The sequence below is a fragment of the uncultured Marivita sp. genome, from assembly GCF_947488135.1.
Lineage (GTDB): Bacteria > Pseudomonadota > Alphaproteobacteria > Rhodobacterales > Rhodobacteraceae > Marivita.
The window spans coordinates 564,098-617,266 of record NZ_CANKYW010000001.1; the positions used below are offsets into that span (position 1 = coordinate 564,098).

The 53,169-nt window shown below is 62.0% G+C and carries 64 protein-coding genes (1 of these 64 running past the window's edge); 23 read left to right on the forward strand and 41 right to left on the reverse strand.

All coding sequences use genetic code 11. The features are described 5' to 3' along the window. The 3 genes in view from Q1B16_RS02755 to Q1B16_RS02765 are tightly spaced (at most 57 nt apart) and all read left to right on the forward strand, a layout consistent with a single transcriptional unit that may run on beyond the window. Positions 1-209 carry the 3' end of a cation diffusion facilitator family transporter gene (locus Q1B16_RS02755; RefSeq protein WP_299784682.1) on the forward strand. It extends 439 nt beyond the left edge of the window, so the window shows 209 of its 648 coding nt (coding positions 440-648); the start codon falls outside the window, past its left edge; its stop codon occupies positions 207-209. Between the two features lie 28 nt (positions 210-237). Then, positions 238-903 carry an SOS response-associated peptidase gene (locus Q1B16_RS02760; RefSeq protein ID WP_299784683.1) on the forward strand — a complete coding sequence of 222 codons (666 nt, stop codon included), beginning with the start codon at positions 238-240 and terminating at the stop codon, positions 901-903. Between the two features lie 57 nt (positions 904-960). Continuing rightward, the gene (locus Q1B16_RS02765; RefSeq protein WP_299784684.1) at positions 961-2,346 is read left to right on the forward strand and encodes an FAD-linked oxidase C-terminal domain-containing protein; all 1,386 of its coding nucleotides are present in this window, start codon (positions 961-963) and stop codon (positions 2,344-2,346) included. 69 nt (positions 2,347-2,415) lie between these two features. On the opposite strand, the gene Q1B16_RS02770 is transcribed toward Q1B16_RS02765, so the two are convergent. From Q1B16_RS02770 to ugpC, 4 genes are all read right to left on the reverse strand, one after another. Further along, complete coding sequence (locus Q1B16_RS02770) at positions 2,416-3,297, reverse strand: carbohydrate ABC transporter permease (RefSeq protein WP_299784685.1); 882 nt, start codon at positions 3,295-3,297, stop codon at positions 2,416-2,418. A 12-nt stretch (positions 3,298-3,309) separates the two neighbouring features. Further along, positions 3,310-4,335 carry a sugar ABC transporter permease gene (locus Q1B16_RS02775; protein ID WP_299784686.1) on the reverse strand — a complete coding sequence of 342 codons (1,026 nt, stop codon included), beginning with the start codon at positions 4,333-4,335 and terminating at the stop codon, positions 3,310-3,312. A gap of 78 nt (positions 4,336-4,413) precedes the next feature. Next, entirely contained in the window at positions 4,414-5,655 is a 1,242-nt protein-coding gene (locus tag Q1B16_RS02780) for an extracellular solute-binding protein (RefSeq protein WP_299784687.1), read from the reverse strand. 80 nt (positions 5,656-5,735) lie between these two features. Then, complete coding sequence (ugpC, locus tag Q1B16_RS02785) at positions 5,736-6,788, reverse strand: sn-glycerol-3-phosphate ABC transporter ATP-binding protein UgpC (RefSeq protein ID WP_299784688.1); 1,053 nt, start codon at positions 6,786-6,788, stop codon at positions 5,736-5,738. Between the two features lie 297 nt (positions 6,789-7,085). Here ugpC and Q1B16_RS02790 point away from each other — a divergent pair, with 297 nt between their 5' ends. Continuing rightward, the gene (locus Q1B16_RS02790; protein WP_299784689.1) at positions 7,086-8,966 is read left to right on the forward strand and encodes an acyl-CoA synthetase; all 1,881 of its coding nucleotides are present in this window, start codon (positions 7,086-7,088) and stop codon (positions 8,964-8,966) included. A gap of 188 nt (positions 8,967-9,154) precedes the next feature. After that, positions 9,155-9,475, forward strand: coding sequence for a DUF1801 domain-containing protein (locus Q1B16_RS02795; RefSeq protein ID WP_299784690.1), 321 nt, complete (start codon positions 9,155-9,157; stop codon positions 9,473-9,475). Here the strand turns inward: Q1B16_RS02795 and Q1B16_RS02800 are convergent. From Q1B16_RS02800 to Q1B16_RS02845, 10 genes are all read right to left on the reverse strand, one after another. Continuing rightward, a complete protein-coding gene (locus Q1B16_RS02800; RefSeq protein WP_299784691.1) occupies positions 9,472-10,890 on the reverse strand; it encodes an amidase family protein in 1,419 nt (472 codons plus the stop codon). The two genes, Q1B16_RS02795 and Q1B16_RS02800, sit on opposite strands and share 4 nt — an antisense overlap. Continuing rightward, complete coding sequence (locus Q1B16_RS02805) at positions 10,887-11,207, reverse strand: metalloregulator ArsR/SmtB family transcription factor (RefSeq protein WP_299784692.1); 321 nt, start codon at positions 11,205-11,207, stop codon at positions 10,887-10,889. The genes Q1B16_RS02800 and Q1B16_RS02805 overlap by 4 nt, the downstream gene beginning before the upstream one ends. A gap of 70 nt (positions 11,208-11,277) precedes the next feature. Continuing rightward, positions 11,278-12,513: a mandelate racemase/muconate lactonizing enzyme family protein gene (locus Q1B16_RS02810; protein WP_299784693.1), complete on the reverse strand. Its 1,236-nt coding sequence runs from the start codon at positions 12,511-12,513 to the stop codon at positions 11,278-11,280. An 89-nt stretch (positions 12,514-12,602) separates the two neighbouring features. Continuing rightward, positions 12,603-13,682 (reverse strand): Zn-dependent alcohol dehydrogenase, encoded by a 1,080-nt coding sequence (locus tag Q1B16_RS02815; protein WP_299784694.1) that lies wholly within the window; start codon positions 13,680-13,682, stop codon positions 12,603-12,605. A 75-nt stretch (positions 13,683-13,757) separates the two neighbouring features. After that, complete coding sequence (locus Q1B16_RS02820) at positions 13,758-14,963, reverse strand: TCR/Tet family MFS transporter (RefSeq protein ID WP_299784695.1); 1,206 nt, start codon at positions 14,961-14,963, stop codon at positions 13,758-13,760. Positions 14,964-15,029: 66 nt separating this feature from the next. Beyond that, the gene (gene pcaD / locus Q1B16_RS02825) at positions 15,030-15,818 is read right to left on the reverse strand and encodes a 3-oxoadipate enol-lactonase (RefSeq protein WP_299784696.1); all 789 of its coding nucleotides are present in this window, start codon (positions 15,816-15,818) and stop codon (positions 15,030-15,032) included. 10 nt (positions 15,819-15,828) lie between these two features. Continuing rightward, positions 15,829-16,806: a threonine/serine dehydratase gene (locus Q1B16_RS02830; RefSeq protein ID WP_299784697.1), complete on the reverse strand. Its 978-nt coding sequence runs from the start codon at positions 16,804-16,806 to the stop codon at positions 15,829-15,831. Between the two features lie 3 nt (positions 16,807-16,809). Continuing rightward, positions 16,810-17,631 carry an alpha/beta hydrolase gene (locus Q1B16_RS02835; protein WP_299784698.1) on the reverse strand — a complete coding sequence of 274 codons (822 nt, stop codon included), beginning with the start codon at positions 17,629-17,631 and terminating at the stop codon, positions 16,810-16,812. Continuing rightward, the gene (locus Q1B16_RS02840) at positions 17,631-18,308 is read right to left on the reverse strand and encodes a haloacid dehalogenase type II (RefSeq protein WP_299784699.1); all 678 of its coding nucleotides are present in this window, start codon (positions 18,306-18,308) and stop codon (positions 17,631-17,633) included. The genes Q1B16_RS02835 and Q1B16_RS02840 overlap by 1 nt, the downstream gene beginning before the upstream one ends. Positions 18,309-18,375: 67 nt before the next feature. After that, positions 18,376-19,197, reverse strand: coding sequence for a LysR family transcriptional regulator (locus Q1B16_RS02845; protein WP_299784700.1), 822 nt, complete (start codon positions 19,195-19,197; stop codon positions 18,376-18,378). A 79-nt stretch (positions 19,198-19,276) separates the two neighbouring features. On the opposite strand from Q1B16_RS02845, the gene Q1B16_RS02850 reads away from it, so the two are divergent. Next, a complete protein-coding gene (locus Q1B16_RS02850) occupies positions 19,277-20,263 on the forward strand; it encodes an aldo/keto reductase (protein WP_299784701.1) in 987 nt (328 codons plus the stop codon). Positions 20,264-20,341: 78 nt separating this feature from the next. Here Q1B16_RS02850 and rpsU read toward each other — a convergent pair whose 3' ends face one another. After that, the gene (gene rpsU, locus Q1B16_RS02855) at positions 20,342-20,548 is read right to left on the reverse strand and encodes a 30S ribosomal protein S21 (protein ID WP_007118112.1); all 207 of its coding nucleotides are present in this window, start codon (positions 20,546-20,548) and stop codon (positions 20,342-20,344) included. Positions 20,549-20,634: 86 nt separating this feature from the next. Next, a complete protein-coding gene (locus tag Q1B16_RS02860) occupies positions 20,635-21,327 on the reverse strand; it encodes a hypothetical protein (RefSeq protein WP_299784702.1) in 693 nt (230 codons plus the stop codon). 226 nt (positions 21,328-21,553) lie between these two features. On the opposite strand from Q1B16_RS02860, the gene Q1B16_RS02865 reads away from it, so the two are divergent. Then, positions 21,554-22,246: a COQ9 family protein gene (locus Q1B16_RS02865; protein WP_299784703.1), complete on the forward strand. Its 693-nt coding sequence runs from the start codon at positions 21,554-21,556 to the stop codon at positions 22,244-22,246. Between the two features lie 2 nt (positions 22,247-22,248). Here the strand turns inward: Q1B16_RS02865 and Q1B16_RS02870 are convergent, their stop codons facing one another. Next, positions 22,249-22,887, reverse strand: coding sequence for a ribonuclease T2 (locus tag Q1B16_RS02870; RefSeq protein WP_299784704.1), 639 nt, complete (start codon positions 22,885-22,887; stop codon positions 22,249-22,251). Positions 22,888-23,022: 135 nt separating this feature from the next. On the opposite strand from Q1B16_RS02870, the gene Q1B16_RS02875 reads away from it, so the two are divergent. Beyond that, the gene (locus tag Q1B16_RS02875) at positions 23,023-23,784 is read left to right on the forward strand and encodes a cell cycle transcriptional regulator TrcR (RefSeq protein ID WP_299784705.1); all 762 of its coding nucleotides are present in this window, start codon (positions 23,023-23,025) and stop codon (positions 23,782-23,784) included. Between the two features lie 78 nt (positions 23,785-23,862). Here Q1B16_RS02875 and Q1B16_RS02880 read toward each other — a convergent pair whose 3' ends face one another. The 11 genes from Q1B16_RS02880 to Q1B16_RS02930 all read right to left on the reverse strand — a co-directional run bounded on the left by Q1B16_RS02880 (position 23,863) and on the right by Q1B16_RS02930 (position 32,232). Next, positions 23,863-24,189 carry a hypothetical protein gene (locus Q1B16_RS02880; RefSeq protein WP_299784706.1) on the reverse strand — a complete coding sequence of 109 codons (327 nt, stop codon included), beginning with the start codon at positions 24,187-24,189 and terminating at the stop codon, positions 23,863-23,865. 97 nt (positions 24,190-24,286) lie between these two features. Further along, positions 24,287-24,670 (reverse strand): rhodanese-like domain-containing protein, encoded by a 384-nt coding sequence (locus Q1B16_RS02885; RefSeq protein WP_299784707.1) that lies wholly within the window; start codon positions 24,668-24,670, stop codon positions 24,287-24,289. Between the two features lie 10 nt (positions 24,671-24,680). After that, on the reverse strand, positions 24,681-25,580 hold the full coding sequence (locus tag Q1B16_RS02890) for an MBL fold metallo-hydrolase (RefSeq protein ID WP_299784708.1): 900 nt from the start codon (positions 25,578-25,580) through the stop codon (positions 24,681-24,683). A 65-nt stretch (positions 25,581-25,645) separates the two neighbouring features. Beyond that, entirely contained in the window at positions 25,646-26,260 is a 615-nt protein-coding gene (locus Q1B16_RS02895; protein ID WP_299784709.1) for an MliC family protein, read from the reverse strand. A gap of 128 nt (positions 26,261-26,388) precedes the next feature. Next, the gene (locus tag Q1B16_RS02900) at positions 26,389-27,549 is read right to left on the reverse strand and encodes a Hint domain-containing protein (protein ID WP_299784710.1); all 1,161 of its coding nucleotides are present in this window, start codon (positions 27,547-27,549) and stop codon (positions 26,389-26,391) included. A 103-nt stretch (positions 27,550-27,652) separates the two neighbouring features. Further along, a complete protein-coding gene (gene recR / locus Q1B16_RS02905) occupies positions 27,653-28,246 on the reverse strand; it encodes a recombination mediator RecR (protein ID WP_299784711.1) in 594 nt (197 codons plus the stop codon). A 141-nt stretch (positions 28,247-28,387) separates the two neighbouring features. Continuing rightward, positions 28,388-28,732, reverse strand: a complete 345-nt coding sequence (locus tag Q1B16_RS02910) for a YbaB/EbfC family nucleoid-associated protein (protein WP_299784712.1) — start codon at positions 28,730-28,732, stop codon at positions 28,388-28,390. Between the two features lie 15 nt (positions 28,733-28,747). Beyond that, positions 28,748-29,131 carry a hypothetical protein gene (locus Q1B16_RS02915; protein WP_299784713.1) on the reverse strand — a complete coding sequence of 128 codons (384 nt, stop codon included), beginning with the start codon at positions 29,129-29,131 and terminating at the stop codon, positions 28,748-28,750. Then, positions 29,107-30,855, reverse strand: coding sequence for a DNA polymerase III subunit gamma/tau (locus Q1B16_RS02920; protein WP_299784714.1), 1,749 nt, complete (start codon positions 30,853-30,855; stop codon positions 29,107-29,109). The genes Q1B16_RS02915 and Q1B16_RS02920 overlap by 25 nt, the downstream gene beginning before the upstream one ends. 83 nt (positions 30,856-30,938) lie before the next feature. Beyond that, positions 30,939-31,301 (reverse strand): DUF202 domain-containing protein, encoded by a 363-nt coding sequence (locus Q1B16_RS02925; protein ID WP_299784715.1) that lies wholly within the window; start codon positions 31,299-31,301, stop codon positions 30,939-30,941. Between the two features lie 40 nt (positions 31,302-31,341). After that, a complete protein-coding gene (locus Q1B16_RS02930; protein WP_299784716.1) occupies positions 31,342-32,232 on the reverse strand; it encodes a helix-turn-helix transcriptional regulator in 891 nt (296 codons plus the stop codon). Positions 32,233-32,435: 203 nt separating this feature from the next. Here Q1B16_RS02930 and tsaA point away from each other — a divergent pair, with 203 nt between their 5' ends. After that, positions 32,436-32,927 carry a tRNA (N6-threonylcarbamoyladenosine(37)-N6)-methyltransferase TrmO gene (tsaA, locus tag Q1B16_RS02935; RefSeq protein ID WP_299784717.1) on the forward strand — a complete coding sequence of 164 codons (492 nt, stop codon included), beginning with the start codon at positions 32,436-32,438 and terminating at the stop codon, positions 32,925-32,927. A 102-nt stretch (positions 32,928-33,029) separates the two neighbouring features. After that, positions 33,030-34,058 carry a fatty acid desaturase gene (locus Q1B16_RS02940; protein ID WP_299784718.1) on the forward strand — a complete coding sequence of 343 codons (1,029 nt, stop codon included), beginning with the start codon at positions 33,030-33,032 and terminating at the stop codon, positions 34,056-34,058. 32 nt (positions 34,059-34,090) lie between these two features. Here the strand turns inward: Q1B16_RS02940 and Q1B16_RS02945 are convergent, their stop codons facing one another. From Q1B16_RS02945 to Q1B16_RS02965, 5 genes are all read right to left on the reverse strand, one after another. Next, positions 34,091-35,563: a pyridoxal-dependent decarboxylase gene (locus Q1B16_RS02945; protein ID WP_299784719.1), complete on the reverse strand. Its 1,473-nt coding sequence runs from the start codon at positions 35,561-35,563 to the stop codon at positions 34,091-34,093. A gap of 140 nt (positions 35,564-35,703) precedes the next feature. Beyond that, positions 35,704-36,204 (reverse strand): 30S ribosomal protein S9, encoded by a 501-nt coding sequence (gene rpsI, locus Q1B16_RS02950; protein ID WP_299784720.1) that lies wholly within the window; start codon positions 36,202-36,204, stop codon positions 35,704-35,706. Further along, positions 36,204-36,668, reverse strand: coding sequence for a 50S ribosomal protein L13 (gene rplM, locus Q1B16_RS02955; protein ID WP_299784721.1), 465 nt, complete (start codon positions 36,666-36,668; stop codon positions 36,204-36,206). Before rplM ends, rpsI begins: the two co-directional genes overlap by 1 nt. A 175-nt stretch (positions 36,669-36,843) precedes the next feature. Continuing rightward, a complete protein-coding gene (locus Q1B16_RS02960) occupies positions 36,844-37,368 on the reverse strand; it encodes a GNAT family N-acetyltransferase (RefSeq protein WP_299784722.1) in 525 nt (174 codons plus the stop codon). A gap of 88 nt (positions 37,369-37,456) precedes the next feature. Further along, a complete protein-coding gene (locus Q1B16_RS02965) occupies positions 37,457-38,866 on the reverse strand; it encodes a PLP-dependent aminotransferase family protein (RefSeq protein ID WP_299784723.1) in 1,410 nt (469 codons plus the stop codon). Between the two features lie 112 nt (positions 38,867-38,978). Here Q1B16_RS02965 and Q1B16_RS02970 point away from each other — a divergent pair, with 112 nt between their 5' ends. Then, a complete protein-coding gene (locus tag Q1B16_RS02970; RefSeq protein WP_299784724.1) occupies positions 38,979-39,206 on the forward strand; it encodes a DUF1127 domain-containing protein in 228 nt (75 codons plus the stop codon). 71 nt (positions 39,207-39,277) lie between these two features. Here Q1B16_RS02970 and dacB read toward each other — a convergent pair whose 3' ends face one another. From dacB to Q1B16_RS02985, 3 genes are all read right to left on the reverse strand, one after another. Beyond that, positions 39,278-40,786: a D-alanyl-D-alanine carboxypeptidase/D-alanyl-D-alanine-endopeptidase gene (gene dacB / locus Q1B16_RS02975; RefSeq protein WP_299784725.1), complete on the reverse strand. Its 1,509-nt coding sequence runs from the start codon at positions 40,784-40,786 to the stop codon at positions 39,278-39,280. Between the two features lie 86 nt (positions 40,787-40,872). Next, the gene (locus tag Q1B16_RS02980; protein ID WP_299784726.1) at positions 40,873-41,481 is read right to left on the reverse strand and encodes a nicotinate-nucleotide adenylyltransferase; all 609 of its coding nucleotides are present in this window, start codon (positions 41,479-41,481) and stop codon (positions 40,873-40,875) included. A gap of 2 nt (positions 41,482-41,483) precedes the next feature. Continuing rightward, the gene (locus Q1B16_RS02985) at positions 41,484-42,269 is read right to left on the reverse strand and encodes an enoyl-CoA hydratase (RefSeq protein ID WP_299784727.1); all 786 of its coding nucleotides are present in this window, start codon (positions 42,267-42,269) and stop codon (positions 41,484-41,486) included. 56 nt (positions 42,270-42,325) lie between these two features. On the opposite strand from Q1B16_RS02985, the gene Q1B16_RS02990 reads away from it, so the two are divergent. Then, positions 42,326-42,754, forward strand: coding sequence for a PaaI family thioesterase (locus Q1B16_RS02990; protein ID WP_299784728.1), 429 nt, complete (start codon positions 42,326-42,328; stop codon positions 42,752-42,754). On the opposite strand, the gene Q1B16_RS02995 is transcribed toward Q1B16_RS02990, so the two are convergent. Then, positions 42,755-43,180 (reverse strand): tellurite resistance TerB family protein, encoded by a 426-nt coding sequence (locus tag Q1B16_RS02995; protein ID WP_299784729.1) that lies wholly within the window; start codon positions 43,178-43,180, stop codon positions 42,755-42,757. A gap of 128 nt (positions 43,181-43,308) precedes the next feature. Between Q1B16_RS02995 and Q1B16_RS03000 the strand changes: the two genes are divergently transcribed. Then, positions 43,309-44,886 (forward strand): lysine--tRNA ligase, encoded by a 1,578-nt coding sequence (locus Q1B16_RS03000; protein WP_299784730.1) that lies wholly within the window; start codon positions 43,309-43,311, stop codon positions 44,884-44,886. Positions 44,887-44,949: 63 nt separating this feature from the next. After that, positions 44,950-45,366, forward strand: a complete 417-nt coding sequence (locus Q1B16_RS03005; RefSeq protein ID WP_299784731.1) for a DUF4864 domain-containing protein — start codon at positions 44,950-44,952, stop codon at positions 45,364-45,366. Here the strand turns inward: Q1B16_RS03005 and Q1B16_RS03010 are convergent. Further along, positions 45,356-45,850: a pyridoxamine 5-phosphate oxidase gene (locus Q1B16_RS03010; protein ID WP_299784733.1), complete on the reverse strand. Its 495-nt coding sequence runs from the start codon at positions 45,848-45,850 to the stop codon at positions 45,356-45,358. The two genes, Q1B16_RS03005 and Q1B16_RS03010, sit on opposite strands and share 11 nt — an antisense overlap. Before the next feature lie 96 nt (positions 45,851-45,946). On the opposite strand from Q1B16_RS03010, the gene parA reads away from it, so the two are divergent. From parA to Q1B16_RS03050, 8 genes are all read left to right on the forward strand, one after another. After that, positions 45,947-46,588, forward strand: a complete 642-nt coding sequence (gene parA, locus Q1B16_RS03015; RefSeq protein ID WP_299784734.1) for a ParA family partition ATPase — start codon at positions 45,947-45,949, stop codon at positions 46,586-46,588. 31 nt (positions 46,589-46,619) lie between these two features. Continuing rightward, positions 46,620-47,465, forward strand: coding sequence for a DUF6206 family protein (locus Q1B16_RS03020; protein WP_299784735.1), 846 nt, complete (start codon positions 46,620-46,622; stop codon positions 47,463-47,465). 89 nt (positions 47,466-47,554) lie between these two features. Then, positions 47,555-47,962: a universal stress protein gene (locus Q1B16_RS03025; RefSeq protein ID WP_299784736.1), complete on the forward strand. Its 408-nt coding sequence runs from the start codon at positions 47,555-47,557 to the stop codon at positions 47,960-47,962. Between the two features lie 48 nt (positions 47,963-48,010). Then, the gene (locus tag Q1B16_RS03030) at positions 48,011-48,562 is read left to right on the forward strand and encodes a hemerythrin domain-containing protein (RefSeq protein WP_299784737.1); all 552 of its coding nucleotides are present in this window, start codon (positions 48,011-48,013) and stop codon (positions 48,560-48,562) included. A 63-nt stretch (positions 48,563-48,625) separates the two neighbouring features. Beyond that, positions 48,626-49,618 (forward strand): methylmalonyl Co-A mutase-associated GTPase MeaB, encoded by a 993-nt coding sequence (gene meaB, locus Q1B16_RS03035; RefSeq protein WP_299784738.1) that lies wholly within the window; start codon positions 48,626-48,628, stop codon positions 49,616-49,618. Positions 49,619-50,126: 508 nt separating this feature from the next. After that, on the forward strand, positions 50,127-50,417 hold the full coding sequence (gene rpmB, locus Q1B16_RS03040) for a 50S ribosomal protein L28 (protein ID WP_299784739.1): 291 nt from the start codon (positions 50,127-50,129) through the stop codon (positions 50,415-50,417). A gap of 139 nt (positions 50,418-50,556) precedes the next feature. Then, positions 50,557-50,871 carry a hypothetical protein gene (locus tag Q1B16_RS03045; protein ID WP_299784740.1) on the forward strand — a complete coding sequence of 105 codons (315 nt, stop codon included), beginning with the start codon at positions 50,557-50,559 and terminating at the stop codon, positions 50,869-50,871. A 41-nt stretch (positions 50,872-50,912) separates the two neighbouring features. Next, complete coding sequence (locus tag Q1B16_RS03050; protein WP_299784741.1) at positions 50,913-51,395, forward strand: copper chaperone PCu(A)C; 483 nt, start codon at positions 50,913-50,915, stop codon at positions 51,393-51,395. 30 nt (positions 51,396-51,425) lie between these two features. Here the strand turns inward: Q1B16_RS03050 and Q1B16_RS03055 are convergent, their stop codons facing one another. Continuing rightward, complete coding sequence (locus Q1B16_RS03055; protein ID WP_299784742.1) at positions 51,426-52,127, reverse strand: NAD-dependent deacylase; 702 nt, start codon at positions 52,125-52,127, stop codon at positions 51,426-51,428. Positions 52,128-52,170: 43 nt separating this feature from the next. Between Q1B16_RS03055 and Q1B16_RS03060 the strand changes: the two genes are divergently transcribed. Beyond that, complete coding sequence (locus Q1B16_RS03060; protein ID WP_299784743.1) at positions 52,171-52,623, forward strand: low molecular weight protein-tyrosine-phosphatase; 453 nt, start codon at positions 52,171-52,173, stop codon at positions 52,621-52,623. On the opposite strand, the gene Q1B16_RS03065 is transcribed toward Q1B16_RS03060, so the two are convergent. Together Q1B16_RS03065 and Q1B16_RS03070 are read right to left on the reverse strand one after the other, a co-directional pair. Beyond that, positions 52,614-52,796, reverse strand: coding sequence for a CTP synthetase (locus tag Q1B16_RS03065; RefSeq protein ID WP_299784744.1), 183 nt, complete (start codon positions 52,794-52,796; stop codon positions 52,614-52,616). The genes Q1B16_RS03060 and Q1B16_RS03065 overlap by 10 nt on opposite strands. Positions 52,797-52,863: 67 nt before the next feature. Beyond that, positions 52,864-53,103: a hypothetical protein gene (locus Q1B16_RS03070; RefSeq protein WP_299784745.1), complete on the reverse strand. Its 240-nt coding sequence runs from the start codon at positions 53,101-53,103 to the stop codon at positions 52,864-52,866. Between the last annotated feature and the right edge of the window lie 66 nt (positions 53,104-53,169).

Sequence of the window (53,169 nt, forward strand, 5' to 3'; positions counted from 1 at the left end):
GTTCGCGCAACGACGCCATTGGCAACGTCGCCGTGATGGTGGCTGCGCTGGGCGTCTGGGGCACGGCAACCGGATGGCCGGACCTCGTCGTCGCGGCGATCATGGCGGGGCTGTTCCTGTCTTCGGCCTGGCAGATCATTCGGCAGTCCCTCGACGAACGACGGGAGGGGGATCAAGGTCCTGCGCAAGAGGCGTCAGCGGACTTGTAGCCGCGGGCGGCACAGATAGAGTGAAGCGATGTGCGGACGTTTTTCCCTGACAATGCCGTCGGATGCGATGGCGCAGTTGTTCGATGCGGTGCCGTCAAACGCGTTGCCGGAGGTTCCGAATTACAACATCTGTCCGACGAACCTCGTGCATGCGGTGCACAGTGCTGAGGGCCAGCGGCGATTGGTGGCGATGCGATGGGGGTTTTTGCCGCATTGGTACAAGACGGAAAACGGCGGGCCGCTTCTGATCAACGCGCGGGCCGAGACGATCGCGGAAAAGCCCGCCTTCAAGGCCGCGTGCCGCGAACGGCGCTGTCTGATCCCGGCCACGGGGTTTTACGAATGGACCAAGGACGAAGAGGGCAACCGCCTGCCGTGGTACATTCATCCGACCGACGCGGATGTGCTGGCCTTTGCCGGGGTGTGGCAGGACTGGGAGCGCGACGGCGTTGCGCATCGCACCTGCGCCATCGTGACGACGCAGGCCAATGACCGGATGTCCGCAATCCATCACCGGCAACCTGTCACCCTCGCACCCAGGGACTGGCCCCTGTGGCTGGGCGAGGCGGGCCATGGGGCCGCGACTCTGATGACCGCGGCACCCGACGACGCGATGGCGTTTCACCGGGTCGATCCCAAGGTCAATTCCAACCGGGCGTCGGGGCCGGAGTTGATCGACCCGATCGCGACCTGATCGGGGTTTTCCCCGTCCGCGCTTGGCAGTAGCGTGGCGCCGAACAGGGAGGCCCGCATGTCCAACGCCAAGATCGACGCGACCATCGCCACGCTGCGCGAAATCCTCGGGGATCGTCTGTCCACCGGGGCCTCCATTCTGGATCAGCACAGCCATGACGAGGCGTACACCAAGCCCGTGCTTCCGGATGCGGTGGCCTTTCCCGAAACCACGGAAGAGGTTTCGCAAATCCTGCGGGTCTGCTCGCAGCACGGTTGCCCGGTCGTGCCCTACGGGATCGGGTCGTCGTTAGAAGGGCATGTTGTGCCGGTGCAGGGCGGTGTCACGGTAGATACCAGCCGCATGAACCAGGTGCTTCAGATCAACCAAAGCGATCTTGACGCGGTGGTCGAACCCGGCGTGACCCGTATGCAGTTGAACGAAGCGTTGCGCGCGACGGGGTTGATGTTCACCGTCGATCCGGGGGCCGATGCCACGCTGGGCGGCATGGCCGCGACACGGGCTTCGGGCACCAACACGGTGCGCTACGGCACGATGGCGGACAATGTGCTGGCGCTCGAGGTCGTGTTGCCGGACGGTCAGATCATCGAGACGGGCAGCCGCGCGCGGAAATCCTCGACCGGGTATGACCTGACGCATCTCTTCATCGGCTCGGAAGGCACGCTGGGGATCATCACCAAGCTGACGGTCAAGCTGCATGGTCAGCCCGAGCATATCGCGGCGGCGACCTGTGCGTTTCCCGACATCAAGAGCGCGGTGGACACGGTGATCCTTGCCATTCAGATGGGGATCCCGATGGCGCGGGTGGAGCTGCTGGATGCCCTGACGATGCGGGGCATGGCGCTTTACAATCCGGATATGGTGTTGCCGGAAGCGCCACATCTATTCCTCGAGTTTCACGGCTCCGAGGCCGGTGTGGCCGAGCAGGTTGAAAACTTCGAGTCGCTGGTAGCGGACCACGGCGGGTCGGGCTTTCAGTGGGCGACGAAGACCGAGGACCGCAATCGCCTCTGGCACGCGCGGCACAACGCCTATTACGCGGGCAAGGCGCTGCGGGCCGGGTCCAATGGCGTGGTCACGGATTGCTGTGTACCGATCTCGGCCTTGGCCGACTGCTTGATCCGCGCCACGGAGTTGGCGGAGGAATCGGGGTTCCTGGCCCCGATGGTGGGGCATGTGGGGGATGGCAATTTCCACCTGTTGATTCTGGTCGATCCGGCCAGTGACGAAGAGCTGACGCGCGCCAAGGCGCTGGTGGAGAAGGTCAACCGTCTGGCGCTCGAGTTCGGCGGGACGGTCAGCGGTGAGCACGGGATCGGGCTGGGCAAGCGCAAGTACTTGCCCGAGGAACACGGCGCGGCCTATGCGCTGATGGGGGTTCTGAAGCGCGCGGTCGATCCGGGTAACATCATGAACCCGGGCAAGCTGGTGACGCTGAACTGACACGGGGCAAGGATGCGTCGACGCATCCTTGCTTTCCGTTGACGGAAAGCCTTCCGCGCTTGGCCGAGGTCAGCCCTTCACGGCCCCGGCGGTCAGGCCGGACACGATCTGGCGCTGGAAGAACATGATAAGCAGGAACAGTGGTGCTGTGGTCGAGACAACGGCGGCCACAGCGAACATCACGTTGCCTTTTGTCTGCGTGGTGCCAAGGAAAGACGCGATCTTGGGGATCATCGTCTGATTTTCCTTGTCGAGGATCATCGCCGTCACCGCAAAGTCGTTATAGGCCAAGAGAAAGCTGAACAGCCCCGTGGTGATCACGCCGGGCCACATCACCGGGATGATGACGTGCCGGAACGCCTGAAACCGGGTGCAGCCATCCACCATCGCGGATTCGTCCAGATCCTGCGGGATGTTCTTGAAGAAGGAATGCAGCATCCAGAGCGTGAACGGCTGGTTGATCGCCACCAGAACGATGATCGCCGTGGGCAGATAGCCCCAGACGTTCCATTCGAAGAACACCGGCAAATAGCCCGACACCAGCGTGATCGGCGGCATCGCACGGAAGATCAGCGCGACCAGCAGGAACCAGAACGCATAGCGGTAGGTCGACCGCGCCAGCGCATAGCCGCCCAACGTGCCCAAGGTGAGCGAGATCGTGACGACGAAAAGGCAGACCAACGTGGAATTCCACGCCGCGCGCCAGAACTCTTCCTGGATCCACGCGCCGGCATAGCCCTGGGTGGTGAAGGCATCGCCGGTTTCGCGGGTGGTCATGTCCCCCGTGAGCACATTGGTCCAATCGGCGAGCGAGAAGAAATCGCCCTCGACTTTGAAGGACCCCCAAAGCGTCCAGAGGAACGGGAAGGCGGCGGCGATCATCCAGATCACCAGGACGGCAATCATGAGCGCCTGGAGAAGGACGGGGCGTTTTTGCGCTTGGCTTGCCATACTCGGCGCTCCTTATGCCGTCTTGCCGTAGTCGCGCCACGTGCGGATCAACACCGGCGACAGAAGGATGGCGACCCCGAGGATGGTTAGAACCGAGGTTGCGGCGGCCGAGCTGAGCTGCTGGGTTTCCCCGCCGAGATCATTGTAGATCGCCCAACTGAGCGACGTGGCGTGCGCGCTGGCGTTGAAGCTGACGATGGGTTCGAAGACGCGGAAATTGTCCATCAACTGGATCAGCGCGATGAAGGTCGTGAGCGGCAGGAGGTGCGGGATCACCACATGCCGGATCTGCTGCCAGCGGCTTGCTCCGTCGATGCGGGCGGCCTCGAGCGTGTCGGTGTTCACGGTTTGCAGTCCCGCATAGTAGACGATGAAGGCGAAGGGCGCGGAGTGCCAGACGCCGTACACCATCAGCATGATCCACATGAGCCCGGTATCCGCCTTGACCGACAACGATGGATCGTCGGCAAGGGCGCGCAAGGCGGTGCCGAGGATGCCGCGCGCGTCGACCATCCAGAACAGGATCAAAGACCCGACGAGGGGCGTCACGATCATCGGCAATAGCGAGAAGAAAATCATCGGCCCCCTCAGCGCGCGGGCAGCACTGTTGACCGCGACGGCAATGATGAAGCCGAGAATGATGGTCAGCGGAGTGACGATGAAGGTGTAGGTGAGCGTGAACCCGATTGCCTTGTAGAAGGGCAGGTTCATCAACCGACCGATGAAATCGCCGACCCCGGTACTCTGCGCCCAAAGCTGGCCGAATTCATCGACGGCAAGGTGATTGCGGTCGGTGTAGATCTCAAGCCCCGCGAACCGCCCAAGCGGCTGCTCCTCGCGCAGGGCGGCGGTCGCTTCCTGGTCTATGGCGGTGGCGGTGGTGCAGCCGAAGGGCCCGCAGTTCTCGACCTCCACGATGACTTGCTCATGCGCGACGTAAAGCGATTGAACGACGACCGACACGATCGGGAAGAAGATGAACAGCAGCATGGCGATCGCCGACGGCAGCGTGAACCAGAAAAAGGCACTGTGTTTCATCGGAACGTCCCCGCAAGTGTCGGATCGTCAGCAAAGCGCAGGGGCGGACCAGTGCCGCCCCTGCAGAAGGTTACAGGCTCAGTTGATGAAGCCTTTTTCGCGAGCGGCGGTCGTATAAGCCGCTTCGATGTCCGACAATGTCTGCTCGGCGCTTTCCTTGCCTTGCAGGAAGTCGGCGATGTTGTCGCCAAGCGCAGTGTGCAGCAACCCGTGATGCGGCAGCATCGGGTAGGGCGTTGTCTGCATCGAGATGGCCGAGAACACACCTTCGTTGACTGCGGCGGGTTGATAGCCTTCGATCATCCAGACCGCCTGGCCCATGGTCTCATCATTCAGGATCGCCGGGCTGATGCCGTGCTTCATGGCCTTGAAGGTCGCTTCGGCATCTTCGTCGCTGATGTTCTTGGCAACGGTCCAGCCATCCCACCAAAGGGTCGAGGCGGGTGTATCGTTACCGCCGACGGTCATCGGGGCGCCGACCATCGTGTTCTCATAAACCTCGGGCGTCGATCCCTCGGCGTCCATCAGAACACCGGTGCGCGATCCCCACATGTTCATCAGGGCGACGTTGCCCGCTTCCCATTCGGCACTGGTTCCGTTGGAGTCATGCGTCAGGAAGTCGGGGTTCATGTATTCGCTCAGCGCTTTCAGCATTTCAAGCGTGGCGACCCCGGCCTCGTTGTTGATCGAGACAGTCGCGGTGCCCGGCTCGTAAAATTCACCGCCGTGGCCGATATACATGTTGATGAATTCCTGCGCGAGGTTCCAACCCGCCATATAGGGACCGCCCAGCGGGTGTTCGAGGATGCCTTCGGCGCGGATCTTTTCCGCCGCGGCCAACATCTCTTCGTAGGTTTTCGGAGGCTCGACGCCGATCTGTTCGAGGATATCCTTGCGATACACAAGGTGCTGCGCATTAGCCATGAAGGCCACGGCCATGATTTCGCCGTTGATCGTAATAAGCTGGTTGCGCGGGATGTCCTGACCATAGGCCGCAACCAGGTCATCGAGCGGGCGGATGACGTCTTCGTTAATCAAGGCCACGATGGAAGAGTTGGCGACGATCGCGGTGGTGTATTCCGCCGGGTTGCCCTGCATGCCGGCCAGGTTGATCTTCTGGTGATCCGCCGTGAGGTTCGCCTTGGCTTCGGTCAGCCCTTCACATTCCTGGGCATTGCGCGCGACGGTCTGGATCGCCGGGAATTCGTTGCCGACGATGCTCAGCCGTCCGCTTTCGATGCTGCAATCTGCGGCGAAGGCTGTCGATGCGCTTGCGGCGACAAGGAACGAGCCTGTCATCAGGATTTTCTTGAGCTTCATTTTGGTCTCCCTGTGTGTCTGGATGCGCATTTCACGGTCGCATCTCTGTTTCCCGGTTGAGCCGGGACTCCCATAATGGTTCAGCCGTCGATCCGCTTGCCTGTCTCGGTCGAGAACAGGTGGCAGATCTCCGGCGGGATGTGGATCGAAACCGGATCGCCGATTTCGGCCCGAAAGGATTTGTCCGCCTTGACGGCGACCAGCGCCTGTCCGATCCGCACCGAGATCATCGTGGCGTCGCCCAAGAGTTCGAGCGTGTAGATCGGTGCCGTGATCTGACCGTCGCCTTCGGGCGCCAGCGCCGCGTCTTCCGCGCGAAAGCCCAGTGTGGTTTTTCCATTCCCGACACTCAGGCCGGGAATACGCGTGTTGCGGGTTTCGAAAACACCGTCCCGGATGTCTCCGTCGATCAGGTTCATGGCCGGGTTGCCAATGAAGCTGGCAACAAAGACGTTGGCGGGCCGGTCGTAGATTTCGGTCGGGCTGCCAACCTGCTGAACGATGCCTTTTTCCATCACCACCACGCGGTCTGCCAGCGTCATCGCCTCGATCTGGTCGTGGGTCACATAAATCGTCGTGACCGCCAATTCGTGGCTCAGGTTCTTGATCTGCGCGCGGGTCGAGACGCGCAGCTTGGCGTCGAGGTTGGACAGCGGTTCGTCCATCAGGAACACGTTGGGTTCGCGCACGATGGCGCGGGCTAGGGCCACGCGCTGGCGTTGGCCGCCGGAAAGCTCTGCCGGTTTGCGGTGCAAGAAATCGTCCAGCTCGACCATGGCGCTGGCACGGCGCACGCGTTCGTCATGGGTGGCGTTGTCCACGCCGCGCACTTTCAAGGGAAAGCGGATGTTCTCGTAGACATTCATGTTCGGATAAAGCGCGTAGGACTGGAACACCATCGCCACGTCCCGATCCTTGGGGTCGAGATTATTCACCACCTTGCCGTCGATGGCGATTTCGCCCTCGGTAATGTCTTCCAGCCCCGCGATCATGCGCATCGTCGTGGTCTTGCCGCAGCCGGAGGGACCAAGAAGGACGAGGAATTCCTTGTCGGCGATGGTCAGGTTGAAATTGTGAACACCGACGAAACTGCCCCAACGCTTGTTGACGTTCCTGAGCTGGATTTCCGCCATGTTTTCCCCCTGCGCAAAAATCGCATTTGCGGTCGACCACTTCAACAAGCCATAGGGCTGGCGGTTTGGCAAGAATTCTTTGCAAACGTGTGCAAAAAATCGGATCGTCACTGAAGATGCCGAAAATCGCGGGCTTTCCGAGACATCCACCGAGGAAAATCTTGCGTGCGCTTTGGGAACGCAGCGTCACACTGGTTCTGTCGTAGCGTCTTGGTGTCTTGTTTCGGAAAAATATCCGCTAAAAGCGGTGCCGCCCCGGTGGAGACGGGCGCAGACGACAATATGGGAGGGGACACCATGACATTTGCGAGTTTCGAGGACCGCAACGCGATCGAGAACGAGATGCCGTGGACGGAACGGGATGTGCCCGCGACGCTTTACGGACAACTGAGCAAAACCGCAGCCGAGTTTCCGGACCGTCCTGCCGCCAGCTTCCAGTTGCTCTCCGGTCCGACGGACAAGGCCGAAACGCTCACATGGTCGCAGCTTCTGGCCAGAACAGTTCAGGCGGCAAACCTCTTTCGCAAGCTGGGGATCGGCGAGAAAGACGTGGTGGCCTACGTGCTGCCCAACAGCACCGAAACCATCGTCACGCTTCTGGGCGGTGCCATCGCCGGGATCGCGAATCCGATCAATCCGTTGCTCGAACCGGAACAGATCGCCGCGATCCTTCGCGAGACAGAGGCCAAGGTGGTCGTCACGCTGAAAGCCTTTCCCAAGACGGACGTTCCCCAAAAGGTCGCCGAGGCCTGCCGGCACGCGCCCAAGGTGCATACCGTTCTCGAGGTCGATCTGAACCGGTATCTGACGCCGCCGAAATCTTGGATCGTGCCGCTGGTCCGACCGAAGAACCCGGGCGGGCATCATGCCGACGTGCTGAGTTTCAGTGCCGAGATGAAAAAGCAGAACACGACGCTGGATTTCGCCGACAGCACCGAAGACCGCGTCGCGGCCTATTTCCACACCGGCGGTACCACGGGGATGCCCAAGGTGGCGCAGCACACCTATTCCGGCATGATCTACAATGGTTGGCTCGGCAACCGCCTGCTCTTCACCGAAGAAGACAGCATCATGTGCCCGCTTCCGCTGTTTCACGTCTTCGCCTGCCACGTGATCCTGATGGCGTCAGTTGTTTCGGGGGCGCATACGGTCTTTCCGACGCCGCAAGGCTACCGCGGAGAGGGCGTTTTCGACAATTTCTGGAAGCTGTGCGAACGCTGGAAGACGACATTCGTCATCACGGTCCCGACCGCCATGTCGGCCCTGATGCAGCGCCCGGTGGACGCGGATCTATCCACCATCAAGACTGCGTTCTCCGGATCCTCACCGCTGCCGCTCGAGCTGTTCAACCGGTTCGAAAAAGCTTGCGGCGTGACGGTGGTCGAAGGCTATGGTCTGACCGAGGCGACCTGCCTCGTGTCCTGCAATCCGCCGGATGGGATCAAGAAGGTCGGATCGGTGGGGATTCCGTTCCCCTATACCGACGTGAAGATCCTGTCGGTGAAGGATGGCGCGGTAAAGCAATGCGCGACCGACGAGATCGGAGAGATCTGTGTCTCGAACCCCGGTGTCTCTCCGGGCTCGACCTATACCGAGGTGGACAAGAACCGCGACCTCTTCCACGAGGGGATCTATCTGCGCACGGGCGATCTGGGCCGCATCGACGCCGACGGCTATCTCTGGATCACCGGGCGCGCCAAGGATCTCATCATTCGCGGCGGTCACAATATCGACCCGGCCGAGATCGAAGAAGCGCTGCTGGCGCATCCCGCAGTCGCCTTTGCCGGGGCCATCGGACAACCGGATGAACACGCGGGCGAATTGCCCTGCGCCTTTGTCGAGCTTGTCGATGGGGCCAGCGTAACCGAGCAGGAGTTGCTCGATCATTGCAAGGTGCATGTCCACGAACGCGCCGCCATGCCCAAGCACATGACTATTCTGGACGAGCTTCCCAAGACCGCCGTTGGCAAGGTCTTCAAACCCGACCTGCGCAAAAGAGCCATCACGCGGGTGTTCAACGCCGCGCTCGACAAGCACGGGTCACCGGCACGGGTCGTCACGGTGGTTGATGACAAGACACGCGGGCTGGTGGCGCAGGTCGATCTGAAGGGCGCGAGCGCCGAGGATGTGGGGCACGTTCTTGGGAACTTTGCCAATCGGTGGGAGCCGGTGGCCTGATCCCAAAGGTCCGCGCAATGCGCGTATTTGGAAAGAGAAGAAGCAGGGGCTTCGCGTGGTGACGGCCCTGCGCGCTTGACGGATCAGGGCCCGCCTGTCTGAATGCGCCGATAAGCCGAGTTGCCCCACCTCCGGCAGCCATCGCGGCGGTACTTGATGCACATCCTGCCGCGGTGCAGGACGTTTTGTTGAAGCTCAGGGCGTTGGTGTTCGATGTCGCTCACGGCGTTCCGAACCCGGGTCCGGTAAGTGAAACACTGAAATGGGGCCAGCCGTCCTATGCGGTGCGCACCGGCACGCCGCTGCGTCTGGGCGTCACCAAATCCGGGCTGCCCGCCATGCTCGTCCACTGCCAGACCACGGTGATCGCCGACGCGCGATCGGTTTTCGACGGCGATCTGCGGTTCGAAGGCAATCGCGCGGTGGTCATCCCGCCGAACGCGGTCTTTCCCGAAGCGGCTTTACGGCAGGTCATCCACGCAGCCGTCACCTATCGGGTCAAAGCTTAGCCGGGGATCGGGTCGATCAACGTTATGGGCAGGTTCAGTGCCTGTTCCAGCGTGTGCGCCACCTGCAAGAGCCGCGCCTCGCCGCGTGGCGGGCCGATCAATTGCAGACCGACCGGCATCCCCGACGGCGTAAAGCCGACCGGCAAGGACAGCGCGGGCAGGCCCGCGACGGTTGCAAGGAACGCGAATTGCAGCCAGTCGATATAATCGCGCATCGGGCGGCCCGCGACCTCGGTCGGGTATTCGATCTCGACCGGCATGGGGGCAAGGCCGTTGACCGGGCAGGCCAGCACATCATGGGTCTGAAAGAACGTGGCCATGGTGTTGTAGATTGCAGAGCGATCACGTTCGGCTTGCACGTAATCGTCGAAACTCATGGCGCGCGCGTCGGCAAGGTTGCCTTTGATCGTGTCCTTGTAGTGTCGCGTTACAGCGTCAGGTGTGACTTGGTAGCTTCCGAGGAACGACAGGCAGCGCAGCGCGCGGAAGGTCTCGTCAAGCCGTGGCAGATCGGGGCAGTGGTCCTCGACCGTGACATCCGACAGGTGCAGGCTTTCGAGCGCGCCGCGCAACACGCTGTCGATTTCCGAAGTGACGGCGGCAAAGCCGTTCAGGTCCGAGGTATAGGCGATCCGCACCTTCCCTGCGTCCTGGCGCGCGGTGTCGATATAAGGTGTCGCCGGGGGCGGGAAGGAGATCGGCCAGAGCGGATCGTATCCCGCCATGGCATCCAGAAACAGCGCGCAATCCAGAACGTCGCGGGCCATCGGGCCATCGACCCCGCCGGTGGTAAAGCCGAGATGTGCCGAACTCCCCCCGGCGATGCCGGGCGAGGGGCGCAGGCCGACGATGCCGCAATAATTCGCGGGGCTCCGCAGGCTGCCGCCGAAATCCGACCCGTGGCTGAGCCAAAGCTCTCCGGTCGCCAGGGACACGGCAGCGCCGCCAGAGGACCCGGCGGCGTTCATTGCTGTGTTCCACGGGTTGCGTGTCGCGCCGAACACGGCGTTGAACGTGTTGGCCCCGGCCCCAAGCTCGGGCGTGTTGGTTTTGCCAAGAACGACCCCACCCCGATCTTCGAGCCGCAGCACCAAAGGATCGGAGACATCGGGCACGTGATCGGCCATCCCCTTGGTGCCGAAGGTCGTGCGGACGCCCGCCACCGGATTGAGATCCTTGATCCCGATGGGCAGACCGGCGAGCGGGCTGCTTGCCGCGACATTCGACGCGCGGGCCCGTTCGGGGCAGCGCGTAACCACGGCGTTCACCAGAGGCTCGACCTGATCCATCCGCTTGAGGCTGGCGTCGATCAGATCAGCGGTGGTGATTTCGCCTGCTTTCAAAAGCGCAATCACGTCACGGGCGGATTTCGCGCAAAGCTCGGGTCCGGAAAAACTCGTCTCGGGGCGCGTCACGATCCGCAGAACATCTCGTGCAGTTGCGCGATCAGCCGCGCGGTATTGTCATCGTTCAGGCTGTAATAGATCGTTTTCCCGTCGCGGCGGGTTTTCACCAGCTTCTCGTCGCGCAGCCGCGCGAGCATCTGGCTTACGGCAGCCTGACGGATGTTGAGCAGCGCTTCCAACTCACCCACGGATTTTTCACCCGTGCCGAGATAACACAGGATCATAAGGCGCCCCTCATGCGCCAAGGTCTTGAGATACGCCGCCGCATCCTGGGCGCTCTTGGCCATATCCTGTGCGGCAGCGGGCGCAAAACTCGTGTCTTTCATAGGTGAATCCTCGATGATCCTTTCGCATTTAACACCGAAGCGAGGGGCCTTCAAAGTTTTATCGCACCGATCAGGTCTTCGGCACCGGCGGTGCGCCTCCCATGAAATTGTTGCCGCCTTTGTAGTCGCAGGGGTCCGCCTGCATTTGCAGGTGTAGTCCATCGCCTGTGAAGGGGTGGGCGCGGGCCAGTTCCTCATCGACATCAATACCAAGGCCCGGAGTGTCCGGGGCGGTGATGTAGCCGTCTTCGACCCGGATGCTGTTGCGGATCAGGTTGGCGTGGAAGGGTGTTTCGATTGTCTCGGCGATCAGCACGTTGGGGATCGATGTGCACAGGTGCACGTTCGCCGCCCATTCCACCGGCCCGGCATAAAGATGCGGGGCCAGTTCGGCATTGAACGCCTCGGCCATGCCGGCAAGTTTCTTCATTTCCCAGATGCCACCGGCGCGTCCCAGAGCGGGTTGCAGGATCTTGGCACCACCCGTGCGCAGCAGGGTTGCGAATTCGGTCTTGGTGGTTAGCCGTTCTCCCGTGGCGATTGGGATGCGCACGGCGCGGGCGACCTCGGCGAATTCGAGAAGATTGTCCGGCGGGATCGGCTCTTCGTACCAAAGCGGCAGGTAGGGCTCGATCGCCTGGCCCAGCCGGATCGCGCCCGAGGTGGTGAACTGGCCATGCGTGCCGAACAGGAGATCGGCCTTGTCGCCCACCGCCGAGCGGATTGCCTTGCACATTTCGGCCGACAGCGAAATGTCCGTGAGCGCGGGCTGGTGGCCGCCGTGGATTGTGTAGGGTCCAGCCGGGTCGAACTTGAGCGCGGTGTAGCCCTGTTTGACGTATTCCAAGGCCGCTTCGGCATGGGCGTCCGGATCGGTCCAGAAGGTGCCGATATCATGGTGGGGCAGGGGATACAGATAGGTATAGGCCCGCACCTTTGCGTTCATGCGCCCGCCCAGCAGCGCCCAAACCGGACGGTCGCGCGCCTTGCCAAGGATGTCCCAGCACGCGATCTCAAGCCCCGAAAACGCGCCCATAACGGTCAGGTCGGGACGCTGCGTGAACCCGGCGGAATAGGCGCGACGGAACATCAACTCGATGTTTTCGGGGTTTTCGCCCCTCATATGCCGGTCGAACACGTCTTCGATGACCGCTTTCATCGCCTTTGGCCCAACTGACGAGGCATAGCACTCGCCCCAGCCGGTGATCCCGGTGTCGGTCGTCACCTTGACCAGCGTCCAGTACCGCCCGCCCCAGCCGGGGGCCGGAGGGGCTGTGGTGATGATGTCAAGCGTATGCAGTTTCATAGCTGCCCCCTTGGTGTCGGGCGGGCGATGCGTCGACGCATCGCTGCGTTTCCGTCAACGGAAACGCCGCCCCGTCGTTGATGTCGTGCCTAGAACAGGATCACGTTGCGCTTGGCGCCGCCTGCCTTGGTGTCGTCTATGGCTTCGTTGATCTGGTCGAGCGACCAGCGACCCGAGACCAGTTCATCCAGTTTGAGCCGCCCCTGACGGTAAAGATCGGCCAGCCACGGGATGTCACGCCGGATCACCACGTCGCCCATCTTGGACCCGACCATGCCTTGCGACATATAGGCCAGCACCACGGGTTCGTATTCGGCCATCGCGCCGGAATGGGGCATCCCGATCATCACCATGCGCCCGCCCCAACCAAGATAGCGCGGCGCGTCGTTATAGGCCGGGATCGCGCCGACCGTGACTGCGACCAGATCGGCACCGCGCCCAAGGATGCGGAGGACCTCTTTCCAAGGCTCTGCCCCCGTGGCAAGCACACCGTCCGTCGCGCCGAACGCCTTGGCGGTGGCGAGCTTTTCTTCGGTCACGTCCACGGCCACGATCCGGCGCGCGCCAGCGATCCGCGCGCCCTGAATGGCGTTGAGGCCCACGCCGCCCGCGCCGATCACGACCACGTCTTCGCCAGGGCGCAGCTTGCCTGCATTGACCACCGCTCCGACGCCGGTGATGACACCGCAGGCCATCAGGGCCACGGCCTCGGCGGGCATGTCGTCGGGCAGGGGTACGACCTGGCTTTGATCCACGATCACGCGTTCCGCGAAAGCACCGCAGTTCATCGCCTTGACCACGGGCGTGCCGTCATCCCGCGTGATCGGTGACGGCGCGGTGCCGGGGCTTTCGCAGATCGTGGGCTTGCCGCTGGAGCAATTCGGGCAGGTTCCGCAGGCTTTGATTAGCGTGACAACGACGCGCTGTCCCTCGATCAGGTCGGACACGCCGGGACCGATGGCCGAAACCCGTCCCGCCGCCTCGTGGCCATAGACGGCAGGCAAATCCCCGCCCCAGGCGCCCTCGGCATAGTGGATATCGGAATGACAGATTGCCACGGCGTCCAGCGTGACTTCGATCTCTCCGGCTTCGGGGGCGCGTAACTCCAAATCCTCGATGCTGAGTGGTTTGCCGAATTCGGTGCAGACGGCGGCTTTGATGCGGGTCATGATCTCTCCGTGGCTCTTTCGCGCACCCTGAGACGCAGGCGATCCAAGCGCAAGCGGGAAGTCGACCTTTGCCAGTCAGGCCGCGACAGCCCCGCGTTTCGGCGTCAGGAACACGATCAAAGCAATGACGATCAGCCCAAGCGACAAAAGGAACGGCGCGCCGGGAAGGAACACGGGCGCATCGGGGCGCGTGAACTGCGCAAAGACGGATGTCATCATCATCGGCGCAAGGATCATCGCGATGGCACTGACCGAGGTGAGCGCACCCTGCAATTCGCCCTGCCGGGAATCGCCCACGGCCTTGGACATGATGCCTTGCAAAGCCGGTGTGATCACCGCCCCGAGTGCCGCCAAAGGCGTCAGGACAAGCGCGACCGTGCCCGAGGTGACAAACGCCAGCGCGCCGAAGGCGAAGACATCGAAGACCAGCCCGTAGATCACGGTTCCCCTCTCACCCAGTCGGGCCAGGATCAGGCGGATCAGACCGCCCTGAACGACCGCCATCATGATCCCGAACAGCCCCAGCGACAGGCCGATCATCCCTGCGTTCCAGCCAAATCGCGCCTGCCCGAAATAGGCCCAGACCGCCGGGTAGACGAAGAAGGCCACCTGGTAGAGGAAAAACACTACAAGAAGCCGCCCGAGGCCGGGCAAGGCACCCAGCGACCGGAAAGCCCCCAGCGGGTTGGCGCGCCGCCAGTCGAACGGGCGGCGGATCGCGTCCGTAACCGTTTCGCGCAGAACGAACCAGCCAAGGATCGCATTGGCACCCGCCAGAAAGGCTGCGGCCCAGAAGGGCGCGCGCGTGCCCCATTCGCCCAGAAGACCGCCCATGAGCGGCCCGATCACGAAGCCCAGCCCGAAGGCCGCCCCCACAAGACCGAAATTCTGCGCCTTCTTTCCCGGCTCCGAGATGTCCGCCATGTAAGCCGACGCCGTGGATTGCGTCGCGGCTGTGATGCCTCCGATGACCCGCCCGATCAGCAAGAGCCAGATGCTGCCCGCGACGGCCATGACGACATAATCGGCGGCCATCACCACCAACGAAATCAACAGGACCGGGCGTCTGCCGAAACGGTCAGACAGATTGCCGATCACCGGGCCGAACAGGAATTGCATCACGGCGAACACGGTTGCAAGGACACCGCCCCAGAGGGCTGCGTTGGCCAGGTCTCCTCCGGTCACGTCGCGGATCAGGTCCGGCATCACCGGAATGATAAGCCCGATCCCCATCGCGTCGATCATCACGGTGATCAGGATAAAGAGGACGGGCAGGCGCATGGGTGCAGCTTTCGGGGTCAGGCGGATGCGCCCACTCCGTGTAAGCTACACTTGACAGTTTTGCAGTCAATGCGCCTGTGCCGCGATGAAGTCGGTCAGGACCTTGGCGTATTCGTCCGGCGCTTCGACGCAAGGTAGATGCCCGGCCTTGCGGATCAGGTGGAACTGCGATCCCGGCACCAGGTCGACCGTCTCACGCACCAGATCGGGCGGCGTGGATCCGTCCTCGCTTCCGGCGATGCCCAGTGTGGGCAGGCGCAAGGCGGCCGTTGTGGTAAAGAAATCCGTCCCGGCAATCGCCTGCGAACAGCCGATATAACCGTCCGCCGGGGTGCGGGTCAGGAGGTTGCGCCACGCTGTGAGTTCGGTGGTCTGGCAAAACTCGGCCGAGAACCAGCGCTCCATCACGGCATCGGCAAGGGCTTCGATCCCACCCGCCTCGACGGCGGCGATCCGGTCGCCCCACATCTCGCGGGTGCCGATGCGCGCGCCGGTATTCGACAGCACCATCGCACGCACCAGATCAAGCCGCTTGGCGGCCAGACCCTGCGCGATCATGCCGCCGATCGACAGTCCAACAAAGATCGCGTTCCGCAGATCGAGATGGTCCATCAATTGTTCGACATCGCGCACCAGCGTACCCATGCCGTAGGGCGGTTTCGTGCAATCCGTCAGCCCGTGCCCGCGCTTGTCATAGCGCACGTATTTCAACCCGGTCGCAGGCAGCCGCGCGATGACCTTGTCCCAAAGCCGCAGGTCCGTCCCGAGCGAATTGGCGAACACGACCGGCGCGCCTTCGGGATCTCCGTCGATCCGGTAGTGAACACGAAATCCATCGAACTCAGCGGCGTGCATGGCGTCCTCCTTAGCCTTCTCCGAACTGCTCCAACGCGCGCAGAAACACGGGCCGGTCCACATTGCCGCCGGAGATGGTGACGATCACCGTATCCCCCTCGATCTGATCGCCGTGATAGAGCGCCGCCGCTAGGGCCACGGCCCCACCAGGTTCGGCCACCAGTTTGAGACGGGCAAAGGCCTGAGCCATCGCCATCTGCGCTTCGTCATCGGTGACGACTAGGCCGGGGCCGCAGAGCCGTTGCATGATCGGAAAGGTGAGGTTGCCGGGCTGAGGCGTGACGATAGCATCGCACAGCCCACCCGCGCTGGCGGCGTTGCGTTCGATCCGGCCCGATGCCAGCGACCGTGCAACATCGTCGAAGTTCTCGGGCTCGGCTGGACGCACGCGCATCCCGGGGGCCTTGGATTCGAGCGCCAAAGCGATGCCAGAGGTCAGACCGCCCCCGCCGCAGCACACTATCACCTCGGCTTCGGTGACGCCCATCTCCGCCGCCTGCGCCGCGATCTCAAGCCCACAGGTGCCCTGACCTGCAATCACCTCGGGCTCGTCGAACGGTTTGATCAGCGTCAGGCCCCGGTCTTCGGCAATGCGGCTGCCGATGGCGTCCCGGTCCTCCGTCGCGCGGTCGTACAGCACCACCTCGGCGCCCAGGGCGCGTGTGTTGTCGATCTTCATCTTCGGTGCGTCGGACGGCATGATGATCACCGCGCTGACGCCGAATTGCTGCGCGGCCAAGGCGACGCCCTGCGCGTGATTGCCCGATGAATAGGCGATTACGCCGGACATGCGCTGCGCCTCGGGCAACGCCGACAGGGCCGACCGCGCGCCGCGATACTTGAAGCTGCCGGTATGTTGCAGGCATTCCGCCTTTACCAGAACCCGCCGCCCCGCGATTTCGTCCAGAAAGGGCGAGGACAAAAGCGGCGTCACCCGCGCGTGACCTTTCAGGCGCTCTGCCGCCGCCTGGATGCGTTGAATGTCCATGGGCTACCTCAGCATATCAAGCCAGCGTCGCAACGCGTTCAGGCTTTCGGGTTCGTCAAGAAAAGGAATATGCCCCCGGTCGGGCACTTCGACCGCCACCATGTCCGGGCGGCGCTTTTTCATCTCGGCAAAGGTTTCGGGCGAAAGCAGGTCCGAGTTCGCGCCGCGAAGGCATGCCAGAGGCAAGCCCGACAGCGCGTCGAACAGGGGCCACAGGTCGGGTGCCGGTTGCGCACCGCCTTCAAGCACCGCCTCGCGCAGGCGCGGATCATAGGTCAACTCCAGCCCGTCCTCGGTTTCGTTGAACAGGATTTCCGCCTCGCGCAGCCACCGTTCGGGCGGCACGTTCGCAAAGCCCGTCATGACCCGCGCGCGGGCCTCGGCCACTTCGGCATGGGTCTTGAGCGCCGGTTTGCGGCCCAGGTACTCCTTAATCACCTCAAGCCCCTCCGGCGCGATCTCGGGTCCGATATCGTTGAGCGCGACACCCAGCAGTCGGTCCTTGGCCGTTGCCGCCAGCAGCATCGCGATCAGCCCGCCACGCGACGTGCCCAGTACGGCGGCCTTTTCGATGCCCAGATGATTCAGAAGTTCGACCGCATCGCGGCTTTCGACCGGGATCTGGTAGGTGGCCGGGTCACCCCACTCCGATTGGCCACGCCCGCGATAGTCCAGCCGGATCAGCCGCACACCTTCAAGATGCGGCGCGACGAATTCGAAATCGCGCCCGTCGCGAGTGAGGCCGGCAAGGCAGAGAAGCGGCAGGCCGTCGCCTTTATCCGTGTAGTGAAGCGACAGCCCGTCAGAGGTGGTGAAACGCGGCATCAGGCAAGCTCCGGGATTGTCGTGAGGTCGGTCAGGACATGCGCCGGGCGATGCGGCAAGCGGTCAACGGGATCGCCCGCGCGGTTGACCCAGACGGTCTCGAACCCATACCCGGCCGCGCCTGCGATGTCCCAGCCGTTAGACGACACGAAAAGCACGTCCTCCTTACCGCACTCGAACCGCGCGCCCACCATGTCGTAGACGCGGGACGACGGTTTGAAGATACCCACATCTTCGACCGACAGCACCGCGTCAAGAAATTCTCCGACCCCGGCACTGTCTACCGCACCTTCGAGCATGTCCTTGCTTCCGTTCGACAGAATCGCGCAGGTCTTGCCCGCCGCCTTGAGACGCGCCAGCATCATCGGCACTTCGCGATAGGCAGGCAATTCCCAGTAAAGCGCCAAGAGCCGTTCGCGCAGTTCGGGATCATCGGTCAGCCCGACCTTTTCCATCGCCCAGTCGAGCCCGTCTTTGGTGACCTCCCAAAACGGCGTGTACTCGTCGGTGATGGTGCGCAGCCACGTGTATTGCAATTGCTTCAGACGCCAGTGCTCGGCCAGTTGCGGCCAGACCGCCTTGAGCGCCGCGCGCCCCGGTTCGTCGGCCGCGACGCGGGCAGCGGCGGCCACATCGAACAAAGTGCCATATGCGTCGAACACACAGACCTGCGCCATGTCCGGACCCTTTCTCAATCGTTTCGCCGCAACCTGTCAGATCGAATGGGGCGAGGGAAGGTCTGTTTCACCGCTCCAGCGCGTGCAGTACCCTGACAAGCCGTCGGATCACGATCCGCACATTGGGTTCGAACCGGTCTTCGTCATGCGACACAAGCCATTGATCATGCGTGAGGTGGTCGATCGTTTCGCCGATTTGCCGGAGGTCGGGATAGAGCGCTCCGATAAAGGTCGGAAGCACCGCACGTGCGCTGCCGGCGAGCGCAAGATCAAGAGCATTTCGCGGGTCCGTCACCTCAATCACGTCGGCCGCTCCGACATGGGCCGCAACCCAGCGGGCCGACGGGGTCTGGCCTTGCACCCGCGCCCAAAGCTCGATTTTCGGATCGCGGGCGTAGACGGCAAACCGCACCGGGCCCAGCTTCTGACAGGCCAGCCCGATCTGCTCGGGTCGTTGGTTGCGGATGCCCACCACGGCCTCGCGATGCCGCAGGTCCAGCACGTGATCCGCCGCGATGAACCGGACAAGCACGTCGCCGTTTTCCACTATCTGCGATACGTTGCGGCACAGGACATGGGTCATCCATTTGCCCGCCGACACCTTGACGACGGGCCGCGCGCGCCGGTGCGGCGGTTGCAACAGCGGCAACATCCGGGCTTCGACATCCAAGGCACGGTCGAACAGGGCTTGTCCCGCTTCGGTCAGATCATACCCGCGCGGTTTGCGCGCGAACAGCTCCTGACCAAGCGCCTTTTCCAAAGCCAACATCCGACGCCCCAGGGTCGGCGCGCTTTTGCCCGTCACCCGGCGCGCATCGGCAAGACCTGAGCCCCGAGCCACAGCAAGGAACAGTCGCAGGTCATCCCAGTCGATTTTCGTTTCAACCATGAAATGACTATTACATTCCGTTTCATTTATCAGAAGTGTCTTTTCTGATTGGCTGTTCTCATCATCACAGGAGAGCACCATGGAATTTCTCGGACACGACATTGCGCCGCTTGGCATGGGCTGTTGGCCGATCGGCGGACCCATGTACGCAGGCGACACCTTCGTCGGCTATTCGCGCAGCGATGACGCCACCTCGTTGCGCACCATCCATGCCGCTTGTGATGCCGATCTCAGCTTGTTCGACACGGCCGCCGCCTATGGGGCGGGGCATTCGGAGCGATTGCTCGGGCAGGGGCTGAAGGGCAGGGCGGATGTGCAGATCGTCACGAAGGTCGGCATCGCCATCGACGAGGCCAGCAAACAGCTCAGCTTCGACGATCCGGCCCCTGAAGGCATCGAACCGGCGCTTGATGATTGTCTGAGACGGCTCGGTAGGGATCACATCAACCTTGTTTTGCTACACTGCAACACCCTCGCGCCGGACAAGGCAGAACCGCTTTTCGACCGGCTGGACCGCGCGCGCGACGCGGGAAAGATCGGTGCCTACGGGTGGAGTACCGACATCGCGTTGAATGTCGCGGATGTTGCGGATCGCTCCGGCTTTGCCGCGATCCAGCACGCGATGAACGTGCTTTGGGACGCGCCGACACTTCAGAAGCAGGCACACGAGAGCGGCCTTCTGACCATGGTCCGGTCGCCATTGGCGATGGGTCTTCTGTCCGGCGCATACCAAGCCGGTGATCGCGTGCCAGAGGACGATATCCGCGCAACGCCGTCGGAGTGGCACGATTACTTTGTCGATGGCCGTCCCAACCCCGAACTGCTCGAAACGATTTCGGCACTCAGGGACCTGTTGACCTCAGAGGGTCGCAGCCTTGTGCAGGGGGCGTTGTGCTGGATCTGGGGCCGTAATCCGCAGGCTATCCCCATCCCCGGCGCGCGTACGCCCGAACAGATCACCGAGTTGGCGGGCGCCCTTCAATTCGGACCCTTGCCGGAGGACACGATGAAGGAGATCGACCGCATCCTGCCGCGCGGACCGGACCCGGCGGACACACCGCGCTGAGGGACCGCCAAAAAAGCAAACCCCCGGACACATTCGTGCCGGGGGCTGCGTAAATCAAAGCGTGTTGGAAGCGGCTGCTTACATCATGCCTTCGCGCTGTGCCTTCTTACGCGCCAGTTTGCGCGCACGGCGGATCGCTTCGGCTTTCTCGCGTGCTTTTTTCTCGGACGGCTTTTCGAAATGTTGCTTGAGCTTCATTTCACGAAAAACGCCTTCACGCTGCAGCTTTTTCTTCAGAGCGCGGAGCGCCTGATCGACGTTATTGTCACGAACACTAACCTGCATGTGGTTTTCACCACCTTTCTAAGTTGGATTTGCAAGGATTTGCAGGAGCGCGCCGTATAGCAAGGTGTCGGGCATTTGTCCAGACATCAGGCGGCGCGATCCGTTTTCGGGTTTTGTGCTGCATTTCGTATCAAGGGATTGGCCGGATTGGTGAAAATGCCCAGAGAAAGCAGCGCGAAAATGCACTCGTACACTTCCCACCGCCGGGATTCGTCCAGCAGCGGGATGATCACAGTCACAACCAGCGCGAAAGCGGCGTGGTGAAGTTGGGGGACCGGAATCACCATCTTTGCTGTCACGGATTTGACCCATGCCAGCTTGCGCCACAGCAATGGCAGGATCAGCAGATAGCTGAGAATGATGTAGGACAGCACCGGCCCGAACAAAAGCTCGTCCAACTTGACGTCACCGATCACGAGGTTGTGGAAGGTGAATTCCTGCTGGTCATTGTTTTCCCGAAAATACTCCGGGCTTTCGAAACCGATGATCCGTTGACCCCACGAGATCTCTTCTCCGCCTGCCCAGATATACGCAAGACCGTAGAGCACGCCCAAAATCAAGGCAAATCGGGGCAGTGACGTGCGCACACGAAGCACGCGGGCCAGAAGAACCACGCCAGCGCAGGCCAGAAGAATGGCTGTGGCGTTCTCGATCAGGGAATCCTCGGCCCCGAAATACACGAAAAACAGCTCTTTCGAGATGCCTGAAGCGATGAAGGCGGCGATGAGGACTGAGGCCCCGAGGCCCAGAAACAGAAAATCAGCAGTTTGGCGCGACACGTGAGCGAATATCCTTCTTTGCGGTCACCCGCTTATAATTGCTGTGTAAACCGAGGGGCAGGGCGTAATGTTCCCTAAAGGAACAGTTTTCTGACGTGTGAGGCAAAAACACCGCCGTGTCGGGCATGGCTGGAGGTGTTTCGTTGCACGGCAGCGTGGCGCTGGGAACGGGATCGCACTAAGTACTGTTCATAACCTGCAACATCGGCACTTCGGAGGTCAGCTTATGACGGACATTTCCCGCGATATCGCAACCGAGCTGTTGGACGCAGCACTCTTGCATGTGCCCTTCGACGGGTGGTCTGACGCCGCTTTCCGCGCCGCCATTCGGGATGTGGACATCGCTCCGGCCGTAGCGCGCGGGCTTTTCCCGCGCGGTGCCATTGATCTGGCCGTTGCGTTTCACCGGCGCGGGGATGATGCGATGGTGGCGGCGCTGGAAGGCCGAGATCTTTCTGACCTGAAATTCCGCGACCGCGTGGCGCTTGCGGTGCGGCTCCGGATCGAAGCGGTCGAGGACAAGGAAGCGGTGCGGCGCGGCGTGACCCTGTTCGCGCTTCCGATGCACGCGGCTGAAGGTGCCAAGCTCATCTGGGGCACGGCGGACCGGATATGGACGACGCTGGGCGATACGTCGCGTGACATCAACTGGTACACCAAGCGCGCGACCCTTTCGGGAGTCTATTCGTCGACCGTTCTGTACTGGTTGGGCGACGATTCGCTGGACAGCCAGGCGACCTGGGCCTTCCTCGACCGCCGCATCGACGACGTGATGCAGGTGGAAAAGGTCAAAGCGCAGGTGCGCAAGGCGCCCGTGTTGGGCAAGCTGGTCCAAAACGCGGAATCGATGTTGTCCCGGGTCAAACCTCCGAAAGCCCGCCGTGATGACCTTCCGGGCGGCTGGACCGTCCCGCGCTGACATTACCTGATCGGCGCGAACAGCGCATCCGTTGCGGTACAGTCGCGCACCACGTCGCGGCCGCAGGTCACGGGCTCCAATGATCGGGACAGACAGATGCGGGCTTCCTGAATGCGCCCCTGCTTGCAGGTGATCGTGATCATATCCGGGTCAAGCTGCGGATTGGCCTTCAGAAACGCCTCTTCCACCACCGCGGCGGGCAGTTTGATCGCTTTGTCCAACTGTCGAAAAATCTCTGGCCGGTTGATCGTGCCATAAGCTTCACGCGACACTGCGTAATAGTCGGTCGCCGATAGGCCCGAGCACACGCCGTGCTTGTTCCACTGATGCCACGCCAGACCGGGTGTGCCCATGATATCCGCCATATCGCGCGTCATCGCGCGCGATGGGTTGCGTTCGGTCGTGGGGCAGTAGGACGGCCATCCGCGATCGTATTGCGGCCAGAGCCCGTGCATGACCCAACCGAAATCCGCATCGTCTTCGCATTGGGGCGATCGGCGCGCGTCGCCTTCGAGCGCGCACCATGTCGGTGACCAGCTCAGCGACAGGACGTAATAGTCGAACTCCCCCGACCGTTCGCCCTTGGCCCAAGCCGCCGACGCCGCAAGGGCCGCAGCCAGAGCCAGCACCAAAACCCGCATTGCCTCTTCCCTCTTTGCCTCTGCGCGACTATAAGGCCGCCAAGTTCCCTGACAATGGAAACCGTCCCGGCCTGATCCGGGACCTCTTGGACCCGCTCCGAGAGACCGAAACAGCTATGCGTAAGGAGACGCGAGATGGGTAAACCGATTATGGCAAAAGCCACCGCCGTCTGGCTGGTGGACAACACGACACTGACCTTCAAGCAGATCGCCGATTTCACCGGCATGCACGAACTCGAGGTTCAGGGAATCGCCGACGGCGACGTCGCCGCCGGTGTCAAAGGGTTCGACCCGATCGCCAACAACCAGCTTGATGCCGAAGAGATCAAGAAGGCCGAAGAAAACCCGATCTACGCGCTCAAGCTCAAGCATTACGCGGCTGCGCAAGGTGAAGAGAAACGTCGTGGCCCGCGCTACACCCCGCTGTCAAAGCGTCAGGACCGCCCGGCATCGATCCTGTGGCTGGTGAAGTTCCACCCCGAGCTCAGCGATGGCCAGATCTCCAAGCTGGTCGGGACCACCAAACCGACCATCCAGGCGATCCGCGAGCGCACGCATTGGAACATCAACAACATCCAACCGATCGACCCGGTCGCCCTTGGCTTATGCAAGCAGTCCGAGCTGGATGCCGCCGTGGCCAAGGCCGCGAAGAAGCAGGAAACGGTCATGTCCGACGACGAGCGCCGCAAGCTCGTATCCACCGAGCAGAGCCTCGAAATGGACGCAGAACCGCGCCTGCCGAGTGCCATCGAGGGGCTTGAGACCTTCAGCCTGTCGGGCAGCTCGAACGAGAGCGACGAGGACGAGAAGAAAGAAGACTACGCCGACGCCGACAGCTTCTTCAACCTGCCCGATGGCGCGCATGACGATGACGAAGACGACACCGACAATCGTTGATCATCAGGTCACTCGAATTGAAAAGGGCGCATCAGCGGATGCGCCCTTTTTCGTTTGGCTTTTCAGCTGTCTACGCCTTTACGATCCACGCGACACATCCTTCCGCCAGATCAATTGCACCAGCAACACGGCCGCCACGAAATCTGCGACCACGACACTCCAAAGCACCCAATCCGGCACCGGCGACGGCCTTATGATCTCCCATCCGGTGCCGACCATGCCACCGAACATGCAGATCAAGGCAAGCCACGCGACCCACCGCATGTCCCGTTGCAGCCCAATGTAAAACGCCGTGTAGAGCACCGCCGGAAACAAGAGAAACAGCCCGATCCCCGCAAACCCGGTCACAACGCTGCCGATCACGTGCAGGAGCGCGCTCAGAAGCAAAAAATTTCCGGCTGTCATAAGCGTCGAATCCTTCTGAGCAAGCGGTCGCGGGATGGTGCAACCGCAGGAAGACCGAGGGCTTCCCGATATCGAGAAGCCCTCGTGGCAACGCAGGTCAGTCCGATTTCTTCATCTCCTTCGGCGCGCCGGTCGCAACGTCGGTGCCCATATACGGCTGTCCGTCTTCCTTCCAGGCGGCAAAGCCACCCGCCATATGCGCAATCCGGTCCTCACCATGCGCGAGGCACAGCTTGGCCACCTTGGCGGAGCGCGCACCCGAGCCGCAGTGAAACACGATCTGTTTTTTCGACTGGTCCGGCATGTGGTTCGGCTCAAGCGCCTGCATCGGTGCAAGCAGCGCCCCGTTGATGCGTTCCAGCGCAAATTCCTGCGGTGTGCGCACGTCGATCAGCACGATTTCGTCCTTGTTGAAGGCGGCCGCCACTTCCGACGGGCTCCAATGTTCGAGGATGCCATTTTCGGTCTTTTCGATATCCATCTTGCCTCTCCTAGAATTTGTTGAGTGGGATTTTGAGATAGCTATTGCCATCGTCCTCTGGTGTCGGCGCCCGTCCGGCCCGCAGATTCATCTGCAAGACATGCAGCATCCGATCCGGCAGCGCGAGCGTTTTGTCGCGTGATGTCCGATTGTCGATATAGTCCTCTTTCGCGACCCCGCCGCCGATATGAATATTGTGCCGTCGCTGCTCTTCTACAGTCGACTCCCAGGCAGGGCCGGGCCGCTCCGAGGTGCCGTAATCATGGCCGATGAACAGGCGCGTGTGATCCGGCAGCGCGAGGATGTCCTGAAGCGAATTCCACAGATCCTCGGCGGTGCCGCCAGGGAAATCCGCCCGCGACGTGCCCGCGTCCGGTTGCATGAAGGTATCATGCACGAATGCGGCATCCTCGCCGACGACATAGGTGATCGACCCCAATGTGTGCCCCGGCGACAGCATCACGCGCACGGGCAGTTCGCCGATCTGAAACGTGTCGCCATCCTTATAGAGGTGATCGAAATCCTTGGCCGGATCGAACGCATCCGGAAGGTTGTAATACTCGCGCCACAACTCCGCGATCTCGACCACTTTTTCGCCAATGGCGTTCGGCTTGCCCAGCTTGTCCTTGAGGTAGGACGACGCCATCAGGTGGTCGGCGTGCGGATGCGTGTCGAGAATCCATTCGATCTCGACACCCTCGCTCTCCGCAAAACGCAGGATCGCGTCCACGCTTTTCGGGTCGGTCGATGCGCTCTCGGGGTCGAAGGTCAAAACCGTATCGACCAGCGCAGCCTTTTTCGTGGCCGGGTCGGTGACGAGATATTGAATGCTGCCCGTGTCGGCGTCGTAGAACCCTGTGACAGTGGCAGAGTTGGGGCCGGTGGACGGGCTGGTTCGAGATATAGTCATATTAACCTCCTTGAATATATCGATGCAACGAAACACCCCGGAGGCAGGTTCCAAAACTCTTTTCTTTAGTCCGGCGTGGACAAGACACAACGATAGGATGCCCCAGCAGGATCTGGGTCGCGATACGTCGCTTCTTCGCCCTTGATCCAGATCTCCCGTCCGAAGCTGCCGATATAGCGTGCGCCCGATGCCGTTCGTGTCAGTGCGCCGGTGTCGATGTTGTCGCCCCGTTCGAAGCGAACACTGGGCAATTCGGTGTCGAAGAATTGGGTCACGACCTCGTTCGCCGGTGATCCATCGCAGGCCCACACCGCCGTTCCGGTCGGCTCTTCCAGCATCCACCGCGCGACCAGTTCTCCCTCACGGGTCAGGTATGCCGCTTCGACGCAGGCGCGCAGATCATCCGCTTTCCAGCACTCGTTCCGGCCACCGATCCAGCCACGTTGATACGCGCGCAAATCATCGACGGCTTGTGCCGCGCCGCTGTCCAATGCACCCGCGGCGGCAAGCGCCTCGGCAAACCGTTCGGAAACCTTGCGATCCAACCGCGCAAGCGCGCTGTCCGCGCAGACCAGCTCTTCGGCCGAACTTTCCGCCTTGGTGCAGTCGAAGGATGGTCCCTCCTGTGCGACGACGGGGAAGGCGATAACGAAAAGGAGCGGAAAGGCGGCGCGCAGCATGGATGTCTCCGTGACGAATGCGCCGACTAAAGCAGAGTTTACGCATTTGGGAAACTGCGCGTGCCGCGTGGGCCATCAGGTCGTCGAGGCTCCAAGGAGTCGGAACAGACTGCGACAGTCTTGGGGCGTCACGCCACCTGCTGTGCGTCGACGGAGACGATCTGCATTCTGTCGAGCAACACCTCCGCCTCAAAACGCTTCAGCACCGGACGCGCGGTGGCCGCGTGGCTGATCGCTTCGAGCGTCGCCCCCTGTGCGAAACTCCATTCCCGAAACCACGACGCCTCATCCGCGATCAGGTCACCTCGGAAAAGGCTTTCGGTCCAGACACCGTTCGACCTCACGATCTGATGATCCGCCAACAGCAGGTGGTAATAGACGACGGGTTTACCGGTCAGCGCGATTTCCGCCGCGCCGCGACCGACGAAATGTTTTGCCGGAATAAGCACCTCGGCCTCGCCAAACAGCAGTTCCGCAAGTCCGCTGACGACAAGGATACAATGGTTCGGCGAGATGGTCAGAGGCCCGGTCGTTCCGAAAAGCGCACCGGGCACCCGCACGGGCCGCAATCCGGGATCATCCTTGAGCCGCGACATGGGGATCACGACTTTCCTCAGCCCCAGAACCGGCTGAACCCCGGCGTCCCGCGTTTGGATGAGATCCCCGGGTTTCAGACTTTCGACTGTCTTGCGCCCATCCGAGGTCTCGATCCAGGTGCCCGCAATAAAACAGGGGACACCCGGCGTGTCCGGATTGGGCGTACCTTCGACAAAATCCCCGTCCGCATTGCGCACGAAGGCGGTTCCGTTCGGCGAATTGCTGTCGATGGATTCCCCCGCGCCAATGCGCGTGGTCCCCGGAAAACCGCTCGGCAAGGTTGGCGCTCGCGGCGGGGCGCCATAGGACAACACGATGTAGTCACCGGTATTGGTGTCCACGAGGAAGATGGAATCGAACTTGGAGCCTTCACCGTCCGGCAGCCAATTGACGGAATTGCTTTCGCCGGCATCGTAGTAGCCGGCAGGCGGCGTTCCGGTGTATTCGCCGACCACGGTCGCGGTGCCGCCAGCCGCGATGGAGTCGGAACTGCCGAAACTGTAGAGCAGGCCCTCCTTCTCGGACCAAAGCTCGAACCCATCCAGCGACACGGCGCTTCCCGACGCGTTCTGAAGCTCGACATATTCATCGGCCTTGTTGGCTTTGCCGTCGCCGTCCGTATCGAACGCGCTTCCCCCGGCATTGTCCGCCAGGATCTCGCTGATCAGGATCCCATTCAGTTTATCGGCCATGAGGTCTGCACGCCCTTCCGGTGATAGGTCTCCGAAAGGATACGGGCAGAACGTGGATCAAATATGTCGCCGCAATGACCCGAGTGCGACGATCGGGCGGGTCTCAGATCGGCTTGCGGGCGTTCATCGCGGCGGTGATCGTGCCCTCGTCGAGATAGTCCAGCTCTCCACCGATCGGCACGCCCTGCGCCAGCGACGTCAGCGTCACGCGTCCTTCGAGCTGATCGGCGATGTAATGCGCCGTGGTCTGTCCGTCGATCGTGGCATTGAGGGCCAGGATCACCTCGGTGATTTCTTCGCTATCGACACGGGCCGACAGCTTCGGAATGCGCAATTCCTCCGGCCCGACCTGATCGAGCGCCGACAGGGTACCCCCCAGGACGTGATAGCGTCCCTTGAAGACACCCGCCCGCTCCATCGCCCAAAGATCCGATACGTCCTCGACCACGCACAAGAGCCCGTTGTTTCGCCGATTGTCCTGGCAGATGTCACAGATATCCTGGGTTCCGACATTGCCGCAGTTCAGGCATTCGCGCGCATCCCGCGCGACCTGTGTCATCAACTCGGCCAGCGGCCCGAGCAGCAGCCCGCGCTTGCGGATCATGTGCAACACCGCACGCCGCGCCGACCGCGGCCCAAGCCCCGGCAACCGCGCCATCATCGCGATGAGTGCCTCGATATCGCTGCCTTCACGCATCAGACGGCTGTCGCCCCGCTTCGTTTCGAAAAACCGTCATCCTCGGGCTCGACCCGAGGACCTCGTGTCCAACCAACCCCCGGGTCGCGCCCGTGGACGACGAGAGCGGGCGTCCAAAGATGTTGGTGCAACGCAAAGTCCTCAAAACGGCAGGTTCATCCCCGGCGGCAGGCCCAGACCCTCGGTCAGCTTCGACATCTCTTCCTGCGCCTTCGCCTGCGCCTTTTGCTGCGCATCCTTGATCGCGGCGAGGATCAGGTCCTCGACCACTTCCTTGTCGTCGCCGTTGAAGATCGACGGGTCGATGTCCAGACCGGTCAATTCGCCCTTGGCAGTCGACGTTGCCTTGACGAGACCCGCACCGCTTTCGCCGGTCACGGTCATCGTCGCCAAGTCTTCCTGCACCTGGGCCATCTTGCCCTGCATTTCCTGCGCGGCTTTCATCATCTTGGCCATGTCGCCCATCTGGCCCAAACCCTTGAACATATGTCTCTCCGTAGGTCAGCGCCCCTTGATCGGTGGCGCGGTGTAAAAGATCATCCCCACACATATTGCAGCGATGATGCCGATGAACAAGGCGGGCGACCCGACGCACCCCTCGGCCAGCGCGGCTTTCCGCGAGGTCGGTGCCAGCATGGTGAGAAATGTCACAAACGCGGTCCATCCCACGACCACCGCCAAGGCACCCCATTGGCTTTTGAAACGAAGGGCAAGGACCGTGCCGGCAAAGAGCACCAGCGCGGCGGGCGAGGAGGCCAGAAACAGCGCCTCTTGCAGCGCGCTCACCGGCGCGCCGTCCCATCCGGGGCGCTGCATCGCGCAATCCTGTGCCAGCGCCACACCAGGCAACAGCGACAGGATCAATCCTCCTCGAACGGGTCCCATTCGTCTTCCACTTCGGGCAGTGCCTCGGCTTCGGCCACCGCGGCCAGCTGATCGGGTGTGCGCACCTCTTCGATCACCGCGCCGGGAAATGCCTCCAACACCGCCTTGACGAGGGGATGCTCCGCCGCTTGGGCCTTGATCGCCATTTCGGCGGCGTCGCGGGTCTCCACGATGGTCGGCGCGTCGGACCCGTTGACCAGCGTCACGCCCCAGCGATTGCCGGTCCAGCGTTGCAACGCGCTGCCCAACCGCTGCGCGAGGTCTCCGGGCGCGTTGTCAGTGGGCGTGAATTCGATCCGCCCCGGCTGATATGCGGCCAGCCGCACGCAGCTTTCCACCTCGACCAGCAGCTTCACGTCCCTGTTCGCCCGGATCAGTTCGACCACGTGTTCGAAGGTCGGATAGCGGGCCAGCGCCTGATCCGCCGCAACCGCGAGCACCGCGCTGCCATGCGAGGCATGCGGGCCGGACGTGGTTCCGTGGGTCGGGGCAGGGGTCCCCATCGCTTGCGATCCTGTCGCTCCGCCAGCGCTCATTCCGCCACCCGAAGGGGGCGGGGGCGGCGGCGCGTCCTGCAAGCGCTTCACAAGGTCTTCCGGGCTGGGAAGCTCCGACACATGCGTCATGCGAATGATCGCCATTTCCGCCGCCATCATCGCGTTCGGCGCTTGCGCCACCTCGTCCAGCGCCTTGAGCAGCATCTGCCACAGCCGCGTCAGCGGACGCATCCCCAGCGCCTCGGCCAATTCCTGACCGCGCTGGCGTTCATCGGGGCTGATCGTGGGGTCTTCGGCCGCCTCGGGCGTGATCTTGACCACGGAAATCCAATGCGTGATCTCGGCCAGATCGCGCAGCACCGCCATCGGGTCGGCCCCATCGGCGTATTGTGCGGACAGCTCAGTCAACGCGCCGGCCGCATCACCCTTCATCACCAGATCGAAGAGGTCGAGCACGCGACCCCTGTCGGCCAACCCCAGCATCGCGCGCACTTGGTCGGCGCCGGTTTCGCCCGCGCCGTGGCTGATCGCCTGATCCAGAAGCGATGTCGCATCGCGGGCCGATCCTTCGGCGGCTCGGGTGATGAGGGCCAAGGCGTCGTCGGTGATCTCAGCGTTTTCGGCTCCGGCGATCTTGCGCAGGAGCGCAATCATCATTTCTGGCTCGATCCGCCGCAGATCGAAGCGCTGGCAGCGCGACAGGACCGTGACCGGCACCTTGCGAATCTCGGTCGTCGCGAAAATGAACTTCACATGCGCAGGCGGTTCTTCCAGCGTCTTCAGAAGCGCGTTGAACGCGCTCGTCGACAGCATGTGAACTTCGTCGATGATGTAGATCTTGTAGCGCGCCGAGGCCGCCCGGTAATGCACGGAATCGATGATCTCGCGGATGTCGCCCACGCCGGTGCGCGATGCCGCGTCCATCTCCATCACGTCGACATGCCGACCTTCCATGATCGCCACGCAATGTTCGCACTGTCCGCAGGGTTCGGTGGTGGGTCCGCCGGTGCCATCCGGCCCGATGCAGTTCAGCCCTTTGGCGATGATCCGCGCCGTGGTCGTCTTCCCGATGCCGCGAATCCCGGTCATCACGAAGGCCTGCGCGATCCGGTCCGCCTCGAACGCGTTTTTCAGCGTCCGCACCATCGCCTCTTGCCCGACCAGATCGGCAAAGGTTTCAGGGCGATACTTGCGTGCAAGCACCTGATACGGGGTAGCGTCGGACATCCACAGCACCTTCCTGGCAATCAGGTGCAAACTAGGCGCTCACGCCAGGAAGGTCCACCGCGCAGCGCCCCGTTGCGTCGATTTCATAGCAGCCAGAGGATCACACCCGTCGCGATCGACCCTGCCGCCAGAACAGCCGCGATCAGCCCGATACTGCGCGACGATTGCGGCTCGGTTTCATGAGCGTTCATTTCCTTCTGCGTCTGGCTGGAATTGCGCCAGGCCGCCCAGAAGATGACGACGGCGATGACAACGAACACGGTCGAGACGGCCTTTGGAATCCAGGTCGGCTCGAACGGACCGAACAGCGCGCGCAAACCAAGCGCCAATGCGACCGACGCCATGCCCGTGCGCATCCAGCCCGCAAACGTGCGCTCATTGGCGAGCATCGTGCGCGCCTCCGCCCAATCGGTGCGGTCCTCGGCCATGTCGTTCTTGTCTGGCATATCGCTCAACGCGCTACAGCGGACCGGCGTTCCCCTGAGGTCAGCCGTTCCACCTCACGCATCCGGCGTCCGACACGTCATAGCCCTTGAGAGTTGCCGCGTGATCGGCGAAGGCAGGCGATCGCAGAAACGTCACGAACCGCTGGAACTGCGGTTCGAAATAGGCCCGTCGGCTCACCAGAAGATCGAAGTGTTCTTCGATCAGCGGCACGAAGCCCAACCTGTGCTGCGCGGCCAGCGCCTCGAGCCCGAAAGTCGCATCTGATGCTCCCGACGCCACGTCGAGCACCGCATCCGCCTCGCTGCGCGCCACGGGTCGCATCTGGATCGTGTCCGGCAGGATATCCGCCTCGCGCAGCATTCGGTCGAACAGCGTCCGCGTTCCGGCCCCGGTCTGCCGCGGCGTCAGGATGCGCCCTTTGAGGTCGCTCAGCCCGCTGATTTCCGACGCCAAGTCCGGCCTGACCACCAGCCCGCGCTGGCGTTTTGCGAATCCAAGCAGGACCGCCGCCGACCCGGCCAGCGCGGCATCGACCGCCGGGATATTCCAAGAGGCCGAACCCTCGTTGAACATATGCAAGCCCGCCGCCAGGCCCTCGCGTGCCACATACCGGTCGAGCCCATCCTGCGAGCCATCGAAAAACGTGGCGATGCCGCATTCCGATTGGCGCAGTGCCCAGTCCAGAAGTGGATCGTGGCTGCCCAGAAACACCGCCGGTCGCGGCCCCTGCGCCTGCGCCGCTCCGGTCTGCCCGCGCTCCAGCCAGCGCCGGACCGCGGTTTCCGGGAACAGCAGTTTACCGGTGACTTTAGAACACGGCACTGTCCCGCTCGCCGCAAGATCATAGACCTTGCGTTCCTTGATCCGCAGCAATTCGGCCAGTTCCGGCACCGTCAGATACCGTTCAGATGAGGAGGTGTCGGTGTTCATCATAGCGCCGCGACTATGTCCGACAGGCTGCGGCGCGACAAGAGAGTGCAAGACAGGTTTTTGATGGACCACCCGACGCCGCGATGTCGCGCCCCCGAGGGTTTGCGTTGGCCGGGAAATGCGGCATGCTCTGCCCGCGGGCAGTGTCTTCCAGATCGAAGTTGACACTGGAGCCCGATCAAGTTGCAACGAAGGCCGTAATTATGACCGACCATTCCTCACCCGATCTCCGCGATGGCGAGGTCGCGACCAGCGCCGACATTGCGGAGGATGCAACCGTACAATTCATCGGTACGATCCGTACGCCCTTCACCACCCGCGACCTGTGCCCGCGCCAGGGCGATCTAGACGGACCGGAGTGCCGATTGGAATTGCTGCCGCAATGGGAGCAAGCACTGCACGGCATCACGAAGTTCGAGTTCCTCGACGTGCTCTACTGGTTGCACCAGTCCCGCCGGGATCTCGTCCTGCAAAGCCCGCGCGGCGACGGAAAGACCTTTGGCACCTTCGCCTTGCGGTCCCCGGTCCGGCCTAACCCGATCGGTCTGTCCCGCGTAAAGCTGATCCGGCAGGAGGGTGCCGTTTTGATCGTCAAGGGCCTGGATTGTCTCGATAAAACACCGCTCATCGACATCAAGCCGTCGCGATGTGGATACACGGTGCAAGCGCCGCCGAAGGACGCCGACGCCGGGTGACAGTGGCAAAATGCCTCGCTGAACGGATTGTGACGCAAAAGGTCATAGGCGGAATGATGATCATCAGGTAGAACGCTCCGACACAGATAAAAAAGCAGGCATATGTCCGAGCAGTTTACAATTCCCGGGCACACGCCCGCATCGCCCTCTGCCAAAGACTGGGTGAAAGTTCTCGCCAAATACCGTGAACCGAACGCATTGCGCAGCTCTTTCGAGCTTGCCGTGACCCTCGGTCCCTTCGTCGCCCTCTGGGCCGCCGCCTGGTGGTCGATGGGTGTAAGTTACTGGCTCACCTTGGCAATTTCGATCGTCAACGCAGCGTTCCTGCTGCGATTGTTCATCATTCAGCACGATTGTGGGCATGGGTCGTTCTACAACAACCGCACACTCAGCGATTGGCTGGGCCGCGTTCTGGGCGTGCTGACGCTCACGCCTTACGATGTCTGGCGACGCACCCACTCCATTCATCACAGTTCACACGGAAACCTCGAACGGCGCGGTATCGGGGATGTGCACACGATGACCGTCGCCGAATACAAGGCCCTGTCCGGCTGGAGCAAGCTCATGTACCGGCTTTATCGCCACCCGGTCATCTTGTTCGGATTGGGGCCGGGATACCTGTTTCTCTTGCAGAACCGTATTCCCCTCGGCTTGATGTCGAGCGTCCGGTACTGGACCAGCGCCATGGGCACCAATGCAGCGATCCTCGCCGGCCTGCTGGTCATGCTCTACTTCGGGGGGCTTATGCCGATCCTGCTGATCTTCCTGCCATCCACGCTGTTGGCCGCGACCGCCGGGGTCTGGTTGTTCTACGTGCAGCACCAGTTCGAGACCACATTGTGGGACGATGAGGACAACTGGCAACTGCATGATGCGGCGTTGCATGGCAGTTCCTACTACGTGTTGCCGATCGTTCTGCAATGGCTGAGTGGCAATATCGGGATTCACCATGTGCATCACCTCTACAGCCGTATCCCCTTCTACCGGCTTCCCGAAGTGGTGCGTGACCACGCGAGCCTCGCAGGACATAACCGCATGACGATTCTGGAAAGCTTCCGCAACGCGCGGCTCCACCTTTGGGACGAGGGCTCGCGCCGACTGCTGTCGTTCCGGCAGGCGAAAGCGCTCTGAGTTCACCTGCTGAAGGATGAACATCGGATCAGTTAGACCTGTAGATCATCCCTTAGCGCCCGAACGGCCTCGATGGCGTCGTGAATATCTGTGGTCTGTGTTCTGTGATTGGTGATGGCCGCACGCAAACAGGTCACTTTCTCGCCTTTGAAAGAAGCGACAGTTGTCGAAAACACTGCCAGACCGGAGAGTTGCAGACCCTGAGCGATCCGAGAATTCAGCGCGCTTTGTTCTTTCGCATTCAGTGTGGAGTCAGCGGTGAAAACACACAGGTTTGATATTATCGGTTTTGCCAAGTCCATGCGATCCGTTCGTGACACCAACTGACCCATAAGCTCCGCCTGTCGGCAGTTCGCCGTGATTGCCGCGCCGAGTGCCTTCGCGCCATGTGTCCGGATCGTGCTCCAAACCTTGAGCGCACGGTTGCCCCGGGACAGATCCACGCCATAATCACAAAACCAAGGGTCGCCGCCTGCCAGCCCTTGATCCATCGCGGCAAGGTAGGACGGTCGAGCGGCAAAGGCGTTGCGATGGTCCTGTTCATCGCGGATCAGAACCAGTCCGCAATCGTAAGGAACGAACATCCACTTGTGGAAATCACATGCAATGCTGTCGGCCCGGTCGATTCCATCGGTCAAGCTGCGCCACGGCTCTTCGGCTAGCCGCGTCCAAGCACCGAAAGCCCCATCGACGTGAAGCCACAATGCTTCTTCTTTCGCGATATCGGCCAGCGTTTCCAAATCGTCATAGGTGCCGAAATCAACGGATCCGGCGGTTCCGATGATGACAAAAGGCTTAAATCCGGCGTTTCGATCTTCGGCAATACAGGCGCGGAGCTTGGCGACATCCACGCTGCCCCCTGCCTCAGGCAAGAGTCGTAGGCCGTTTTTCCCAATGCCCATTAACTCAAGGGCCTTCTGGGTTGATGTGTGAACGCTCGCGCCAGCATAAGCGACCAGACGCGCCGCGCCATTTCCCTCAGACCGCATTGCAGACCCCAGCTTACGAAGTCGTGCTGCGTGTAGCGCGATGACGGTTGCCTGCGATGTACCAGCGACCAGAATGCCCGACGCGCCGTCGGGAAATCCCATTTGACGGCGTGCCCAGTCGATCACCTCGCGTTCGAGGTAAACCATACCATGATCGCGACCACCGCAGTTGCTGTTCATCGTCGCAGCAACCATTTCGGACATCAAACCTTCCGCCACTCCGGTGCCATGCACCCAGCCAAAAAACCGCGGATGCGTGTTGCCGGTGGCGTAAGGCAGTACACTCGACTGTAGCGTGGCTGCCAGATCGCCAAATGTGTGTCCGTCGGTACTAAGCTTGTAGCTATCCCTTACATGCTCGGGGACAGGTTGCCACGGGTGTGTGGCCGCGTTCTGGAGTTGGTCGAGGCAAGCGTCCAACAACCCATGTGCCGATGCACGGAAGACGTCCCAATCTTTTGGGTCGAGTGTGGGTTGGTCGGTATTGGGGCCCGCCTTGCCCGTATCGAAGCTCATACGGCCTCCGTTTTCCACCCATTATCATACCGAAACCGCCGATAGACCAAGCCCAATAAAAATTCTTCCGATTATAAGGGTCTACGGACGCAAAAAGGCCGCCCCGAAGGACGGCCTTTTTTGTATCTTTCGAGCGCTGATTAACGCTTGGAGAACTGGAAGCTCCGACGCGCCTTGCGCTTACCGAACTTCTTACGTTCCACGACACGGCTGTCGCGTGTGAGGAAACCGGCCGCTTTGAGTGCGGAGCGCAGGCTGGGGTCGTAAAGCTGGAGCGCCTTGGAAATGCCGTGCTTGACCGCACCGGCCTGACCAGAAAGGCCGCCGCCCTTGACCGTGGCCATCACGTCGAACTGGTCGGCAACGCCGGCCACGTCGAACGGCTGGCGCAGGATCATTTGCAGAACCGGACGCGCGAAATAGGCGTTCATTTCCTTGCCGTTCACATTGACCTTGCCGGAGCCCGGCTTGATCCAGACGCGGGCAACCGCGTCCTTCCGCTTGCCGGTGGCATAGGAGCGACCCAGCGAGTCGCGCTGCGGCTCACGCGGAGTTTCTTCGGGGGCAGCGCCCTGAACGGCACCGATGTCGTCCGTGACGGCTTTCGCCAGCTCGTCGAGGGAGTTGATTTGCTCAGCCATTATTTCGCCGTCCGTGTGTTCTTGGAGTTCATGGACTTGACGTCCAGTACTTCGGGGCTTTGCGCCTCGTGCGGGTGCTCGGCACCGGCGTAGACGCGCAGGTTGGTCATGACCTTGCGGGACAGGCGGTTGCCCGGGAGCATCCGCTGGACCGCTTTCTGGACCACACGCTCGGGGTGCGCACCTTCGAGGATCTGCTGCTTGGTGCGGGACTTGATGCCGCCCGGGTAACCGGTGTGCCAGTAGAAGTTCTCGTGACGCTTGTTGCCGGTCATCTGGATCTTGTCCGCGTTGATCACGATGACATTGTCACCCATGTCCATATGCGGAGTGAAAGACGGCTTGTGCTTGCCGCGCAGGCGGGAGGCAACGATCGACGCAAGACGGCCCAGAACGACGCCCTCGGCGTCGATCAGGATCCATTTCTTGTCGATGTCTGCCGGTGTTGCAGAATAGGTTTTCATCGTGGGATGTCCCTGACGTTTGATTGGTAAGGCAGGGCGCCATGCACCCTGGGTATCCGATGCGCGGGTTATAAGGATTGCCAAATCGCAGTCAAGCCACGCTTATCGTAATAAATTGCCTAAAAACAAAAGCTTAAAAATAAGGTATTATTATACCCCATAAAATTCAGGCGATTTACGCGCCCTTGAGCTCCAGCTTTCGGTAGACGAGGTATTTATCCAATTCCGCCGGGTTGGCATTGCCGTCATAGCGGGAGGTTTCTTTGAACCCCAACCGGTCGTACAGCGCAAGCATGGAGCTGTTTCCGCGTACGGTATCTGCGAGGATCGTGGTTGCGCCAAGTTCCTTGGCCTTTTCGATCCGCATTTCGATCATGCGACGGCCAAGCCCGTAGCCGCGTGCCAGATCCCGCACGAACAGGCGTTTCAACTCGGCACGGTGATCGTCGAGCATGCGCACGAAGGCGCATCCAAGCAGATAACCGGAACTGTCCCGCGCCAAAAGGATCCCGCCATTCGGCGGCATGAACTGGTCGATCACATCAAGACTCGATTGGACTTCGTCTTCGACGGAAAGACCCGGACCGCCGACCGCCATCAACCGCTCGAGAATCTGGGCGTAATACTCGGTCAGAATGTCGGACAATTCGTCCAGATCAGGCCGCGTTTCGACGAAGGCCAAGCTGATGTCTAAACCCATGAAAGTCTCGTGGTAGGTGAGTCGCGCAGTGCAGCCTACCGCCCGATTTCAGGGCAAGCGACATTTTTTTGATCATTCCAGCGGAAAATCAGACACTTATCTGCTCTGGCGGGTGCATGAGGAGATCGCGCAACTGGTGCATGGCATTCTCGAAGCGATGTAACGGGATCTGGGCGTTGACCGCGATCCGCACCGCGTGGGGTGCGCGCCCGTCGCGCAAGGCGAACTCGTCGGCCGATCTGATCTGGATATCGCGCGCCTCTGCTGCCCGGCAGAACAGCGCGGCGCGCCAGCCTTGCGGCAGGTGCAACCAAAGGAACGGCACGTCTTCCTGCCAGGTCAGGTCGTAACTGCCGAGCGCATTCACCGCCACGCGCACATAGGCTGCCATCCGGTCGCGGATCGCGGCGACGATGGTTTCGGTTTCCGGGCTGGTGAGGACGTGTTCCGCGACTTCCGCGAGCGGCTGGGCGAGACCGAAAAAACCGTGCTCCGCCGTTTGACGAAGCTCCGCCCCGCGTCCGCGCGGCGCAATGGCAAAGCCGAGCCGCAGGGCAGGGGTCAGGACTTTAGAAATCGACGCCACGTGCCAGGTCCGTTCGGGCGCGAGGATCCGGTAGCTTGGCGCCGCGTTCTCGATACGCCGGTAGCAATCGTCTTCGATGATCTGAACGTCGAGCGCCCGGCAGATGTCGGCGATCTCCTGGCGCCGGTCAGCAGGTGTGCACAGCAAGGTGGGATTGTGCACATCCGGCGACGTGCAGAGCACTTGCGCCCCGGTTTCGCGGATCGCGGCCTCGAGCGCATCGGGGATTAGGCCGTTTTCGTCGCTTGGAAGTCCCACGACATCGGCCCGCAAGAGATCGGCAGCCCGTCTAAAGCCCGGATAGGCCAATTCCTCGACAAGGATCGTCGGAGAAGGGCCGCGCAGGATGGTCTGAAGGATCACCCCCAGCCCGTTCTGTGCACCGTGCACCAGCACGATGTCACTCTGGTCGATGCGACCCAATGGAATGTGACGCAGCCAATGCGCTGCGGCTTCGCGAAGCGGGCGGTAGGCCTCGCGTGTCGGGTATTGCAGCAACCGTTCCGGCGCGACCTGCCCGACTCGCGCGAACGCTTCTTGCAGAAGGGCCACCTGTCCGAGATCGGGCAATTGCGGGCTTGCCAAAGACAGCTTGCCGTCCTGAAACGGAATCGACACGTATTCGCGTGCGGTTGCTTTGGCGCGCGGCTGTCTGCCGGCCACAAACGTTCCACGACCCACTTCGGCCACGGCGTGGCCCGCGTCGGTGAGCAGGGTGTAGGCCCGCGCCACGGTGCCCGGGGTGATGCCGAGCGACCAGGCAAGTTCGCGTACGGGTGGCAGCCTGTCACCGACGCTTAGATCGCCTGCGCGGATCGCGGATTGGATCGCGTCGGCTACGCGGCGGTATTTCGGGCCCCGATGGTTTTGCGGCAGCGAGGCGATTTGATCTGGGGAAATTGTATCCGACACAATCTTTCTCTGGATCGTTCAATGAGTCGAATGTATCGCTTTTTGTGTCGCTATGGCAATACATTTGCTGCGATACGGTAATATTGTGTCGATACATTTGAGGAGTACACCCATGACACACGCAATTCATGCCCAGCAGGTCGCCTATCTTGGCGCGCAGTCCACGCTGTCGCCGCTGGCTGTCGTGGCGTTGCGCGTCGCGGTGACCCTCACGAAATGGTCGGAACGCCGCCGCACGAGGCTGCATCTCAAATCGCTCGACGATCACCTGTTGCGTGACGTCGGTCTGGATCGGTTGACCGCCCAACGGGAGGCCAACCGTTTGTTCTGGCTGATGTAAATCCCTGCGTCAGACAGACTTCTGGGGGCGCGAAGACCGGCTTTGCGCCCCTTTTTTGACCGTCTCGCGGTTCACCCGTTGTAAAGAATGCCCCACCGCGCCAGCAGTCTTTGTTGCAACCTGCGCGCATTCGCGGCGTAGGATTTTCCGCCGGGCGGGTTTTCCCGCTCTTCCCGGCTCAGCGCGTCGCGTCGCGGCAGATCGGCCGAAAAACAGGCGAAGGCCAGTTCGGTTCCATCCGGAAGGTCAATATATCCGCCAAGACCGCTGACGAAGTTCAGTGTCCCTGTCTTGGCATGGACGGTGACAGGATGGTTTTCGATGATCGTGCGATCCTCGGTCCGCAATGGATGCTGTTTCAGGATCGGTTTGATCCCCATGCTCGATCGTGCGGCAATCAGGGCTTTGACCATATCGCGCGCCGAAACACGGCTGTCATCGCCAAGCCCCGAATGATCTTCGAGTGCAACCGACGACATGCCCAAGGTGTCCTTGGCCCATTGATTCATGGCATCGGCAGATGCCTTGAGCGAGCCGATCTGCCCGACATGCGCCGTCGAGGCCGTCAGGCCCACGCATTCCGCCGTGATGTTGGTCGAATAGCTCAGCATGTCGCGCAGGATCACGCGCAGTGGGGCGCTTTGATGTGACAGGAGCTCTGTCGTTCCGTCGGGGAGCGTCTCTATCAGTTCGGGCGATTTCAGCACGATCCCGTTGGACCGGGCGAGCACCTGGAAGACCTCGGCGGCATAGCGCGCCGGTTTGCGCACCGGCAACCACCGCGCGCCTTGTGCCCCAAGCGCGCCACGCGCGACGGTCCAATCGTCATAGCTTCCGCCATCGGCATAGGTATAGATCGGCGACCTGCGTGGTTCGATCCGCATTCGAGCGGCCTGCACATCGGGGCGCAGCGTGCCGGACCGTGCATCCATCGTGACATTGTACCCGTCGCCATTGCGCCGCCATTCGAAATGGACCCGGTTGAAGTTCAGGTTCAGCCCCGAAATGCCCGGATTGTACCCCACTTGATAAGGCTGTTCGCTGTCGATCCCATTGAGTGCGGGCAACGCGCCGCCCCAGACAAGGAACCGACCGGTGACTTCCGTCACGCCGGCTTCTTCGCGCAGACGTTTGGTGATCTCCCCGATGGCATCGGTGTCGAGCGTCGGATCGCCACCACCGGCCAGAATCAGGTCCCCGTCGATCCGGCCATTGACCACAGGTGCCGTCGCCAGAACGCGAGTTGCGAAATGATAGCCCGGGCCCAGGACATCCAGCGCGTAGCACGCAGTCAGCGCCTTGGCGACGCTCGCGGGCGGGAGCGCGCGCAGCGGGTTGTGCGACTCCAGCACCAGCCCGGTTTTGACATCCGCCACCTGCACGCTGATCTGGCCCGGAAGCCCGGCCCGAGCGATCAGTTCGCTCAGCGGTGGCTGGTAGGTCTTGAGCAGGTCGCCGGCCCGCGACGCAGGGCGCAAAGAAGCGAGCGGAGCCAACGAGGATTGAGCGAATGCTGCCTGACCCAGTCCGACCGCAGCCAGACCGCCCAAGAGCGCGCGACGAGAAATCTTCGATGTCATGCAGAGGATGTAACCTGACCCTTCGGCGTGTGACAAGGACACGCTTTGGTGATCGGCTGACCTTTTTGCAAGGGCCGGGAGCCGCTTCAGGACGAGGTCCGCCATTCTCCTTTCGCGCGCAACTCGGTTGAGCTGACCGGCAACATCGGCATGTTCACGAAACACCAGGCTGGGGTGTCCTGATCGGCCAGAAGTCGTGACGCGCGACCGGGCAGGTGGGCGTGCCTGTACTGTCGCGCGGTCCGCGAATGCAGGCCGGATTGCCGCCAGCCCGGTCGTGCCAGTATCCCCAGCGGGACCGCGTGCAGGATATCCTGCCAACGCTGCCAGCGGTGGAACTGTTGCAGGTTGTCGGCCCCCATGAGCCAGACAAACCGAACGCCGGGATAGGTGGCCTTCAGAGCGTCGATGGTTTCTGCCGTATAGGCCGTACCAAGCCGCGCCTCGAAATCGCTCACTACAACGCGGGGGTCCTGCATCACGGCCCTGGCCCGCGCGACTCGGGCCTCGAGCGGTGCCGGACCGCGCGATTTAAGCGGATTGCCCGGCGACACCAGCCAGATGACCTTGTCCAACCCGAACCGTTGCAGGGCAACGCGTGTCAGATGGGCGTGCCCGGCATGCGCCGGATCGAAAGACCCGCCAAGCAAGCCCACACGCATCCCTCGCCGCAGGTGAAGTTTGTCACTTTGCAAGATTATTGCGACCAGTCTGGAGGGCGTTTTTCGAGAAAGGCCGCGATGCCCTCTTCGGTGTCGCGGTAAAGCATGTTCTCGACCATGACCTGACCGGTATAGGCATAGGCGTCGTCCAGCCCCATCTGGGCCTGTTCGTAGAACGCCTGCTTGCCGACCTTGACCGCCGCACCCAGCTTGCCCGCCACGAGTTGCGCCATTTCGGTCGTGGCCTCCGCCAATTGATCGGCAGGAACAACCTTGTTCACCAGTCCCAGCGCCTCGGCGCGATGCGCGTCGATGAACTGTCCCGTGACCAGCATCTCGAATGCCTGTTTGCGTGGGATGTTACGGGACAGGGCCACCATCGGGGTCGAACAGAAGAGCCCGATATTCACCCCGTTCACCCCGAAGCGCGTGCCTTCTGCGGCAACGGCCATATCGCAGGACGCGACAAGTTGGCACCCGGCGGCGGTGGCGATGCCATGCACCTGCGCGATCACCGGCTGGGGCAGGCGCTGCACGCCGGTCATCACGCGGGCGCAACGGTCGAAGAGGTCCTTGAAATACGCCTTGCCGCCATCTTCGGCCTGCCGCCCCGCCGTCATCTGCTTGAGGTCATGGCCCGCGCAGAACGCCTTGCCCGCGCCCGAGATCACGACCACCCGCACCGAGGTGTCGATTTGCAAAGCGTCGATCTGGGTTTGCAAAGCCGCCAGCATTTCATCCGACAGCGCGTTCAACCGCTCTGGCGCGTTCAGGTGCAAATGACACACCGCTTCGGTGTCGTGACGTTCCAGGATTTTCATCTTGTCCTCCCAGTGACTTGGCGCAACTCTATCGGTTCAGTGCAGCGGAGGAAAGCATGGCGATTGTCGTTCCGGCAGATGAAATGGAAGCCTTTTTGGATGAGGTCTTTCCACAGGTCAAAGGCATGTTCGGGATCGACCATCTGGACGACGACCGCCTTATAATGCGGCTTCATGCAGGGGAACAGCACCTGCGCCCCGGTGGCACGGTGTCCGGCCCGGCGATGTTCGGACTTGCCGATGTGGCGGCCTACGTGGCTACCATGGCGCGCATCGGGAAAGAGGCGCTGGCGGTGACGACCAACTGTTCGATTGATTTCATGCGCAAACCGGTGGCCGGGGCTGATGTGATCGCCGAGGCCCGTGTGCTCAAGCTGGGCCGCGCGCTGAGCGTGACGGATGTTCTGCTGTTCTCCGAGGGCCAGCCCGAGCCGGTCGCCCGCGCAACGCTGACCTATTCAATCCCGCCGAAGCGAAGCGCCTGATCACAGCTTCATGTGGCGCGCCCGCGATCCGCGTTCGATTGCGGCGGCGTGCAGGCGGTCGAGCGCCAACTCGTACCGGATTTCCTCGAGCAGGCGAAGTTCCGCCTCGCGCAGCGTGCCATCGGCTGCCGCAACATCGCAGGCCAGCGCATAGGCGGTTTCAAACAGACGCTCGGGCAGGTTGTCCCGGATCAGACCGAACAGCGCATCCAGACCGTCTTCCTGTTCGAACAGGTCGAAGACGAGGCCGGACATCTCGGGAATGCGGGCTTCGTCGTATTCGGCAAAGATCGGCAGGTTGTTCACCGCCGACTGGATTTTGACCAGTTCCGCCGTGCGAATGCTCTCGTCCGACGCGGAAACGGCGATCATCAGCGCGACCAGACAGTCTTGCGGGCTCATCGGGTGGGGATCGGTCTCGGACACGGCGGTCGCTTTCTGGATTGGGGTATGAACAGGCTGCAACTTATTGACCCGCCCGCGCCCCCGCAATAGGGAGTGCCTCTTGAATGCCAGCGCAGCCGCGTCTGGCGCCCATCAGGAGACGAAGAGCAATGTCCGATCTGCGCGAAGCTGCAATGACCTCAAAGGCCTGGCCCTTTGAAGAGGCGCGCCGGCTGCTCAAACGCTACGAAAAGAAACCGCCCGAGAAGGGCTATGTCCTTTTCGAAACAGGGTACGGTCCCTCGGGTCTGCCGCATATCGGCACCTTTGGCGAGGTGCTTCGCACGACGATGGTGCGCCGTGCCTTCGAGGCGATCTCGGACATTCCGACCAAGCTCATCAGCTTTTCCGACGACATGGACGGGCTGCGCAAGGTGCCCGATAACGTTCCCAACCGCGAGATGCTGGCCGAACACCTGCAAAAGCCGCTGACCAGCGTACCGGACCCGTTTGGCGAATACGACAGCTTCGGCGATCACAACAACGCCATGCTGCGGCGGTTCCTCGACACCTTCGGCTTCGATTACGAGTTCTACTCGGCGCGGGATTTCTACCGCTCCGGGCAGTTCGACGAGACGCTCCTGCGCGCTGCCGAACGCTATGACGATCTGATGGCGGTGATGCTTAACAGCCTGCGCGAGGAGCGTCAGCAGACCTATTCGATCTTCCTGCCGATCCATCCCGAAACCGGCCGCGTGCTTTATGTGCCTATCCGCCATGTCGATGCGAAGGACGGCACAGTGACCTTCGACGACGAGGACGGGCGCGAATGGACGCTGCCCGTGACCGGCGGCAATGTGAAGCTGCAATGGAAGCCCGATTTCGGTGCGCGCTGGGCGGCGCTGGGCGTCGATTGGGAACCCTATGGCAAGGAACACGCGCCCAACACGCCGATCTATACCAAAATCTGTTCGATCCTAGGCGGTCGCCCGCCCGAGATCTTCACCTATGAGCTCTTCCTCGACGAACAGGGCCAGAAGATTTCCAAGTCAAAGGGCAACGGGCTGACCATCGACGAATGGCTGACCTATGCCAGCACCGAATCGCTGTCTTATTTCATGTATCTCAAGCCCAAGACGGCCAAGCGGATGCATTTCGACGTGATTCCGAAGGCGGTGGACGAATACCACCAACAGCTGCGCGCCTATCCGAACCAGGACGCGACCCAACAGGCGAACAACCCGGTCTGGCACATCCATTCCGGCAATGTGCCCGAGTCGCACATGGTCGTCCCGTTTTCGATGCTGCTGAACCTCGCTTCGGCGGCCGGGGCGCATGACAAGGATGCGCTGTGGGGCTTTATCAAACGGTACGCGCCGGATGCGTCGCCCGAAACCCATGCCGATCTCGATCAGGCGGCAGGCTTTGCCGTGCGCTATTACGAGGACTTCGTGAAGCCCACCAAGACCTACCGCGCGCCGGACGACAAAGAGCGCGCCGCGATGGAGGATCTTGCCACCCGGCTTGAGGCGCATGTTGGTGCGACCGACGACGAGACATTGCAAACCATCGTGTTCGCGGTCGGCAAGGACCACGGTTTCGATCCGCTGCGCGACTGGTTCAAGGCGCTCTACGAGGTGCTTCTGGGGCAATCCCAGGGTCCGCGTTTCGGCGGGTTTATCGCGCTCTATGGCGTGGATGAGACGGTTGCGCTGATCAACAAGGGACTGGCTGGCGAGCTGTCATAGGGCGGGCGTTTTGCCGGCCACCGCTTTTGCGCTATCTTTCGCCTAGCAACGAAAGGTGGACGCATGCGTAAACTCATCGCCGGATTGGCCCTTGCCGTTTCGATGACAACGACGCTTTGGGCGCAAGAGGTCCTTGCGCCCGAGCCGGCTATTGAGACCACGATCCAAAGCCAGATCGACGCGTTCTTGCAGGATGATGTCGGCACCGCCTTCACCTTTGCCGCGCCCAACATCCGCGACATCTTTCGCACACCCGAAAACTTCGGCGCGATGGTCCAGCAAGGCTATCCGATGGTGTGGCGTCCCGAAAGCGTGACCTTCGGCGACCTGCGTGTCATCGCGGGCGGGCTTTATCAAATGGTGATCCTCGAAGATGCGGCCGGAAATCTGCACTATCTTGATTACCGGATGGAGCAGATCGACGGCGAATGGCGCATCGCAGGGGTGCAGATCCTGCAAGCCCCAGAAGTCAGCGCGTAGACGACGGCGCTAGATCGCTTGCTTCGAGCATGTAGGCTTTCCCGAACCCGCCGTTCAGAAACGCCCCAAGCGGCTTGAACTGAACCAGCGCGAAATCCGCAAAACCGATATAGAGCTTGGCCTTCGGCTGTTTGGCCAGAAATGCCTGCGCGAGCTGTGCGTGAGCGGGATCCTGGTGCCGGATGAAGGTTGCCTCGGCCTGAAGGCTCAATCGAGGATGGGTCAGCGGATCGCCTTTGTCGCCCGGCTCCCCGATCAACAGGGAACACACGGGCAGTTTCTGAAGAGCCGCGCTGTGCTGACTCAGGTCGGAGATCAGGCTGAGTGGCACCTGATCCGGCCCGTCGACAAGGGCAATCCGGCTCACCATCGGCGCGCCCGTGTCCGGATCGAGATAGGACAGCGCCGCTAATCGCGCGTTCCGCATCAGGTCTCGCACCATGCGACGCGCATCATCATCCAACGGACGAACGGTAGAGGTCATGGCGCGTTGTCTCCTGACAGTTTCAGGTGTGGCAATTTTTATGCTGCACTTGCAGCATAAGCCCCGTACGCTTGCGCCGAATCGGGGGATACGCACATGAGCGGACTTGTCATCACAATAGCACAGCAAAAGGGCGGTTCCGGCAAGACCACCGTTTCAGCGAACCTTGCCATCGGTTTTCTTCGCAAGGGCAAGAGCGTGGCGCTTGTCGATATCGACCCGCAGGGCAGTCTTGGCCGGTGGTTCATGACCCGGATCGAGACTGAGGCTGGTCCGGTAGATCAGCTGGAATTCGCCACGTCTTCGGCATGGGGGATCACCTACGAAGTGCGGAAGCTTTCGGAGAACCACGATATCGTCATCATCGACACGCCGCCCAAGGCCGACAGCGACCTGCGCCCGGCGCTGCGGGTGGCCGATCTTGTAATCGTGCCCGTGAGCGTGAGTCACGTTGACCTGTGGGCTACGGAAGGGGTGCTCGATCTCGCGCGGCGCGAGGACAAAGAGGCGCTGATCGTGCTCAACCGCGCGCGCAAGAACACGCGTCTCGGGGCCGAGGTTGCACTTGCTGCGGAAAAGCTCAACGCCCGCATCGCCGAGGCCACATTGGCCAACCGCGTGATCTACGCCGAGGCGCTGGGGCAGGGACGTGGCGCCGCCGAGGGGCGCAAGACACCGGCACAGGCCGAAGTCGACGCGCTGACCTCAGAGGTGGCAGAGGTGCTCGCAAACAGGTAAAGGCAGGGCAATCCACGAAGGAGCCCGCCTTATGACCGATCTCGATGCCCTGAAAGACGTGATCCGCGCCGATACGGCGTCACGCGGCCAGACCGTGTCGAAACTGGGCTATTTCTGCGCGCCGTTTCGGCCAGCATCCGGGCCACTTTCGGACAAGGTCATCAAGGTCTATCGCGGTCTCAAGGATGCAGCGGCGTTGGATCGGCTGGCGCACTGCCATGACGATTATGTGGCCGCCCTGAACACCGCAGGCGTGGCATTGCCGCTCACCGAATTCCATTTGCTCGATCTCGACGGCAACCGCATCCCCGTGATCGTACAGGAGGCGCTGCCGTCTGACAGCATGATGCGCCCGCAGATGCAGAGCGCGACCGTCGATGAAACGCTTGTGATGATGGAGGCGGCGGGCGATGTGATCGCGACGTTCTGGAACAACGCCGATCAATTCGACACCCGCATCGGCTTTCACCCCTCGATCCGCAACTTCGCCTATCTCGACGGTAAGGCGCTGTTCTTCGACACCTTCCCGCCGCTGATCCACTACAGTCGAGAGGAAATGGGGCGCATGCTGCTGTTGTTTTCGGACAAGGCGTTGATGCGCTGGGTCGGGCCATTGGTGCAAACCAAGGTCACCGGGATTCAGGACGAATGGTATTCGGCACCCGAAACGCTGGTCGGTCTTGTGGGCTCGGCCTGCCGCCTGCGCCCGAACGATGCCGAGGCCTATCTGGAGTGGGGTCGCGACTTCATCCAACGCCGCATGTCGCGCTGGGCGGATGAAGCGCTGCCACATCTTCAGGAACCGCCGCGATTGCCGGGATACTGGACCGGGTTCCGCAAACTGCTTGGGTTGCAGGGGGAACCGAACGTCTCGTAATCCGCGACGCGCGACCTGATGCGGATCAATGTTGGTTCATGTTCAGGATGTTAACCTGTCCCCGTCTCTGACAGGGAAAGGGAGCAATCATGTATTTGAATATCCTGGTGCCCATCGCGCTTGATAACGATGATGGGCGGTCCGCGCAGGCTATAGCCGTGGCAAAAGAACTGGCCACCGACACCGCACGGATCACGTTGCTACATGTGGTCGAATCCGTGCCGAGCTATGCAATCAGCTATATCCCGGACGATATTCTGGCCGCGACGCGCAAGGGCATTGCATCCGAACTCGCGCGCCTGGCGGCCGATATCGGCGCCAAGGCCGAAATCATCGACGGCCATTCCGGACGGTCGATCCTCGACTATGCCGAAGAACACGGAAACGATCTGATCGTGATCGCGTCGCATCGGCCGGGAATGCAGACGTTGCTGCTTGGCTCGACCGCCACGCATGTCGTCCGCCACGCAAAATGTTCAGTCCACGTGTTGCGCTGATTGACAATCGGGTCGCGCACTGCACCTCCTGCCCGAAAGGAGGTGTGCATGGACGAAGCCCTGAGGCTAGATACACGCGACGGACTGCCCGACGCACTGCGCGTTCTGCTGCAAAGCTATCCGCGCGAGACATGGCCCGCGCATGACAACTTCGCGGGCCTTGTTGCGTTCTGGCTGGACCGGCACCTGATGTTCCGCAAGCTGATGACGGCGCTGATCGACGATGCGGAGCAGGCCGTTGACCGCAGGATCGATGCACAGTCCCATGCCGCCAAGCTGTCGCGCTACGGGTCGATGCTGTTGCAGAACCTGCACGGCCATCATCAGATCGAAGATCATCACTATTTCCCGATACTGAGCGCGCGGGAGCCTATTCTGAACAAAGGCTTCGAACTGCTCGATTCCGATCACCACGCCATGGACGGTTTGCTCAACCGCTTCGCCGACGGGGCTAATGGCGTGATTGAGGGGCGGATCGAGCCCGGTGCCTTCCGCACTGATTTGCTCAGCTTCCAGTCCATGCTTGACCGCCACCTCGTTGATGAAGAAGAGCTCATCGTGCCGGTGATCCTGAAACACGGACCCGGGGGCCTTGGCTGACGGGTTTACTTGGTCGCCCGGCCCATGCCACATGTGCCGGCAGACCAAGACGGAGCCCCGCGCATGGACATCGACGATCTGGCCGACCGTATTCTTGCGGGGGAACGCCGCGCTCTGGCCCGGGCGATCACATTGGTTGAAAGCCGGCGTGAGGATCACCGCGCGCAGACCATCGCCTTGTTCGACCGACTCAAGGGGCATGACCGCGAGGCGCTGCGTATCGGCCTTTCGGGCACGCCCGGTGTGGGCAAATCCACCTTCATCGAGGCGTTCGGCTTGATGCTCACCGCGCAGGGTCTCAACGTCGCGGTGCTGGCCGTCGATCCGAGTTCCGCGCGCTCCGGTGGGTCGATCCTTGGTGACAAGACGCGGATGGAGCGCCTGTCGCGCGATCCCAACGCCTTCATCCGTCCGTCGCCGTCGCAATCGCATCTCGGCGGCGTCGCCCGCCGCACCCGCGAGGCGATCGACCTGTGCGAGGCCGCCGGGTTCGACGTTGTCCTGATCGAAACGGTGGGCGTCGGCCAGTCCGAAACCGTGGTGGCGGAGATGTCCGACCTGTTCCTGCTGTTGCTGGCGCCGGCGGGCGGCGACGAATTGCAGGGCGTCAAGCGCGGCATCATGGAGATGGCTGACATCATCCTGATCAACAAGGCGGATGGCGACCTCAAGGCGACGGCCACCCGCACCTGCGCCGATTACGCAGGCGCGCTGCGCCTGTTGCGCAAACGTCCGCAGGATCCGGATGGATTTCCCAAGGCGATGACCGTCTCGGCGCTCGAGGATACGGGGTTGCAAACCGCGTGGGACGAAATGCAAACCCTCACGCAATGGCGGCGCGAGCACGGCCATTTTGCAGCACGCCGCGCCGCGCAGGCGCGATTCTGGTTCGAGGCGGAATTGAAGCAATCGTTGCTGGCGCGGCTTGAGCGGGAACCGATGAAAGGTCTGGTCCGGTCGCTGGGTCAGGCCGTTGAAGACGGCGCCAAGACCCCCAGCCAGGCAGCGGACGAAGTGCTGTCCCAGCTTGAAGGTCGGCAATCCCCGGTTGCGTGATCCGAAGGCACGCCTGCGGCGCACTGGTTTGAGCTTGGATGGCCTTCGGCCATTCAAGCGGTCTGGGGGCTCTGCCCCCGACGCCGCAAGCGGCGCCTCCCCTGAGGTATTTGTGAAACAGAGAAGTGGGGTGGGAGGTCCACCCCCTGCGCGTTGCGACAGGGGGCTTCTCCGTTTGCGGTCATCGGCGCCTCCGCCTGCACCGCCGATACAGAAGACGTGAGTCGGGTTGAGAATGTGTTTCTTCTCTGTTTGAAAAATACCTTGGGGGGAATGCCGCGCTTGCGCGGCAGGGGGCAAAGCCCCCGACCTGTCGGAGCGCCGGAGGCGGTTCGATGCAAAATGCCCGAACTTCGGGCCGACTCCCGGTTTTCCGGCGCCGCCCCACTTGACGCCTTACCCGCATCCCTCTAAGGACAGCCAACAAGATTCCGGGCGCTGCCAGACGGCGCCCTTTCATATTGGTGGGAGCCCGTTCTTCCGCTTCTGATAAAACGAGGATGAACCCATGTCGCGTGTTTGCGAACTGACCGGTAAAGGCCCGATGACTGGCAACAATGTCAGCCATGCCAACAACAAGACACGTCGGCGTTTCCTGCCGAACCTGAACGATGTGACGCTGCAATCCGAGACGCTCGGCCGCGGCATCAAGATGCGCATTTCCGCTCACGCGCTGCGCAGCGTCGATCACCGCGGTGGTCTCGACAAGTTCTTGGCCAAGGCCAAGGACACCGAACTGTCGGCGAACGCGCTGAAGGTCAAGAAAGAGATCGCCAAGGCGCAATCCGCGCAGGCGTAAACCTCTTTTTCCAAACGGTTTTTGCAGCCTCGTTCGGGTCTCCGGGCGGGGCTGTTTCCATTTGTCACGTTGTCCCTGCGTGGCGAGATCGTACACCCGCCGCATGCGTGTTTCGCTTCGATATCTTGCCATAAGCCTGATGGCGCTCGTGATCGGTTTCACGAGCGTTCAGCTGGCTGCGGCCCGGGGCCAGCCCCCCGCCGTCGGCATGATGGAGATTTGCACCGGCACCGGGCCCATTCACATTCTCGTCGACGAAAATGGTGAGCCAACGGGCAACATCATGATCTGCCCGGATTACGCTTTGGCGTTCTTCGCGGACCCTCGGCCGCAGTCGACGACAGCCGAACGATCTGAAATCTGGCAGAGGATCTGGCGCGACCGGACATCGACAGTCACGGGCGGCCAGATCATCCCCGAGTCGCATGCCCGAGGCCCGCCGCGTTCTGTCTGAACCTCGATCAACTCACCCACTTCAGACAGAAAGATACAGATATGTTGAAGACATCACTCTTCGCCGGGGCTTTCGCCCTGCTTGTTGCAGCACCCGCGTTCGCGGAAATCGAAATCCATGATTCCTACGCGCGGTCCGCATCTCCGACCGCGCAAACCGGGGCCGCGTTCATGATGATCCGGAACACCGGGACCGAGGCGGATCGGTTGATCGGCGCGAGCAGCGATGTGGCGGCCCGCACCGAATTGCACACCCATCTCGAGGGGGAAAACGGCGTGATGCGGATGGTCCATGTCGAGGAAGGGTTCGAACTTCCTGCCGAGGGCGAGATCGCGATGGTGCGCGGCGGCAAACACGTCATGCTCATGGGGCTGAACGACTCGTTGGAGCAGGGCGAGACCGTGACGATCACCCTGACATTTGAAAAGGCGGGGGACATCGTTGTGGACGTCCCGGTCGATCTGGAGCGTCAGGACCACGGGGGCATGATGGACCACGGCAACATGAACCAATCCGGCAACTGATCGGATGGGCCAGGGCGGGCCACTCCCGCCCTAGCCACCCGCAAGAACGCGGTCGACCCAGCGCGGCACCGTTTCGCTGGCCGGCCCGGTGATGTGGTATTCGAATGCGTAGGACATATCGCTGTCGCGCAAGTTCAATTCGACGGTCCGCGCCCCGGCGATCCGGGCCTCTTCGACGAAACCGGCGGCGGGATAAACCTGACCGGACGTCCCGACCGCCGCAAAAAGATCGCAGGCCTGAAGCGCATCGAGAATGCGCTCCACGTGATAGGGCATCTCACCGAACCAGACGATATCCGGACGCGCCTTGGGTGCGCCGCAGGAGGGGCAGATCTCGCCAACTGACATGTCCAGAGGCGCAGGCCAGCGATACGCGCAAGCGGCGCAGAGCGCGCTGTCCAGCTGGCCGTGCATATGGATCACGTCGGCCCCGGCCTTTTCATGCAGCCCATCGACGTTTTGCGTGACCAGCATCAGCTCTCCCGACCAATCCGCCTGCAATCTGGCCAGCGCCGCATGTGCCGCGTTCGGCGCAGCGTCGGCAGCCTGACGGCGCCGTGCGTTGTAGAACTCATGCACCAGAGCCGGGTTGCGCCCGAAGGCGTCAGGGGTCGCCACGTCCTCGATCCGGTGCTGCGCCCAAAGGCCGCCTTCGTCCCGAAAAGTCCCCAGACCGCTTTCCGCCGATATACCGGCACCCGTCAGGATGACGATCCGTTCGATTCCTTGCATCTGTGACCTTTTCCCAATCCCGCGCCTGCGGTACTCAAACCGAATGACACACCGTATCCTCTTTGTCTGTCTGGGCAATATCTGCCGGTCGCCGACGGCCGAGGCTGTGACGCGTGCCAAGGCCGCTGCGCGCGGGCTGTCCCTGGATCTCGATAGTGCCGGAACCGGCGATTGGCATATCGGCAAGCCGCCTTATCCACCGATGCAGACGGCGGCAAGAGCGAAAGGCTACGATCTGTCGTCGCTCCGCGCGCGGCAGGTCATGCCTGCGGATTTCGACAGGTTCGACCGGATCATCGTGATGGATGACGACAACGCTTCTGATCTGGCTGCGTTCGGACCGTCAGAGCATGTGTCGCGGTTTACGGATTATCTGTGTGGACCCGGTGCCGCCTATGTCCCGGACCCGTACTTCACCCGCGATTTCGACGGGGCGCTCGCGCTGATCGAAGACTGCGCCGAGGGGTTGCTGGACGCCCTCGACGGTCAGCTTTGATAGACCGCGCGGGTCACGAAATACGTGACGGGTAGCGCGACCAATGCGCCGATCACCGCCGCGGCCACGATCGGGACAAGCGTGTCGAACCCTGCGGTCAGAACCGCGATGATCGCGGTGCCGGCAAGGGTGGTGCCGATCAGGGAATACAGGATACTGGCAAGTCGGAACATCGGAGCCTCCACTCAAAAGATTTGAGAGAGATATTCCGCGTTTCGGACGCGTTTGCCTTGATCCCGATCAAACCGGGCGGGGGGCGTCCGATCTCTGTGGCCCCAGCGCCGCATATGTTTCGGCCAGGGCAAGAAACGCGCTGCGCCTGTGACACCAGGGCGGCGGCCCGTCGATATGGGTCGATTGCCATTCGACACGTGTCTTGGGACAGCGGCAGGCGCCACAGGCGGTGAAGGTCGCCTTGAGTTCGGTGAACACGAGCGGGGCGTTGTGCTCCGTGAGATGCAGCCTACTTTGACGTTTCATTCATGACGTGAAACGCCCCCCAAAGCCCTCACACCGCTCCCTGTCAGACGAGGTGTCTCCCAAGAG

Excerpts from the sequence above, each read along its gene's own strand:
- Q1B16_RS02760 (WP_299784683.1), top strand. The coding sequence starts at position 238 with ATGTGCGGACGTTTTTCCCTGACAATGCCGTCGGATGCGATGGCGCAG.
- Q1B16_RS02765 (WP_299784684.1), top strand. The coding sequence starts at position 961 with ATGTCCAACGCCAAGATCGACGCGACCATCGCCACGCTGCGCGAAATC.
- Q1B16_RS02770 (WP_299784685.1), bottom strand. The coding sequence starts at position 3,297 with ATGGCAAGCCAAGCGCAAAAACGCCCCGTCCTTCTCCAGGCGCTCATG.
- Q1B16_RS02775 (WP_299784686.1), bottom strand. The coding sequence starts at position 4,335 with ATGAAACACAGTGCCTTTTTCTGGTTCACGCTGCCGTCGGCGATCGCC.
- Q1B16_RS02780 (WP_299784687.1), bottom strand. The coding sequence starts at position 5,655 with ATGAAGCTCAAGAAAATCCTGATGACAGGCTCGTTCCTTGTCGCCGCA.
- ugpC (WP_299784688.1), bottom strand. The coding sequence starts at position 6,788 with ATGGCGGAAATCCAGCTCAGGAACGTCAACAAGCGTTGGGGCAGTTTC.
- Q1B16_RS02790 (WP_299784689.1), top strand. The coding sequence starts at position 7,086 with ATGACATTTGCGAGTTTCGAGGACCGCAACGCGATCGAGAACGAGATG.
- Q1B16_RS02805 (WP_299784692.1), bottom strand. The coding sequence starts at position 11,207 with ATGAAAGACACGAGTTTTGCGCCCGCTGCCGCACAGGATATGGCCAAG.
- Q1B16_RS02810 (WP_299784693.1), bottom strand. The coding sequence starts at position 12,513 with ATGAAACTGCATACGCTTGACATCATCACCACAGCCCCTCCGGCCCCC.
- Q1B16_RS02815 (WP_299784694.1), bottom strand. The coding sequence starts at position 13,682 with ATGACCCGCATCAAAGCCGCCGTCTGCACCGAATTCGGCAAACCACTC.
- Q1B16_RS02820 (WP_299784695.1), bottom strand. The coding sequence starts at position 14,963 with ATGCGCCTGCCCGTCCTCTTTATCCTGATCACCGTGATGATCGACGCG.
- pcaD (WP_299784696.1), bottom strand. The coding sequence starts at position 15,818 with ATGCACGCCGCTGAGTTCGATGGATTTCGTGTTCACTACCGGATCGAC.
- Q1B16_RS02830 (WP_299784697.1), bottom strand. The coding sequence starts at position 16,806 with ATGGACATTCAACGCATCCAGGCGGCGGCAGAGCGCCTGAAAGGTCAC.
- Q1B16_RS02835 (WP_299784698.1), bottom strand. The coding sequence starts at position 17,631 with ATGCCGCGTTTCACCACCTCTGACGGGCTGTCGCTTCACTACACGGAT.
- Q1B16_RS02840 (WP_299784699.1), bottom strand. The coding sequence starts at position 18,308 with ATGGCGCAGGTCTGTGTGTTCGACGCATATGGCACTTTGTTCGATGTG.
- Q1B16_RS02845 (WP_299784700.1), bottom strand. The coding sequence starts at position 19,197 with ATGGTTGAAACGAAAATCGACTGGGATGACCTGCGACTGTTCCTTGCT.
- Q1B16_RS02850 (WP_299784701.1), top strand. The coding sequence starts at position 19,277 with ATGGAATTTCTCGGACACGACATTGCGCCGCTTGGCATGGGCTGTTGG.
- rpsU (WP_007118112.1), bottom strand. The coding sequence starts at position 20,548 with ATGCAGGTTAGTGTTCGTGACAATAACGTCGATCAGGCGCTCCGCGCT.
- Q1B16_RS02865 (WP_299784703.1), top strand. The coding sequence starts at position 21,554 with ATGACGGACATTTCCCGCGATATCGCAACCGAGCTGTTGGACGCAGCA.
- Q1B16_RS02870 (WP_299784704.1), bottom strand. The coding sequence starts at position 22,887 with ATGCGGGTTTTGGTGCTGGCTCTGGCTGCGGCCCTTGCGGCGTCGGCG.
- Q1B16_RS02875 (WP_299784705.1), top strand. The coding sequence starts at position 23,023 with ATGGGTAAACCGATTATGGCAAAAGCCACCGCCGTCTGGCTGGTGGAC.
- Q1B16_RS02880 (WP_299784706.1), bottom strand. The coding sequence starts at position 24,189 with ATGACAGCCGGAAATTTTTTGCTTCTGAGCGCGCTCCTGCACGTGATC.
- Q1B16_RS02885 (WP_299784707.1), bottom strand. The coding sequence starts at position 24,670 with ATGGATATCGAAAAGACCGAAAATGGCATCCTCGAACATTGGAGCCCG.
- Q1B16_RS02890 (WP_299784708.1), bottom strand. The coding sequence starts at position 25,580 with ATGACTATATCTCGAACCAGCCCGTCCACCGGCCCCAACTCTGCCACT.
- Q1B16_RS02895 (WP_299784709.1), bottom strand. The coding sequence starts at position 26,260 with ATGCTGCGCGCCGCCTTTCCGCTCCTTTTCGTTATCGCCTTCCCCGTC.
- Q1B16_RS02900 (WP_299784710.1), bottom strand. The coding sequence starts at position 27,549 with ATGGCCGATAAACTGAATGGGATCCTGATCAGCGAGATCCTGGCGGAC.
- recR (WP_299784711.1), bottom strand. The coding sequence starts at position 28,246 with ATGCGTGAAGGCAGCGATATCGAGGCACTCATCGCGATGATGGCGCGG.
- Q1B16_RS02910 (WP_299784712.1), bottom strand. The coding sequence starts at position 28,732 with ATGTTCAAGGGTTTGGGCCAGATGGGCGACATGGCCAAGATGATGAAA.
- Q1B16_RS02915 (WP_299784713.1), bottom strand. The coding sequence starts at position 29,131 with ATGGGACCCGTTCGAGGAGGATTGATCCTGTCGCTGTTGCCTGGTGTG.
- Q1B16_RS02920 (WP_299784714.1), bottom strand. The coding sequence starts at position 30,855 with ATGTCCGACGCTACCCCGTATCAGGTGCTTGCACGCAAGTATCGCCCT.
- Q1B16_RS02925 (WP_299784715.1), bottom strand. The coding sequence starts at position 31,301 with ATGCCAGACAAGAACGACATGGCCGAGGACCGCACCGATTGGGCGGAG.
- Q1B16_RS02930 (WP_299784716.1), bottom strand. The coding sequence starts at position 32,232 with ATGAACACCGACACCTCCTCATCTGAACGGTATCTGACGGTGCCGGAA.
- tsaA (WP_299784717.1), top strand. The coding sequence starts at position 32,436 with ATGACCGACCATTCCTCACCCGATCTCCGCGATGGCGAGGTCGCGACC.
- Q1B16_RS02940 (WP_299784718.1), top strand. The coding sequence starts at position 33,030 with ATGTCCGAGCAGTTTACAATTCCCGGGCACACGCCCGCATCGCCCTCT.
- Q1B16_RS02945 (WP_299784719.1), bottom strand. The coding sequence starts at position 35,563 with ATGAGCTTCGATACGGGCAAGGCGGGCCCCAATACCGACCAACCCACA.
- rpsI (WP_299784720.1), bottom strand. The coding sequence starts at position 36,204 with ATGGCTGAGCAAATCAACTCCCTCGACGAGCTGGCGAAAGCCGTCACG.
- rplM (WP_299784721.1), bottom strand. The coding sequence starts at position 36,668 with ATGAAAACCTATTCTGCAACACCGGCAGACATCGACAAGAAATGGATC.
- Q1B16_RS02960 (WP_299784722.1), bottom strand. The coding sequence starts at position 37,368 with ATGGGTTTAGACATCAGCTTGGCCTTCGTCGAAACGCGGCCTGATCTG.
- Q1B16_RS02970 (WP_299784724.1), top strand. The coding sequence starts at position 38,979 with ATGACACACGCAATTCATGCCCAGCAGGTCGCCTATCTTGGCGCGCAG.
- dacB (WP_299784725.1), bottom strand. The coding sequence starts at position 40,786 with ATGACATCGAAGATTTCTCGTCGCGCGCTCTTGGGCGGTCTGGCTGCG.
- Q1B16_RS02985 (WP_299784727.1), bottom strand. The coding sequence starts at position 42,269 with ATGAAAATCCTGGAACGTCACGACACCGAAGCGGTGTGTCATTTGCAC.
- Q1B16_RS02990 (WP_299784728.1), top strand. The coding sequence starts at position 42,326 with ATGGCGATTGTCGTTCCGGCAGATGAAATGGAAGCCTTTTTGGATGAG.
- Q1B16_RS03000 (WP_299784730.1), top strand. The coding sequence starts at position 43,309 with ATGTCCGATCTGCGCGAAGCTGCAATGACCTCAAAGGCCTGGCCCTTT.
- Q1B16_RS03005 (WP_299784731.1), top strand. The coding sequence starts at position 44,950 with ATGCGTAAACTCATCGCCGGATTGGCCCTTGCCGTTTCGATGACAACG.
- Q1B16_RS03010 (WP_299784733.1), bottom strand. The coding sequence starts at position 45,850 with ATGACCTCTACCGTTCGTCCGTTGGATGATGATGCGCGTCGCATGGTG.
- parA (WP_299784734.1), top strand. The coding sequence starts at position 45,947 with ATGAGCGGACTTGTCATCACAATAGCACAGCAAAAGGGCGGTTCCGGC.
- Q1B16_RS03020 (WP_299784735.1), top strand. The coding sequence starts at position 46,620 with ATGACCGATCTCGATGCCCTGAAAGACGTGATCCGCGCCGATACGGCG.
- Q1B16_RS03025 (WP_299784736.1), top strand. The coding sequence starts at position 47,555 with ATGTATTTGAATATCCTGGTGCCCATCGCGCTTGATAACGATGATGGG.
- Q1B16_RS03030 (WP_299784737.1), top strand. The coding sequence starts at position 48,011 with ATGGACGAAGCCCTGAGGCTAGATACACGCGACGGACTGCCCGACGCA.
- meaB (WP_299784738.1), top strand. The coding sequence starts at position 48,626 with ATGGACATCGACGATCTGGCCGACCGTATTCTTGCGGGGGAACGCCGC.
- rpmB (WP_299784739.1), top strand. The coding sequence starts at position 50,127 with ATGTCGCGTGTTTGCGAACTGACCGGTAAAGGCCCGATGACTGGCAAC.
- Q1B16_RS03045 (WP_299784740.1), top strand. The coding sequence starts at position 50,557 with ATGGCGCTCGTGATCGGTTTCACGAGCGTTCAGCTGGCTGCGGCCCGG.
- Q1B16_RS03050 (WP_299784741.1), top strand. The coding sequence starts at position 50,913 with ATGTTGAAGACATCACTCTTCGCCGGGGCTTTCGCCCTGCTTGTTGCA.
- Q1B16_RS03055 (WP_299784742.1), bottom strand. The coding sequence starts at position 52,127 with ATGCAAGGAATCGAACGGATCGTCATCCTGACGGGTGCCGGTATATCG.
- Q1B16_RS03060 (WP_299784743.1), top strand. The coding sequence starts at position 52,171 with ATGACACACCGTATCCTCTTTGTCTGTCTGGGCAATATCTGCCGGTCG.
- Q1B16_RS03065 (WP_299784744.1), bottom strand. The coding sequence starts at position 52,796 with ATGTTCCGACTTGCCAGTATCCTGTATTCCCTGATCGGCACCACCCTT.
- Q1B16_RS03070 (WP_299784745.1), bottom strand. The coding sequence starts at position 53,103 with ATGAAACGTCAAAGTAGGCTGCATCTCACGGAGCACAACGCCCCGCTC.